Source organism: Bradyrhizobium sp. UBA2491, from assembly GCF_002341725.1.
Taxonomy (GTDB): domain Bacteria; phylum Pseudomonadota; class Alphaproteobacteria; order Rhizobiales; family Xanthobacteraceae; genus Bradyrhizobium.
This window is the reverse complement of sequence record NZ_DDOP01000101.1, coordinates 517-57,546: the sequence shown is the minus strand read 5'-3', so window position 1 is coordinate 57,546 and position 57,030 is coordinate 517. Positions and strand designations below refer to the sequence as shown.

The window sequence follows — 57,030 nt, the reverse complement described above, 5'->3', positions numbered from 1 at the left end:
GGCCTACTTCCGGGTCGATGCCAACATTCTCGATGATGCCGGCTTCTTCGACACCGGCGACGTCTCGACGATGGACGAGCACGGCTACATGCGGATCACCGACCGCTCCAAGGACGTCATCAAGTCCGGCGGCGAATGGATCTCCTCGATCGATCTCGAGAACCTCGCGGTCGGCCATCCCGCGGTCGCGGAAGCGGCCGTGATCGGCGTCCATCATCCCAAATGGGATGAGCGGCCGCTGCTGATCGTGCAGCTCAAGCAGGGCGAGAGCGCCACCCGCGAGGACATCCTGAAGTACATGGACGGCAAGATCGCCAAATGGTGGATGCCCGACGACGTCGCCTTCGTCGACGGCATTCCGCACACCGCGACCGGCAAGATACTAAAGACGGCGCTGCGCGACCAGTTCAAGGACTACACCTTCCCCACTGCCGCGGCGTAGGACGGTCTTATCCTCCCCTGCGGGCGTCCGCGGGGGAGGCACGCTGCCAAAACATCGAAAACAACCCCATGCAAAGCAGCCAGTGGCCAGCGTTCGCCCGGGTTACTTGACACGTCGGGCAACTCAGGAATATTCTTCCAATATTCCGAAATTTCGCAAACGCACGCTCGCCCAGAGGGCATATGGCATGCGTGCTTTTGTCATCGACGTTTTCACGTCGTCGTGGCCGATAGCCTAATGCGATCGCCCTGCCCTCCAGGGGAGGGCGAATGGCAGCGCCCCAAATCCCTTGAATTCGCCGCAGGTCCGTGGTCTCACACCATCAGTGGCGGCGGCCGAGGTCGCCCGGGGACATCTCAACCGGCAGATTTTTCGACGATGGCACGCAGGTTTTCCGCTCCCTACCAGCAGGAGCCCGTGTCCGGCCTCGCCACCTGGTCGCGCAACCTCGCCATCTTCTCCGTCGTCGCGGTGGTGGTCTCGATCCTGATCGTCCGGTTCGGGTTCCTGGAGGTCAAGCCGGCGCTGGCGACGTTCTTCGGCGCGCTGGGCCTCGCCGGCCTCTCGATCCTGCTCGGCCTCGCCGCCTTCGCGGCGATCTGGCAGAACGGCACCCGCGGCATGGGCCGGATCCTGCTCGCGCTGCTGATCGATGCTGCGGTCCTCGCCTACCCGGCCTACCTGACCTACCAGTACAACAAGCTGCCGCGGCTCTACGACGTCACGACCGACCCGATCGACCCGCCGAAATTCGAGGCGCTGGCGCGGTTGCGCACCGGCGAAGGCACCAATCCCGCCGCCTACGCCGGCCTCGCTTCGGCCGAGCGGCAGCGCATCGCCTATCCGGATATCGAGACCGTCGAGCTCGAGGTCCCCGCTGACCGGGCTTATGAGATGACGCTGCGGCTGGTGAACCGGCGCAAATGGCTGGTCATCGACGCGCGCGCGCCGCAGCCGCCGCGCAACATCGGCCGCATCGAGGCGGTGGCACGCACGCCGATCATGGGCTTTCGTGAAGACGTGTCGATCCGGGTCACGCCTGACGACGAGGATTCGCGCGTCGATATCCGCTCGGCCTCGCGCTATTTCGACACCGATCTCGGCAGCAACACCGCGCGGGTCAGGAAGCTGATCGAGGACCTCAACACCGCCGCCGACAACGACAATGCCAAGCCGGCGAAGAAGGCAACCCCCGCCGCGCCCAAGGCACCGCCGGCGAAGACGGTGAAGAAGTGATCTCCCCTTTCGTCATTCCCCGGTGCGCAATTGCGCACCTGAGGGCTCGCGCAGCGAGAGCCCGGAATCCATTGAGCCGCACAGCTCGTGACCCGATGGATTCCGGGCTCGTGCTTCGCACGCCCCGGAATGACGGCCGATCACGCCATCCGGTACATGCCGCCGATCACCGGATCGCCATCAGTCGCGACGACGCCTCGCGCAACCAGATCCTCCAGATGCGCCAGCACGGAGTAACCGGCGGCATTGGCGAGCCGCGGATCGAGCCCGATATAGATCGCCCGCACCATGGTCGGGATATCGGCCTCGCCCTTGCCGAGCCGATGCAGGATTGAGGCCTCGCGTGCCCGGCGATGCCGCGCCAGGAAGCGCACGAAGCGTGGGCCTTCCGGAATCTCCGGGCCGTGGCCCGAGAAATAGAGCTGCTCCGGGCGCTGCTCCAGCCGCTCCAGCGAGGCCATGTAGTCGATCATCGAGCCGTCGGGCGGCGCCACGATCGAGGTCGACCAGCCCATCACATGGTCGCCGACGAAATTGATGCTGCGCTCGGTCCACGCGAACGCCAGATGATTGGCGGTGTGGCCAGGGGTGGCGACCGCCTCCAGCGCAAAGCCCGCGCCCTCGATGACGTCGCCGTGCTTGACCTCGATGTCGGGCCGGAAATCGCGGTCGGCGCCGGATTCCGGATTGTGCTTCTCGCTCTCGAAGCGCGGGCGCGAGGCGCGATGCGGGCCTTCGGCATAGACCGGCGCGCCGGTCGCGGCCTTGATCCGCGGCGTGTTCGGCGAATGGTCGCGATGGGTATGGGTGACCAGGATGTGTGTCACGGTCTCGCCCTTGACCGCATCGAGCAGCGCTTTCGCGTGCGCCTCGTCATCGGGACCGGGATCGATGATCGCGACCTTGCCCTCGCCCACGATGTAGCTGACCGTGCCGCTGAAGGTGAACGGGCTTGGATTGTTGCAGAGGACGCGGCGCACGCCGGGCCGGACCTGCTCGACCACGCCAGGCTTCAGCGGGAAATCGCGGTTGAACGGGATGTCGTCGTTGTCGGCCATGGGACCGCCCCTATTGGCTCTCGTAGGATGGGTAGAGCGAAGCGAAACCCATCACGCAACCGCGCGCTGGGCGGCAAGATGGGTTTCGCTGCGCTCTACCCATCCTACGCTGTCGGTGCGGCGTGTCCTTACGAGAACGCCTGGATGCCGGTAATGGCGCGGCCGAGGATCAGCGCGTGGACGTCGTGCGTGCCCTCATAGGTGTTCACCGTCTCGAGGTTCGCGGCATGACGCATCACGTGATACTCGATCTGGATGCCGTTGCCGCCGTGCATGTCGCGCGCCATGCGGGCGATGTCGAGCGACTTGCCGCAATTGTTGCGCTTGACGATCGAGATCATTTCGGGCGCCATCTTGCCCTCGTCCATCAGGCGGCCGACGCGCAAGCTCGCCTGGAGCCCGAGCGCGATCTCGGTCTCCATGTCGGCGAGCTTCTTCTGCACCAGCTGGGTGGCGGCGAGCGGCCGGTTGAACTGCTTGCGATCGAGCGTGTACTGGCGCGCGCGATGCATGCAGTCCTCGGCGGCGCCGAGCGCCCCCCAGGAGATGCCGTAGCGGGCGCGGTTGAGGCAGCCGAACGGACCTTTGAGGCCGGATACGTTGGGCAGCAGCGCGCTTTCCGGCACCACCACATTGTCGAGCACGATCTCGCCGGTGATCGAGGCGCGCAGCGAGAGCTTGCCGCCGACCTTCGGCGCCGACAGGCCTTTCATGCCCTTCTCGAGGATGAAGCCGCGGATCTGGTTGTCGTGCGCAGCCGACTTCGCCCACACCACGAACACGTCGGCGATCGGCGCATTCGAGATCCACATCTTGGCGCCGTTCAGCCTGTAGCCGTCGGCCACCTTCTCGGCGCGGGTCTTCATGCCGCCGGGATCGGAACCGGCATCCGGCTCGGTCAGGCCGAAGCAGCCGACCCATTCTCCGGTCGCGAGCTTGGGGAGATATTTCTTGCGCTGGTTCTCGTCGCCATAGGCGTAGATCGGGTACATCACCAGCGACGACTGCACCGAGTTCATCGAACGATAGCCGCTATCGACGCGCTCGATCTCGCGTGCGACGAGGCCATAGGCCACGTAGCTCGCATTGGCACAGCCATATTCCTCGGGCAGCGTCACGCCGATCAGGCCGAGCTCGCCCATCTCGTTGAAGATCTCGCGATCGGTCTTCTCTTCCAGATAGGCCTTGGTGACCCGCGGCAACAGCTTGTCCTGCGCATAGGCCCGCGCAGTGTCGCGGATCAGGCGCTCGTCTTCGGTGAGCTGGTCGTCGAGCAGGAACGGATCATCCCATTGGAAGCTGGCGGCAGCCGGCTTGTCCTTGGCCTGGGGGCGCACGCTCATGAAACATCCTTTCGCATCGTCACTCGGAATTTGGCGGATAAATTAAAGCGCTATGCTGCGAAGCGCAATTGAATTGGGCGGGTACCATGGCCCGGGGTGATGCGCGCATCACCCCGGAATGGCCCGCATCAGATGTCGAACTTTTCGTTCGACACGATCTCGATGCCGAAACCGGACAGGCCCTTGTAGTCATGCACCGACGAGGTCAGGTGCCGGATCGAGGTGATGCCGAGGTCGCGCAGGATCTGCGCGCCGACGCCGACTTCGCGCCATTGCTTGTTGCGATCGGCCTCCGCGGTCTTCTGCTCGCCGACCGGCTGGACCGGAACACCGGCGGCACCATCGCGCAGATATACCAGCACGCCACGGCCGGCATCCTTGAAGTGCCGCAACACGGCTTCCATCCGCGCCGGTCCGGTGAACAGGTCCTTCACGATATTGGGCTTGTGCAGCCGGGTCAGCACGTCCCGGCCGTCGCCGATGCCGTTATAGACGAAGGCGGCATGCATGATCTCGTCGAATGGCGAGCGATAGGCATATCCCTGCAACGGGCCGATCGGGCTTTCGGTGGTGAAGGTCGCAACCCGCTCGATCAACTTCTCGCGCGCCTGGCGATAGGCGATCATGTCCGCGATCGTGACATGCTTGAGCTTGTGGGCGGCGGCGAATTTCGCGACCTGCTCGCCCTTCATCACGGTTCCATCGTCGTTCATCAGCTCGCTGATGACGCCGACCGGCGGCAGGCCCGAGAGCCGGCAGAGATCGACCGCGGCCTCGGTGTGGCCGGAGCGCAAGAGCACGCCGCCATCGCGCGCGATCAACGGGAAGATGTGGCCAGGCCGCGCAAAATCGTTGGCGCCGGCATTGGGATTGGCGAGCGCGCGGCAGCAGGAGGCGCGTTCCTCGGCCGAGATGCCGGTACCGCCATCGGGCTTGTAGTCGATCGAAACGGTGAAGGCCGTGGTGTGGTTGGATTCGTTGTGCGCCACCATCGGGTCGAGCCGCAGCCTGCGGGCATCCTCGGTGGTGATCGGCGCGCAGACGATGCCGGAGGTGTGGCGGATGATGAAGGCCATCTTCTCCGCCGTGCAGAACGACGCCGCGACGATCAAATCGCCCTCGCCTTCCCGATCGTCATCGTCGGTGACGACGACGAGTTCACCCTTCGCAAAGGCTTGCAGCACTTCCTGGATCGTATCGGCCATTGTCCTGACATCTCGTTATGTGCAGGCAGTGGATTAGCCGGGTTCCGATGTCAGCGCCAGTATCATTATGCAACCCGCCATGCGTTCGGCAGGCATGCCAGGACGCTTCACCTCTCCCAAAGGGAGAGGTCGGATTGCATCGCCAGATGCAATCCGGGTGAGGGGCTGCTCTCCCTCGTGGGACCTAGGACCCCTCACCCGCGCCTTCAGCGCGACCTCTCCCCGTTGGGGAGAGGCAAGGGAAAGCTCGCCTACGGCAACACCTCGCGCCGGTCGCTGAGCTGGGCGTCCATCTCGGCGCGCTTGTCGTCGAGCAGGCCGGCATCGGCGGCCTCGATCACGGCATAGAGCTCACCGGCGTCGCTGAGCCGGGTCACCGTCACGTAATTGGCGCCGGCGGCGTAGAGGTCGTCGACACCGGACAACAGGTCCGCGGTGGCGACGATCTGCGCGGTCGGATTGAGGGCCCGGACGTGGCGCACCAGCTTCTCGTTGTCGGCACCGACCAACAGGAAATCCGGCACGCTCAGGATGATGATCTCGGCCTTGCCGATGCCGGCATGCACCAGCGTGTCGACATTGCTGATGTCGCCATAGATCACATGCATGCCGCGGTCGGACAGAGTGCGGAACACCAGCGGATTGAAGTCGACGACGCTGATCTGCTCGAGCAGCGACTGGTTCTGCCGCTCGATCTGGCTGACCAGGGCGCTCGCGGCGCGGAAGAAGCCGAGGATCACGATGCGCCTGATCTCACCATGCCCGCCCTCCTGCACCGCCTCGCCGCGGCCCTCGCCCTCCTGGTCGAGGTCGCGCAGCCCGATCCGCTTCAAGGGACCGATCAGGCCGCGCACGATCTGGTCGCTGCGGCCCATCGCGAAGGTCGAGAGCACCGCCAGCACCACGAAGGCGAACGAGACCGCATTCGCTGTTTCGGTGGCGATGTGATTGGCAGCGACGCCGGTCTGGATCACCACCAGCGAGAACTCGGAAATCTGCGCCAGGTTGATCGCCGGCAGCAGGCTGGCGCGCAGCCCCTGCTTCATCAGATAGAGCGGCGTGAATGTCGTGACCAGGCGGCTCACCACCGTGAAGGCTGCGATCACCAGCGCAAGCCAGATCACGGAGAGGCCCGGAATCGGGATCGTCATGCCGAGCGCGACGAAGAACAGCGTGATGAAGAAATCCCGCAGCGTCGTCACCTTGGCCGTGACGTCGAGCGCGTAGGGGAAGGTCGAGATCGAGACGCCGGCGACCAGCGAGCCCATCTCGCGCGACAGATGCAGCCGCTCGGCGATCTCGCCGATCAGGAAGCACCAGGCGAGCGCACCGAGCAGCACGAGCTCGGGCCGCCGTGCGATCTGGTGGAACAAGCGCGGCAGCACATAGCGGCTCAGCACCAATGCGGTGGCGACCAGCACGGCGACACGGGCGATCGACATCAGCACGACGCCGATCTGGAGATTGTCGAGGCTCGGCTGCACCGCCAGGAACAGGATCGCGAAGATGTCCTGCAACACCAGCACGCCGAGCGTGATCCGGCCCGGCAGCGTGTCGAGCTCGCGCTTCTCGTAGAGCACCTTGACGATGATCACGGTGGAGGACAGCGCGCAGGCGACGCAGAGATAGACCGCGTCGAACTTGCCGCCGCCGATCGCGAGCCCGATTCCGGCAAAGAACGCGATGCCGATCAGGCAGCCGCCGAGCAGCTCGCCGGCACCGGCAAACAGGATGACCTTGCCGGCACGGACGATCTTCTTGAGGTCGATTTCCAGCCCGATCATGAACAGCATGAAGATCAGGCCGAGCTCGGAGATGACGCTGATCGACTCCTGGGACTTGACCCAGCCCATGCCGAATGGACCAATGAAAAAGCCGGCGATAAGGTAGGCCAGTATCAGCGGTTGCCGGGAGAAATGGGCCAGCAGCCCGAGCCCCCAGGCAAACAGGATACAGAGCGTGATATCGCGAATTAGTTCATGCATGCGTCTAAAGACTTCCTGTTGCCGCAACCTAGAGGGCCGGGCGTGAGGATCAACCGAGCAATGTGTCACATCCGCGCAGGCGGCATTTTTCTGGCAGTGTTGGCCTGCCTGCTCACCGTGCGCATGTCCGAGGCGCTAGCACAATCCTCGGCAAGTATTGAGCAAAATTTTGCAAACTCGCTGACCGCGGTACCATCGGACGGCCTCACGGCCTCGGGTGCATTCTACGTGCCGGTCTATTCCAGCGTGTCGATGAGCCAGGGCAAGCTCAGGGCCGATTTCTCGGTGACGCTCAGCGTCCACAACACCTCGGAAACCAAGCCGCTGGTGCTGAAGCGGATCGCCTATTTCGACACATCAGGCAAGATGGTGGAGAGCTACCTCAAATCGCCGATCGCGCTAAAACCGTTTGCAACCGTCGAAGTCGCGATCGCCACCGCCGATACCCGCGGCGGCACCGGCGCGAATTTCGTGGTCGATTGGGTGGCCACAGGCGAGATCGCGGAACCGGCGGTCGAGGCCCTGATGGTCGGCAGCCTCGGCGCCGGGCACTATGCCTTTATCAGCCAGGGCCGGCCGATCCGCCTCGTCGGCAAGAACTGAGCGAGAACTGAATTGAACTGACTTCACGGAGGGTCCTTTCCCGCGGGCCTTCTCAACGAGAACAAATACGGAGCGAAACGTCCATGTCCACCTCAGCCCAGTTCGACTTTGCACCGCTGCTGCCCGCCGGCCTGCCTGCGCCGGCCGCGCGCTGGACCGGGCTCGCCAAATACTCCTTCGTCGGCGGCAACAATGATCCCGAGCAGGTGCCGGTCGATGGCCTTTTGGAGGCGATCAATGCCGTGCTGAAGCGCGAGGGCAAGAACCTTGCGACCTACAATCTCGCGCACGGGCCGCAGGGCTATCTGCCGTTGCGCCAGTTCCTGACCGAGAAGCTGAAGCGCGACGCCGGGATCGCCTGCACGCCGGAAGAGATCATGATCGTCTCCGGCTCGCTGCAAGCGCTCGACCTGGTCAATCATACGCTGCTCGCCAAGGGCGACACCGTGCTGATCGAGCAGGAAACCTATCAGGGCTCGCTGAACCGGTTGACACGGCTTGGCGTCAATGCGGTCGGCATACCGCTCGATGGCGAGGGCATCAGGATCGATGCGCTGGCAGCGGCGCTCGCCGATCACAAGCGGCGCGGCATCACGCCGAAATACATCTACACCATCCCGACGGTGCAGAACCCGACCGGCTCGATCCTCCCGGAGGGCCGCCGCGCCGAGATGCTGAAATTGTCCAGGGAATACGGCGTGCCGGTCTTCGAGGACGATTGCTATGCCGATCTGATCTGGAACGGCGAACGGCCCCCCGCGATCTACGCCATGAGCAAGCATGGCGGCGTGATCCATATCGGCTCGTTCTCGAAATCGATCGCGCCCGCGCTGCGGGTCGGCTTCATCGTTGCGCCCTGGGAGATCATGTCGCGGATGCTGCCGCTGAAGACCGACGCCGGCTCCGGCGCGCTGGAGCAGATGGTGCTGGCGGAATACTGCGCGCCGCATTTCGCGACCCACGTGCCGCGGCTGACCAGGGGCCTGCGCGCCAAGCTCGACACGCTGATGGAGGCGCTGAACGAGCAGTTCGGTACGTCAGCCGAGTTCGAGGCGCCGAAGGGCGGCATTTTCCTCTGGGTCAAGCTGCCGGACAATGTCGACACGTTGAAGCTCTATCAGGCCGCGCTCGCCGCCGGCGTCTCGATCAATCCGGGACCGGAATGGTCGACCAGCAAGGCGCATTCCGGCAGCCGGCTCCGGCTCTGCTTCGCGAGCCCCTCGCACCAGCAGATCCGCGAGGGCGTCGCCGTGCTGGCGGAGGTGTGCCGCAAGGAGTTCGGCGTGCCCGCGCGCAGCAGCAATGTGGAGAAGCGGGGCTAGCCGATCGCTCTCGGATAGGCGGATTGCTTCGCTACGATCGCAATGACGGATGCCTCCACGTCATTGCGAGGAGCGCAGCGACGAAGCAATCCATATTTCCACTCGCCTCTCAGCGCACCGAAAACGGCGCCTGATAGGGCCGGCCGAACGGCACGCCGTTGACCACGGTCTGCACCGGCTTCAGTTGCAGATTGCCGTCGCGCTTGTTGTTACGGGTGTCGACGAAGGAGACCGGGCCTTCGACGAGGTCCATGATCGCGACGTCGCCGGGCGCGCCGCGCTGCAACGTGCCGATCTTCGGGGTGCGGTTGATGATCCGCGCCGGCACCGACGTCGTCATCGCGACGACCTGATCCAGCGACGAGCCCATCGCCAGGAACTTGCTCATCACGTTCGGCAGGAACGGGATGCCGGGCGAATTGCCCGAGAAGACGTGGATGTCGGAGGAGATCGTGTCGGGCGTGCAGCCGGCGGGGATCGCGATCTCCGCCACCGTGAAATCGAAGCTGCCGCCGCCATGGCCGACATCGAACAGCACGCCGCGCTGCTTGGCCGCGAGCGCGGCCGGCAGCAGCTTGCCGTCCTGCACGATGTTGGTGAAGGCACCGGACATGTTCGGTGCGCCGGAATAGGCGTGGGTCAGGATATCGCCGGGTCGCAGCAGATTGAGGATGTCGGACATCAGCTCCCTGGTCTCGACGCCGCCGATATGCACCATCATCCGCGCCGGCCAGCCACACATCTCGCAGGCCTGGATGCCGCGCTTCAGCGGCTCGATGCCGTGCTTGAAGATGACGTTCTCCGACATCCGCACCTTGACGCCGATCAGGAAGTCCGGGTTCTCGGCCAGCGCCATCGCGCAGGCTTCGACCTGGGCGTTGTCGATGTTGTAGAGCTCGGCCACCGGGAATGCCGACAGGCCGTTATTGGCGATGTGGACGAAAGCATAGATCCGCGTCCGCGACTGCGCGACGATGAAGCGGCGCAGCGCCGCGAGATTGTTGACCCCTGCATCGCCTGCCGAGACCACCGTCGTGGTGCCCTGGAATTGCACCAGCTCGTCGGCGGGAATGCCGATCGCCGACCCGTAGGGGTAGACGTGACAGTGCAGATCGACGAGGCCCGGCATCACGAGCTTGCCCGACGCGTCGATGGTCTTGCTGGCACGCGCGGCCGGAATGTCGTCCTCGATCGCCTCGATCAGGCCCCAGCGCATGCCGATGTCGCGCTTGCCGCGTAGCGACTGGCTGGGATCGATCACGTCGCCGCCCTTGATCACGAGATCGAACTTGTCGTTCGGCCCCATCGCGGCGGCCGCCGGCCCGGCGAGTGAAATGGCTGCGGCCGATCCGGTCGCCTTCAAAAAATCACGGCGTGAAAATTCGCTCACGACAACGTTCCCCCGAATATTGTTTTTATGGCGCGATGATGCGTCGGACGCCGGCGTTAGGCAAGGCCGCCGCAGGGCGAGCATCGCGCGCACTCATCGGTTGCGGCCGCCTCACGGCAAACGCTGCGATCGCTGAACAAACGTTCAGAAAAATCGCCTGGTTCCCGGAGGAACGTTTCGACCCTTGCACGGTTCTTCCCCCGCTTCATTGAGGAGGATGCGATGAAAAAGATTGGTTTTGTTGTTGCTGCGATCGCTGCACTGGCCGTGGCCATTCCATCGATGGCAAGCGCCGAGACCATCGTGATCAAGCGCGGCGGCCATCATCACTGGAATCATGGCTGGGGTACGCGCGCCGAGATGCGCCATGACCGCGGTTGGCATCGCGGCTGGCACCACGACCATGACCGCACCGTGATCATCAGGCGGCACCGCTACTGACGACACCGCGACCAAAGACCGACACACACCAAAGACCGACACACCAAAGATCTGCACACCAAAGACCTGCACAACGGAAAATGGCTCCTCGCGGAGCCATTTTCTTCTTGTTCGATGTCCTTATCGGATGGTCGACGGGATCAATCCCAGTCCGGTGCAAACCCGGATTGACACAGCGCATGTCCTTGCGCAACGCGGCGATCGCCTTGCGGTCGTCGTCGTCGAGCTTGACCTTCAGCGCGTCGAGATTGGCTTTTTGGCTTTCGGCGCGCGAGGCTTTCGGGATCGCCACGACGCCGTCCTGATCGAGCAGCCATTTCAAGGCCACCTGCGCCGCGGTCGCGCCATGCTTGCTACCGATCTTCGCCAGCGTCTCGTCGGTGGCGAAGCGGCCCTGGGCCAGCGGACAATAGGCCACCAGCGGGATCGATCTCGCGGCGAGATATTTGCGCACCGCCGTCTGGTCCAGCATCGCGTGATATTCGATCTGGTTGCAGGCGATCGGCGCCCGGATGTCTTCGACCACGGTCTTGAGCAGCGCGGTGGTGAAATTGGCGACGCCGATCGCGCGGGTGCGGCCGGCTTGCTTCAGCTGCATCAGCGTCTCGAACACGGCGGGAAGCTTCATGCTCTTCGACGGCCAGTGCACCAGGTAGAGATCGACGTGATCGAGCCGCAGCTTGTTCAGGCTGGCGTCGAACGCTCTGCGGATCGCATCGGGCGCTAGATTCTCGTGCCAGACCTTGGTGGTGACATGCAGGTCCTTCCGCGCGACGTTGGCAGCCGCGATCGCCGCTCCGATCGCCTCCTCATTGCCATACATCTCGGCGGTGTCGATATGCCGGTAACCGAGCTCGAGCGCGCTCTCGACCGCAGCGCGGCAGGAATCGCCCTGCATGCGGAAGGTGCCGAGCCCGAGCTGCGGCAGGCTGATGCCCTGTGTTTGCAGATTGTCCATGGATAGCTCCTGACGCGTGGCACGCCGATGTCATCGACGACGTCACGCCAGCAAATCGGCTGAAAGGAAAGAATTGGCAGGACTGCCACGCGCAGTCTGCCCGCAAACCGGCCCCCAGGGCAAGGCGGCGGCCATCAAGATGTCGCGAAGCAGCTGGATATGCTGCGCCATGATCTGACCGGCCGCGCATCCGGCCGCGGCCCGATGTCGACCGACCAGAGGTCGTGGTTGCCGACGTCCTTCAGCATCACCTTCATCACGGCTGTCTTGCCGTCGATGTCGGCGCGGCCGAACTCTGAGGAGCGTGGAACGGGCGTCTCGAAGGATCGACGGCCCGGTCTGTGGCCGATCCATCCTTCAAGAGGCCAGAGACGTCTGCGGCTCCCTCACCGCTGCCAGTTGCAGATGCCGCCGGTGCGGCACGGCCAGGTCTGGATTCGTATATCGCGGGCTTCCGCGTCGAGCGGATTGGAGTGCCGCCGGGCAAGCTTGGCGCGGGCCGGAACGTGCGCAACCGCGCGTTTCCGCTCGCGCGGCGCGGTCACCCTGGTGGTGCGCACCGCCTTCTGCGGCTCCTCGACCTTCGGTTCCGCGGCCGCGTGCTGGTCCGGGGCGCCGTCGGTCTTCGCCTCGACCGGGACCGGCTCGAACTGCGCCGGCGGGCCAAGCCGCTTCGGCGACAGCACCACTTGCGAAAGATCGAGGCTGAAGAACTCGTTTGGGCGGTAGTCGTCGGCCAGCGCCACGCCACCCAAAGCCAGGCACGCGGTGCAAACGGTTGCAACGAAAACGCTTTTCAGGACCGTCAAAAGGGCCTCCTGAAATCACTCGAACAGAACAGCCATCATGTAGGAACCCGGCCACACGAATCCAGCCGCCGTCCGCGAGCAGGGTTACCGGTCAACCAAGGCGGCCGCGGAAAGTTCCGCGGCCGAGCCCCGTTCCGATGCAATCGGAACCGCTCTTCCCTATTCGGCCGCCTGCGCCAACGGCTGGCCGATCGCGCGCTCCAGCCGCGCGCATTCGGTGCGATAGCGGGCGACGTTGCCTTCCTTGATGTGGCCATAGCCGCGCACGAGGTCCGCAGCCTTCGCCAGCGCCACCAGGCGCGGCAAATCGAACGGCTTGTTGCCGTCGAGATGACGCAGGATCATCGCCGAATACTCCACCGGCAATGCGCGCTCCATCTTGCGTTCGGCGGTGTAGCCGAAGATGTCGAACCCGGTGCCGCGCAGGCCCTTCAGCCGCGCCAGCAGCCCGAATGCCTTGAAGATCCACGGCCCGAATTCGCGCTTCTGCAAGCGCCCGGTGACCGGATCGCGCTGTGCCAATAGCGGCGGCGCCAGCAGCACCTTCAGGGCGGAATTGCCCTCGAACTGCTCGCGCAACGCCTTGCTGAATTCGCCGTCGGAATAGAGCCGCGCGACCTCGTATTCGTCCTTGTAGGCCATCAGCTTGAACAGGCCTTTTGCAAAAGCCTCGGTCAGATCCTGCGAGCCCGGCGCCGCCGCGGTCTCGGCGGTGCGGACGCGCGCGACGTCGTCGAGATAGCGCTTGGCGTAGGCCGCGTCCTGATAGTCGGTGAGGAATTTGGCGCGGAACGCGATCGCCTCGTCGAGCGTCTTCTTCGCAGGTGCTGTGCCTGCATTCTTGAAGCGCGCGGCGCTGATCACGCGTTGCAGGTCGTGCGCGGCGAGCCGGCCCCACGAGAACGCGGTCTTGTTCATCTCGATGGCGGCGCCGTTGAGCTCGATCGCCTTCAGGATCGCCTCGAGCGAGAGCGGGATCGCGCCGCGCTGGAACGCGAAGCCGAGCATGAAGGCGTTGGTGGCGATGCTGTCGCCCATCAGCGCGGTCGCAAGCCCCGTGGCATCGAGGATGTCGAGATCGTCAGGCCGCACCGCGCCGTTCAGCGCATCGCGCATCGAGCTGGCCTCGAAATCGATATCCGGATCGATCACGAAGCTCGCGGTCGGCAGCAGGTCGGCGTTGACGACGGCGCGGGTGACGCCGCGCTCGGCACGGCTCAGCGCCGGCACGCTGGTGGCGACGACGAGGTCGCAGCCGAGGATCAGATTGGCATTGCCGGGCGCGATGCGGACCGTGGTCAGCATGTCGGAGGCGGGCGCCAGCCGGACATGGCTCATGACCGCGCCGTTCTTCTGCGACAGGCCGGTGAAGTCGAGCGTCGAGCAGGCCAGCCCCTCGACATGCGCGGCCATGCCGAGCAGCGCGCCGATGGTGATGACGCCGGTGCCGCCGATGCCGGTGATCAGGATGTTGTAGGGCGCACTCAACGCGCTCGCGGCTGGCGTCGGCAAATCGGCGAACAGCGCCTTGGGATCGGCGGCGGTGCGGTCGGCCTTGCGCAGCCTGGGATCCTGCACCATCACGAAGCTCGGGCAAAAGCCCTCGATGCAGGAGAAATCCTTGTTGCAGTTCGACTGATCGATGCGGCGCTTGCGGCCGAGCTCGGTCTCCAGCGGCTGCACCGAGACGCAGTTCGACGCCACCGAGCAGTCGCCGCAGCCTTCGCAGACCCGCTCGTTGATGAAGACGCGCTTGGCCGGATCGGGAAACAGCCCGCGCTTGCGGCGACGGCGCTTCTCGGCGGCGCAGGTCTGGTCGTAGATCAGGACGGTGAGGCCCTCGATCTCGCGCAAGGTGCGCTGCACGGCGTCGAGCTCGCGGCGATGGTGGATGGTGGCGCCGGACGGGAAATAATTGGCGGGATATTTGTCCGGATCGTCGGACACGATCGCAAGCTTCTTGGTGCCCTCCGCCCAGACCTGATGCGCGATCTGCGCCACGGTGAAGCCGCCTTCGGCGGGCTGGCCGCCGGTCATCGCCACGGCATCGTTGTAGAGGATCTTGTAGGTGATGTTGACGCCGGCAGCGGCCGCCGCGCGCAGCGCCAGCAAACCGGAATGAGTGTAAGTGCCGTCGCCGAGATTCTGGAACACGTGCTGTTCGCTGGTGAACGGCGCCTGCCCGATCCAGCTGACGCCCTCCGCGCCCATGTGCGAGATGGTCTGGGTGTTGCGGTTCGGCACCGACAGCGCCATGCCGTGACAGCCGATGCCGGCCATGGCGCGGCTGCCCTCGGGAATCTTGGTCGACGAATTGTGCGGACAGCCCGAGCAGAAATACGGCGTGCGCGCTAGCTTCGCGGCGCCGACGCCCTCGGCCGGGCGATCGAACGCCTCGAGCTTGGCGAGCCGCTGCTCCAGCAGCGGACTGCGATGGCCGAGCTTGCGCAGCCGCGCCACCACGGCAGCTGCGACCATGGTCGGCGTCAGCTCGCCCTCGCTCGGCAACAGCGGCGCGCCGCTCTCGTCGCGCTTGCCAACCACCGAGGGACGCCTGGAGGCGTCCATGTTGTAGAGGATGCGGATCAGTTGATCCTCGATGAAGCCGCGCTTCTCCTCGACCACCAGCACATCCTGCAAGCCTTCGGCGAAGGCGCGTGCGCCGCGCGCTTCGAGCGGCCAGGTCAGCGCCACCTTGTAGATGCGCAGGCCCAGCGCCTGTGCATCGGCATCGGTGATGCCGAGATCGGCGAGCGCCTGGCGCAGATCGAGATAGGCCTTGCCGGTCGCCATGATGCCGAGCCGTGCCGGTTTGGAATCCAGCACGATGCGGTCGAACCGGTTGGCGCGGGCGAACGCCGCGACCGCTTCCATCTTCGGCCCATGCAGCCGCCGTTCGGCCTCGAGCGGCGGATCCGGCCAGCGGATCGAGAGGCCGCCCGGCGGCATCTCGAAATCGTCCGGCATGATGATCCTGATGCGATCGGGATCGCTGACGATCGAGGCCGAGCTCTCGACTGTCTCGGAGATCGCCTTGAAGCCGACCCAGCAGCCGGAATAGCGCGACAGCGCAAAGCCGAGGATGCCGAGGTCAAGATAATCCTGCAACGTCGCCGGATTGACCACCGGCATCAGCGCCGAGGCGAACACCTGCTCGCTCTGGTGCGCAAGCGTCGAGGACTGGCAGCCATGGTCGTCGCCGGCGAGCGCAATCACGCCGCCATTCGGCGAGGTGCCGGCGGAATTGGCGTGCTTGAGCGCATCGAGCGAACGGTCGACGCCAGGCCCCTTGCCGTACCAGATGCCGAACACGCCATCGACCTTGGCGCCGGGAAACATGCCGACCTGCTGGCTGCCCCACACCGCGGTCGCCGCCAGATCCTCATTGAGGCCGGGAACGAAGGCGATGTCGTGCTCTTTGAGGAACGATTTCGCCCGCCACAGCGCGTGGTCGTACATGCCGAGCGGCGAGCCGCGGTAACCGGAGATGAAACCCGCGGTATTGAGCCCGTTGGCGCGATCGCGTTCGCGCTGCAACATCGGCAGTCGGACCAGCGCCTGGGTACCGGAAAGAAAGATTCGCTTCGTGTCCAACCGGTATTTGTCGTCCAGTCCAACGTCCATCAGCGTCATCAGTTTCCCCGTCGGTCAATCACGCCGGTCCGAACCGGTCTCATTGTCTGTCCATGATCATGCATCAGCATGCACTGCTTTTGTTATGCATGAACAGCCCTGTTCCATGGCCGGAGCACATATCTCGATGTTGCGTCTGCGAGACCTTGATTGCTCTGCGAGGCTTGCCGAACCCCGGCATCTTTGAAACGGTGCGCCCAGAGGGAGACCAAGGATGATCAGAGTCGAATCCGCGTTCACGACGGAAATCGTGGAGAAAGACAACCTGCTGGTGGGTCCCTGGCGCAGCCCGAAGCAGATGCTGCAAGCCCAGACCTACGACTCTCACGCGTCGATCCACGACGACGCAACCGCGCAGAAGCTCGGCTTCCGCGGCGGTACCATCGAGGGGCCGACCCATTTCAGCCAGTTCGCGCCGCTTTGCGAGCGGATCTGGGGCCGTGCCTGGTTCATGACCGGATGCCTGTCCGCACACTACCGCAACCCGGTGTTCGAAGGCGAGGAGGTGCAGGCCCAGATCGAGAAGCCGAAGCCGGGCCAGACCGTTTGCGCGATCGGCATGATCAAGCGCGACGGCACCGAGATCCTGCGCGGCACCGCCTCGATCGACGGCGACGGCACCGAGACAGCGCTGAGCCATCGGCTCGGCGAATTGAAGCCGCTGACCGATCCCGTGATCCTGGCCGACATCAAGGTCGGCATGAAGACGCCGCGCCAGGCGATCAAGATGGATTTCGACCAGAACATGGGCGATCTCTATCCGTTCTCGCTGGCCGACAAGCTCAAGGTGATCACCGAGCCGTCGGACTACTATTCGCTGGAGCATAATCCCTGGGGCCGCGCCATCATCCCGATGGAGATGCTGAGCGTGCTGTTCCAGTACCGCGCGCGCGAGGACCGGCTGCCGGTCCGCGGCCCCGCCGTCGGGCTGTTCGCCGACCAGGAGATCCGGCTGCTGCGCGGGCCGCTGTTGCCGGGCGAGACCTATTGGGTCGAGCGCGAGGTGGTGGCGCTCTCCGGCAGCAAGCGCACCGAAAGCATGTGGGTGCGCTCGACCGTGTTCGATGCCGACAACACCGTGGTCGCGACCATGCTGCTGAACGGCGCCAGCATGAAGGACTCCTACGCCAACTACGAAAGCGAACACAAAGCGCTCTACGGCTGACCCGACAGCCCCATTTCCGCAAGCCGCCGAACCAAGGACAACAACAATGGCCCGCCTGCCCTATCTCGAAGCCGATCAGGTCGCCCCCGAATATCGCGACATGCTCAAGCGCAACACCAATCTGCACAAGCTCCTGGTGAATTCGCCGGACATGGCGCGCGCCTTCAACGGCATCGGCGGCTACATCCGCTTCAAGAGCAAGCTCGATCCGCGATTGCGCGAGCTTGCGATCCTTCAGGTCGGCTGGCTGGAGAAGTCCGAGTACGAATTCACCCATCATGTGAAGATCGGCAAGGAGTTCGGCGTCACTGACGAGGACATCAAAGGCCTGATCGCGGAGACCGAGGGTAAGCCGTCCAGGCTCGAGCCGCTGGCGAAGGCGATCCTCAGGGGCGCCCGCGAGATGGTGCGCGAGCTCGCGATGTCGGATGCGACGTTCGCCGAGATCAAGCGAGAACTGTCCGACGAGCACATGACCGATCTGGTGCTGACCATCGCGTTCTACTGCGCCGTGGTGCGTGTGCTCGCCACCATGCAGATCGACAACGAACCCACCTACAAAGAGGTACTGCAACAGTACCCGATCCCGGGAGTGAAGTGAGATGCGCCTGAAAGATCGCGTCGCCATCGTCGTCGGCGCCGGCCAGAGCCCCGGCGAGGGCATCGGCAACGGCCGTGCCACCGCGCTGACATTCGCCCGCGAAGGCGCCAGGGTGCTGTGCGTCGATCACAATCTGGCATCGGCGCAGGAGACCGTCGACCTGATCGCGGCCAAGGGCGGCACGTCGGTCGCCTTCAAGGCCGACGTCACCAAAAATGCCGACATCAAGGCGATGGTCGCGGATGCGCATGGCCGCTGGGGCAGCGTCGACATCCTGCACAACAACGTCGGCGTCAGCCTCTCCGGCGGCGACGCCGAGCTGCTCGACATATCAGAGGAGGCGTTCGACCGCTGTGTGGCGATCAATCTGAAGAGCTGCATCCTCGCCGCCAAGCATGTGATCCCGATCATGCGCAAGCAACAGGGCGGCTCCATCATCAACATCTCGTCGATAGCCGCGATCACGACCTACCCTTACGTCGCCTACAAGGCAACCAAGTCGGCGATGATCGCCTTCACCGAGCAGCTCGCCTACCAGAATGCGCAATACGGCATTCGCGCCAATGTGATCCTGCCGGGATTGATGAACACGCCGATGGCGGTCGATACGCGGGCGCGGGAGTTCAAGAAGAGCCGCGCCGAGGTCGAGGCCGAACGCGACAGCAAGGTGCCGCTGCGCCACAAGATGGGCACCGGCTGGGATGTCGCCAATGCCGCGCTGTTCCTCGCCTCCGATGAAGCCAACTTCGTGACCGGTGTCACGTTGCCGGTCGATGGCGGCGCAAGCGTGCGGCGCGGTTAACCCGCCGCTTCGATCGAGATGATTAACCTATGTGACCGCGTGCGATTAATCTCTGTGACGAAATCACGTGGCATTGCATCGCAATGATTCGAAAAAATTGAATTATTCCAATGACACGGCGATGTGACGAGGCGTCCACATAAATCGAAATCCTGACTCGTTGTGGTCGCACGAAATTCATCTGCACTCTGTATCTGGCACGCAGAAATTCCTGGAGTGCCTAGACCAATGAGCGAAGAACTCGAACTCAGACCAGATCAGTGGGATGCGTTGAAAGCGTTGCGGGCGCCCGCAGCAAACCCCTCGCGGCTGAACCGCTTTGCCGTCGAAAGCCTGATCACGCTCGGCTATGTCGCGGTGCGAGGCGACTCGTTTGAACTCACACCCGCGGGCCGCAAGGTGCTGGTCCGCGGTTCGTCACAATTGCTGCTCGATATCGCAGCCTGATTCCTTCAAACTGACACGAGACTGACAGAAGGGAAAAACACACGCGGCATCATGCCGCGTGTGTCTTTCCAGGGATGGTCGCCTCGCCGTGCTGCGTCAACGGCTTCATACCGGTGAGGCTGCGCAGCAGAACGTAGAACACGGGCGTCAGGAACAGACCGAAGATCGTGACGCCGATCATGCCGGAGAATACCGCGACGCCCATCGCGCGCCGCATCTCCGAGCCCGCGCCAGTCGAGAGCACCAGCGGCAGCACGCCCATGATGAACGCCATCGACGTCATCAGGATCGGCCGCAACCGCAGCCGGCTCGCCTCGATCGCGGCCCTGATCGGTGAGCGCCCGGCGAATTCGAGCTCGCGTGCGAATTCGACGATCAGGATGGCGTTCTTGGCCGACAATCCGACCAGCACGATCAGGCCGATCTGGGTGAAGACGTTGTTGTCGCCCTTCGACAGCCAGACCCCGAACATCGCGGCCAACAGGCCCATCGGCACGATCATGATGATCGAGAGCGGCAGCGCCAGGCTCTCATAGAGCGCGGCGAGCACCAGGAACACCAAGAGGATCGCGAGCGGGAATACCCAGAGCCCGGAATTGCCGGCGATGAACTCCTGATAGGTCAGGTCGGTCCATTCGAAGGCGAAGCCCGGCGGCAGCACCTCCGCCGCGATCCGGGTTGCCGCCTCCTGCGCCTGGCCGGAGGAAAAGCCCGGCGCCGCGGCGGCGTTGATGTCGGATGACAGGAAGCCGTTGTAGCGGATCGCGCGCTCCGGACCCGCGCTCTGGCGGACCTTCAGCAAGGCCGACAGCGGCACCATGTCGCCGGACGACGAACGCACCTTCAACTGCCTGATGTCGTCGGCACGCGCGCGGAACGGCGCGTCGGCCTGCACATAGACCGAATAGGTGCGGCCGAATTTGTTGAAGTCGTTGACATAGTAGGAGCCGAGGTAGATTTGCAGCGTGTTGAACACCTCCGTCACGGGCACGCCGAGCTGCAATGCCTTGGTACGGTCGATGTCGGCGAACAGCTGCGGCACGTTGACCTGGAAGCTCGAGAACGCGCCAGCGATCTCCGGCGTCTTCTGTATCGCAGCCATGAACGCCTTGGTCGCGTCGTTCAACGCCTCATAGCCGAGGCCGGCGCGATCCTCGATCTGCAACTTGAAGCCACCGATGGTGCCGAGGCCGTTGACCGGCGGCGGCGGGAACATCGCGATGAAGGCATCCTGGATCCCTGCATACTTCTTGTTCAACGCCGCCGCGATCGCCGGCCCGGAGAGCGACGGGTCCTTGCGTTCATCGAACGGCTTCAAGGTCGAGAACACGATGCCGGCGTTGGAGGAGTTGGTGAAGCCGGAGATCGACAGGCCGGGGAACGCCACCGAGCTTTCGACGCCGGGCTGGGTCAGCGCGATGTCGCTCATCTTGCGGATCACCTCCTCGGTGCGGTCGAGCGTCGCGCCGTCGGGCAGCCGGGCGAAGCCGACCAGATATTGCTTGTCCTGACCCGGCACGAAGCCGCTCGGCACCTGCTTGAACAGCACGCCGGTGACCCCGACCAGCAGCACGTAGAGCCCGATCACGATGGCCTTGCCGTAGATCACCTTGGTGACGGTGCGGCCGTAGTTCTCGGATGACTTGGTGAAGACCTTATTGAATCCGCGGAAGAACCAGCCCAGCGACCTTTCCATGATCCGGGTCAGCCAGTCCTTCGGCTCGTGATGCCCCTTCAGCAGCAGCGCCGACAGCGCCGGCGACAACGTCAGCGAGTTGATCGCCGAGATCACGGTGGAGATCGCAATCGTCAACGCGAACTGCTTGTAGAACTGCCCGGTGAGGCCGGAGATGAAGGCCAGCGGCACGAACACCGCGATCAGGACCAGCGCGATCGCGATGATCGGGCCCGACACCTCGCGCATCGCCTGATTGGTGGCATCGCGCGGCGACAGGCCGGATTCGATGTTGCGTTCGACATTCTCGACCACGACGATGGCGTCGTCGACCACGATGCCGATCGCCAGCACCAGGCCGAACAGGCTGAGCGCGTTGATCGAGAAGCCGAACACATGCATCACCGCGAACGTGCCGACGATCGACACCGGAACCGCGATCAAGGGGATGATCGAGGCGCGCCAGGTTTGCAGGAACAGGATCACCACCAGCACCACCAGCACGATGGCCTCGAGCAGCGTGTGGACCACGGCCTCGATCGAGGAGCGCACGAATTGCGTGGGATCGTAGACGATCTGGTACGACACGCCTTCCGGCATGTTCTTCTTGATCTCGGCCATCGTCGCGCGGACATGGTCGGAGATCTCCAGCGCGTTCGATCCCGGCGCCTGGAAGATCGGGATCGCGACCGCCTGCTTGTTGTCGAGCAGCGAGCGCAGGCCATATTCGGAGGCGCCGAGCTCGATCCGGGCGACGTCGCGCAGCCGCACCACCTCGCCGGCCGAGCCGGTCTTGACCACGATGTCGCCGAACTGCTCCTCGGTCGACAGCCGGCCCTCGGCATTGACCGAGAGCTGGAGGTCGAGGCCCTTGACGCTCGGCGAGGAACCGACCACGCCGGCGGCGGCCTCGACGTTCTGCGCCTGGATCGCGCGCACCACGTCGCTCGCGGTCAGCGCATGCTCGGCGGCCTTCTGCGGGTCGACCCAGACCCGCATCGAATAATCGCCGGCGCCATAGAGCTGGACGTCGCCGACGCCGTCGATCCGCGCCAGCCGGTCCTTGACGTTGAGCACCGCGTAATTGCGCAGATACGTCATGTCGTAGCGGTTGTTCGGCGACAGCAGATGCACGACCATGGTGAGGTCGGGCGAGCTCTTCTTGGTGATGATGCCGAGCTGGCGCACCACGGCCGGCAGGCGCGGCTCGGCCTGCTGCACGCGGTTCTGCACCAGCTGGGTCGCCTTGTCGGGGTCGGTGCCGAGCCGAAACGTCACCGTCAGCGTCATCGCGCCGTCGGTGGTCGCCTGGCTCGACATATAGAGCATGCCCTCGACGCCGTTGATCTGCTCCTCGATCGGCGTCGCGACAGTCTCCGCGATCACCTTCGGATTGGCGCCGGGATAGGTCGCGCGCACCACCACCGAGGGCGGCACCACGTCGGGATATTCCGAGATCGGCATCGCCAGCAGCGAGATCAGGCCGGCCAGGAAGATCAGGATCGATAGCACACCGGCAAAGATCGGCCGGTCGATGAAGAATTTTGAGAGATTCATGGCTCCGCCCCCGCGCGCAGCGCCTAGCGCTGCACGACGTGCTGGTTGGTTTCAGTGGATGCCTGCTGCATGCCGCGGGCGCCCATCTCGGCGACTTCCATCTTCAGAAGTGCGCCGGGACGCACGCGCTGTAGGCCGTTGACAACGATTCGGTCGCCGGATTTCAGGCCGGCGGTGACGATCCGCAGGCCATCGACCGAGCCGCCGAGCGTGACGGAACGATAGACCGCGCGGCTGTCGTCGCCGACCAGCATCACGAACTTCTTGTCCTGGTCGGTGCCGACGGCACGCTCGTCGATCAGCACCAGCGTCTGCTGCTTGGGCTGGCCCATGCGGACACGGGCGAACTGCCCCGGAATCAACCGGCCGTCGTCGTTCCTGAACACGGCGCGGACACGGATGGTGCCGCTCTGTCCGTTGACCTGGTTGTCGATCAGCTGGATGTGCCCCTTGGCGCTGAGGCCGCCCGAGGTGACCATGTCGACCGGGATCTGGTCCAGATTGCCGCGCTTGCCGGACGCATCCGCGATCGAGTTCAACGCCCGCAGCACGACCTCCTCATCGGCATCGAAGCTCGCATAGATCGGATTGACCGAGACCAGCGAGGTCAGCACCGGCGAAGACGTCCCCGCCGCGACCAGGTTGCCGACCGTGACCTCGATCCGGCCGACCCGGCCGTCGACCGGGGCGCGGACCTCGGTGTAGTCGAGGTTGAGCTTGGCGGTTTGCAGGGCGGCTTCGGCGGCCTTGACGTTGGCGATCGCCTCGCGATTGGCGTTGTCGCGCTGGTCGAAATCGCGCTTGGTGACGATGTTGTTGCCGACCAGTTGCGCGCCGCGCTCGACTTCGCTGGTGGTGAACACGACGCGGGCCTTGGCCGCTTCGAGCTGGGCCTGGGCGCGGTCAACCTCGGCCGCATAGGGCGCGGGGTCGATCTTGAACAGGATGTCGCCGGACTTCACCAGCGCACCCTCGGTGAAGTTGGTCGACAGGATCGCTCCCGCCACCCGCGGCCTGAGCTGGACCCGGTCGACGGCCTCGAGCCGGCCCGAGAAGTCATCGAACAAGGTGGTCGGGCGTGGCTGGATCACGGCGACGGTCACCGGGACCGCCGGTTCAGGGGCGGCAGTAGCAGCCGTCGCCTGCGCAGCATGAAAATAATGGCCCGTCGCGATCGAACCGGCGACGGCGACGACGCCGAGGATCACGATACCGCCGACGACGCGTCGGAAGCGGCCGGAACGGGGATTTTGGGTTGACGAAGGCATTCACGCGCTCCACATATCTGTAGTGTTCGCTACAGATGTGGAGCTGGACGCCCGTCCGCAAGATACTTATGTATCGAGCACTATGAATTTATTATCTCATTCGTGGGGAAATGGGAAGACGCGGAAAAACATCACGTGCAACAAGAGGATAAGCCAGGGATAATCCGTCACAGAAACGGTGCCCGGCTTACGGAGTAACGAAAAATGGGAATGGGACGCCCCCGCGCCTTCGACGCGGATGCCGCTTTGGACCGGGCCATGGACGTGTTCTGGCGCCACGGTTACGAGGGTGCGACGATCGCGCAACTCACCGAGGCGATGAGCATCAATCCGCCCAGCCTCTACGCCGCCTTTGGCAGCAAGGAGGGCCTGCTGAAGGCTGCGCTCGACCGCTACACCGAAAAGCGTGACGCCTGGATGGACAGGGTGGTCGATGCCCCGACCGCGCACGAAGTGGCCGAGCGATTTCTGATGGAGCATGCGGACGCCCAGACCGACCCCGCCAACCCGCCCGGCTGTCTGCTGGTCCAGGGCGGTCTGGCCTGCGGCACGGGCTCTGAAAATGTTCCGTTCGAGCTGGCGGCACGTCGCACCCGGACCGAAGATCAGCTGCGCGAACGCTTTGTCCGCGCCAAGGCCCAAAATGACCTGGGCGAGAACGTCGATCCAGCCACGCTTGCGCGCTATCTGTCCGCGGTGACATCGGGGATGTGCGTGATGGCCTCCTCGGGTGCGGACCGCGAGGCGCTGCGCGAGATCGCGGCGGTGTCGCTGAAGGCGTTCGAGGAGCAGACGAAGGTCTGATCGCAACTTCAACGCAGCCGTTGCAAGTCACTCGCCCCGCGAAGAGCGGAGCGAGTGAGACGAGATGTCACCACATCGTCTGCCGCGCGCGCTCCGGCCATTCGCGATCATATTTCTCGCCACCGACCGTGTGCTCGCTCATCTCGGCAAGGATCTGGCCGGGCGTCGGCAATGCCGTCGGATCGATCCGTTTGTCCGGATTCCAGAGGTCGGAGCGCACGATCGCGCGGGCACACTGGAAGTAGATCTCGTCCACCGTCATCACGATCACCGTGCGCGGCGCCTTGCCTTCCATCTTGAAGGAGGCGAGCAGTTCCGGCTCGGCCGTGACATAGGCGCGGCCGTTGACGCGCAGCGTGCTGCCCGAGCCCGGAATCAGGAACAGCAATCCGACGCGCGGATCGCGAACGATGTTGCGCAGCGAATCGCAACGGTTGTTGCCGCGGCGATCCGGCATCATCAGCGTCTTCGCATCATGGATGCGCACGAAGCCCGGCAGGTCGCCGCGCGGCGAGCAGTCGAGCCCCTCCGGGCCCGAGGTCGCAAGCGACACGAACGGCGATTTCTCGATGAGCACACGGTAGAGCGGCGTCACGTGATCGGCGACCTTCACGGTCGACGCGTCGTTCGGAAAGCCGTAGATCGCCTCAAGCTGCTCGATCGTCTCGATCACCGACATCAGTGCCGTTCTCCTTTGCTGCTAACAATCCCAGCGCTCACCCCTGATGACGCGGACCAGCTGTCGCGCGTGATAGTCGGCGCTGCCTGAATTGACGATGGTGAAATCGGGCGTGGACGCGCTCTCGTCGACGGTGCGGGCCAGCCGTCGCTCGAGCTTGCCGTCGCTGCTGCGCGCCCGCGCGGCCAGTCGCGCCGCGAGCACCTCCGGCGGCGCCGTGATCGAGACCACGATGGGATTGGCATAGTTGCGCCGTGCCGACGCGATCACCGTGCGTGAGACATTGGCGATCACGGTGTGCCCGGCGCGGATCGCGTCGTTGATTGCGTTGGACAGCGCATAGCGGTGCCCGTGCGCGTCCCAGTGCATGGCGTAGCCGCCGGCCGAGGCCGCGCGCTGGAACTCCTCGGGACTGACCTGCTCATTGTCTTCCGCCGCCGAGGCCTCGCGCGTGATCAACCGGCGCGCGAAGATGACGCTGCGGTCATCGGCGCAGGCCGCCTTGGCGAGGCCCAGAAGCGTGTCCTTGCCGGCACCACTCGGACCGACCACCAGGATCAACCGGCCCGGGCCGATCGTGGTCGAACTCTGCGCGGCGACGGCAGGGAGTTCGGTCATGCGACCCTTGCTCCCTCGCGCCAGACGCTGCGCACCACCGGCAGCTCGCGCGCCACATGCACGCGGATCAGATCGGCGCGCCGGCCGACTGCGATCTCGCCGCGATCCGACAGACCGACCGCCTCGGCCGGCGTCTTGGTCACGGTGCGGACCGCGGAAGCCAGGTCGATCGCCGGCACGTGCCGCGGCAGTTGCAGCGCCGCCATCAACAGGCTCGACGGGATGTAATCCGACGACAGGATATCCAGCATGCCCTCATTGGCGAGATCGACGGCCGCGATATTGCCGGAGTGCGAACCGCCGCGCACCACGTTCGGCGCACCCATCAGGATGGCGATGCCGGCCGCGTGCAATCCGCGCGCAGCCTCCATCGTGGTCGGGAATTCCGCGACCGCGACCTTGTCGTTGATGGCGTCGACCACATTTTCCTCAGTGGTGTCGTCGTGGCTCGCCAGCGGAATACCGTGTTCATGCGCCAGCGCGACGATGGCGCGCATGTTCGGCGCGGCGTATTGCTTCTGATAGGCAAAGCGGCGCGCGAACAGCACGTCGAGCTGGGCGTCGGTCATGCCGCCGCCCTTGCCGCGGTAGTAGTCGCGCAGCTTGACCTCGTCGCGGAACTGGCGCTGGCCCGGCGTATGATCCATCAACGACATCAGCCGCACGTCGGGCCGGTCGATCAGCTCTTTCGCCTCGGCGACGACGTCAGGCATCGGCACCTCGCAGCGCAGATGCAGGAAGTGATCGGCGCGCAGCAGGTTTTCCTCGCGCGCGGCTGAGATCGCCGCCGCCAGCACGCCGGCGCGGCCGTCGACATCCTCGGCGCCGTCCTCGCGCCAGACCCGCAGCGAATCCAGCACCGTGGTGATGCCCGAAGTCGCAAGCTGCCCGTCATAGGAGATCACGGCGGCGACCGGATTCCAGAACACCTTGGGCCGCGGCACGTAGTGCATCTCGAGATGGTCGGTGTGCAGCTCGATCAGCCCGGGCATCACGAGATCGCCGGCGGCGTCCTCGGCGGCCTCAGGCGCCCTGCCCTCGCCGAACTCGGCAATCCTGCCGTCAGCAATCGCAACCCAGCCCTGCTCGATCACGCGATCGGCGAGGACCAGCCGGGCGTTGCCGATGATGGTGTCTTGCTTGGCGGTCATTTCCAACGGTCCTTCAGGCAGCAGCGGCGAACGAGGTCACATCGACGATGCGATCGGCAATCAGATGACGGATTTCGTCGTCATGGACAATCGCAACCATCGCGACGCCCTTGGTTTTCTTCTCCGCGACCAGTTCGACCACCACGGCGCGATTCGCCGCATCGAGCGATGCGGTCGGTTCGTCGAGCAGCAGGATCGGCAGGTCGGAGATGAAACCGCGCGCGATGTTGACGCGCTGCTGCTCGCCGCCGGAGAAGGTCGAGGGCGGCAGGGTCCATAGCCGCTCCGGAATGTTGAGCCGGCGCAGCAGTTTGCCGGCGCGTTCGCGGGCCTCCTCGCGCGTCACGCCATTGGCGATCAGGGGCTCGGCGACGACGTCGATCGTCGCCACCCGCGGCACGGCGCGCAGGAACTGGCTGACATAGCCGATCGTGGAGCGGCGGATGCTCAGCACCTGGCGCGGCTCGGCGGTGGCAAGGTCGATCACCTTGCCATGGTGGCGGATGCCGATCCGGCCGCTGTCGCAACGGTAATTGCCGAAGATCATCTTCAGGATGGAGGATTTGCCGGCACCCGACGGGCCCGACAACACCACGCATTCGCCTGCGACGACGTGGAACGACACGTCGCGTACCACAGGCAGCTCGACACCACCTTGCAGATGCATGGTGAAGGTCTTCTCGGCGTTGGCAAGTTCGATCATCGCGGTCATTGGCAAGCTCATGGCGGCAGAATCGAGGAAACGAGCAGCTGGGTGTAGGGCTCGCGCGGATCGTCGAGCACCTGGTCGGTGAGACCGGTCTCGATGACGCGGCCGCCCTTCATCACCATCACGCGGTGCGACAGCAGGCGCGCCACCGCGAGATCGTGGGTCACGACGATGGCGGCCAGGCCAAGCTCACTGACCAAATTGCGCATCAGATCGAGCAGGCGCGCCTGCACCGAGACATCGAGGCCGCCGGTCGGCTCGTCCATGAACACCAGCCGCGGCTCGGTGACGAGATTGCGGGCGATCTGCAACCGCTGCCGCATGCCGCCGGAATAGGTCTTCGGTGCATCGTCGATGCGACCGACATCGATCTCGACCCGCTCCAGCCAGGTCGAAGCGGTGTCGCGGATACGACCGTAATGGTTCCAGCCGACCGCCATCAATCGCTCGCCGACATTGGCGCCGGCCGAGACGCCCATGCGCAGTCCCTGCGCGGGGTCCTGATGCACGAAGCCCCAATCGGTGCGGAACAGGAAGCGCCGCTCCGCCTCGCCGAGCTCGGCGAGATCGCGCAACACGCCGTCGCGCATCCGGTAGGACACCCGCCCCGCGCTCGGCGCGAGCTGCGCCGAGAGCAGTTGCAGCAAGGTCGACTTGCCCGAACCGGATTCGCCGACGATCGCCAGCACCTCGCCGGGATAGAGCGCGAACGAGACGTCGCGGCAAGCCGGCAGCCGGCCGTAGTTCTTGGCAAGCCCCTCGGCCACCAGCAGCGGCTGGTCGTTGTCGAGGCTCGAGAGCTCAGACATGCGCCTTCTCCTTGTGCGGTGCTGCGCTCTCGGTGCCGCGATGGCCGGCGGCCTGGCGCTGCTCGCAGAAGTCGGTATCGGAGCAGACGAACATCCGGCCGCCCTTGTCGTCGGTGACGATCTCGTCGAGATAGGAGTTGTCGGCGCCGCACAGCGCACAGGGCGCGTTGAAGCGGTAGCGCGTGAACGGGTGATCCTCGAAATCCAGCGAGACCACCGTGGTGTAGGGCGGGATCGCGTAGATGCGCTTCTCGCGGCCGGCGCCGAACAGTTGCAAGGCCGCGCAATTGTCCATCTTCGGATTGTCGAATTTCGGCGTCGGCGACGGGTCCATCACGTAGCGCGCATTCACCTTCACCGGGTAGGCGTAGGCGGTCGCGATGTGGCCGAAGCGCGCGATGTCCTCGTACAGCTTGACGTGCATCAGCCCGTATTCGGCGAGCGCGTGCATGCGCCGCGTCTCGGTCTCGCGCGGCTCGAGGAAGCGCAGCGGCTCGGGGATCGGCACCTGATAGACCATCACCTGCCCGGCATGCAGCGTCGCCTCGGGAATCCGGTGGCGGGTCTGGATCACGGTCGCGTCCGCGGTCGAGGTCGTGGTCGCGACGCCGGCGGTCTTGCCGAAGAACTTGCGGATCGAGATCGCGTTGGTGGTGTCGTCCGAGCCCTGGTCGATCACCTTCAGCACGTCGTCGGGGCCGAGGATCGCGGCCGTCACCTGCACGCCGCCGGTGCCCCAACCATAGGGCATCGGCATCTCACGGCTGGCAAACGGCACCTGGTAGCCGGGAATGGCGATCGCCTTCAGGATCGCGCGGCGGATCATCCGCTTGGTCTGCTCGTCGAGATAGGCGAAATTGTATGTCGGCGCGTTCATTCCGCGGCCTCCTGGAGTTCGACCGCCTGATTGGCCTCGGCGAATTCCTGCCGCAGCTTGCGCAACAGGCCGAGCTCGGACTGGAAGTCGACGTAATGCGGCAGCTTGAGATGCTCGACGAAGCCGGTCGACTGCACATTGTCGGAGTGCGACATCACGAACTCCTCGTCCTGCGCCGGCGCTACCGCATCCTCACCGAGCTCGCGTGCCCGCAACGCGCGATCGACCAGCGCCATCGACATGGTCTTGCGCTCGCTCTGCCCGAAGGCCAGGCCATAGCCGCGGGTAAAGCACGGCGCCTCTGTGGTCGAGCCCTTGAACTGGTTGACCATCTGGCACTCGGTCAGCTCGATCGAGCCGAGCGGCACGGCAAAGCCCGCGTCCTCGGCGAAGAACTCGACCTCGACCTCGCCGAAGCGGATTTCGCCGGCAAAGGGATGGTTGCGGCCGTAGCCACGCTGCGTCGAGTAGCCGAGCGCAAGCAGGAAGCCCTCGTCGCCGCGCGCCAGGTTCTGCATGCGCAGATCGCGATCCGCCGGAAAGTTCAGCGGCTCGCGGGTGAGGTCGCCGACCGGCGCGTCGGCCTCCGCCTGCGGCGAGGATTCGATCAGCCCGTCGCGGCCGAGGATGTCGGTCACGCGCGGCGTCGCGGCCTGCGAGGCCTCCGCGGTCTCCGGCTGCTCCGGCACAAAACCTTCCGCGAGCTGCGGATCGAGCAGGCGGTGGGTGTAGTCGAAGGTCGGCCCCAGGATCTGGCCGCCCGGAACGTCCTTGAAGGTCGAGGAGATGCGTCGCTGCACCCGCATCTCGCCGGTGTTGACCGGCTCGGTGGCACCGAAGCGCGGCAGCGTGGCGCGGAAGGCGCGCGCCAGGAAGATCGCCTCGATCATGTCGCCGCGCGCCTGCTTGATCGCGAGCGCCGCGAGCTCGCGGTCATAGAGCGAGCCCTCGGTCATCACGCGGTCGACACCGAGCGCGAGCTGCTCGGAGATCTGCGCCAGCGTCACCTCTGGCACATCGCGATCGCCACGCCGCTCATGCGCGAGCAGCCGATGGGCGTTCTCGATGGCGCGTTCGCCTCCCTTGACGGCTACATACATCGCTCACACTCCGCTTGCGATCAGCCGCGTGGTGCGCGGGATCGCCACAATGGCATCGTCATGGACCAGCACGACATCGATGCCGCGCGGGAACAGGGCTTCGTTGATCGCAAGCCGGCCGAACAGATCGTGCGGCTTGATCATCGCTTGCAGCACCGCGCTGCCGTCGATGCCGGGTCCCTTGAGCTCGAAGGCCGGGCCCTGCGTCAGGCTGTCGACTTGCAGGATCAGCGTGGTCGAGCGGTCAGGATATTCGCTGCTGCCGAACGCGAAACGCTCCAGCGCCGGCAGGTTCGCCGCATCGCCGATCAGCGCGAAGCTTGCAATCGAAGCATCCGCGATCACCGGCGCGCTGGCATGAAATTTCAGCCAGCGGGCGACATCGGGCGTCGCGGCCATCGCGGCGTCGAGCCAGATCGGCGTGTCGTGGTCGAACAGCGTCAGCGCGATCGCTGCCGCGCCGCGCATCAGGCCGACCGGCGTGCCGACATCAGCGGCGACGCGCTGCACGCTGCCAGGGCGCGCCATCGCGTCCATCACGGAACGAAAGGTTGATTGCGCCGACAGCACCTTGTCGGCAAAGCCTGCGGGCATTTCGGCAATCGTCGTCATTGCATCATCCCTCACCGCGCACCATCGTGTAGAAATCGACCCGTGTCGCCGCGGTCTCGGCGGCCTTGCGGCTGCGCTCGGCATTCATGGCGGCGCGCAGCGGCGCGATCACCTTGGCCTCGACCTCGCCGGACAATTCCGCCGACTGCACCATGGCGTCGCACAGCGCGATCATCCGTGCCTTCTCGGCATCGCGGCCGAGCGTGTAGCCGAAGCCGACCTCGCCGCTCGCGATTCGCACCGCCGCGCGCGACACCGTCGCCTCGCCGAGATTGAACGGCGCGCCGTCGCCGCCGATCCGCCCGCGCACCATCACGAGGCCGTTCTCGGGCTCGCGCAGGTTCTCATGCGCGGGCACCGCGATCGCTGCCAGCCGGCCGGCGATGTCGGCCGCGGCGGCATGCGCCAGCACCGCCATCGCGGCCTTGCGCTGGGTCTGTCTGCTGTCTGGTCCGGTCGAACTCATGTGCAACCCTTGGGCAACCTTGCTCGCATCAAGTTGTCTATGATAATAGACAACTTGATAGCCGAGCGCCATGACTGTTTCGTGACAAATCGACGATTTCTGGTATCACCGCGCCATGAGCATGCAGGAAAGTTCCGGCGTCGCCTTGTGGCGGCAGGTCGCTGACGGCATCGAGCGCGGCATCGCCGACGGCCGCTTCGCCGCCGGCGAAAAGCTGCCAGGCGAGATGGAGATCGCCGAGACTTACCGGGTCAACCGCCACACCGTGCGGCGCGCGCTCGCCGCATTGGCGGAGCGCGGCCTGGTGCGCGCCGAGCGCGGCAGCGGCACCTATGTCGAGGCGCAGCGCCTGGCCTATCCGCTGCGCTCACGCACCAGGTTTTCCGAGATCGTCGGCGCCGGCGGCCACGAGCCGCGCGGCCAGCTGATCGATGCCGGCGAAGACACTGCCAATCGCGAGATCGCGCGCGAGCTCGGCCTGAAGATCGGCGCGCCGCTGATCCGGATCGAGGCCGTGCGCCTCGCCGACCGGACGCCGATCTGCGTGTCCACCACTTGGCTGTCGGCCGAGCGGTTTCCCGATGCCGGCAACGTGTTCGCCAGCGTTCGCTCGATGACGAAGCTGCTCGGGCATTACGGCGTCAGGGATTACCGGCGGGCCGCGACCCGAATCACCGCAGCGATCGCCGACGCCACCGACGCCGCGCGGCTTGATCTGCCGCTCGGACGCCCGGTGCTGGTGGTCGATGCCACCGATGTCGACATGTTGAATCAGCCGCTGGTGACCAAGCGCTCGAGGTTTGCCGCCGAGCGTGTGGAATTTCTGGTCGAGAACGGCTGACGTTCCCTTCGCGCCTCCCCGTTCTTACGGGGAGAGGCGAAGGAAAAACTACGCCACCGCGCGCTGGCCGATGATGGCGAAGCGCAGCTTGCTCGAGATGAAGTCGATCACGGCGACCGCAATCAGGATCATCAGGATCAGGAACGACACCTTCTGCCATTCCAGCACGCGGATCTGCTCGGCGAGTTGCAAGCCGATGCCGCCAGCGCCGACGATGCCGATGATGGTGGCCGAGCGCGTGTTCGACTCGATGAAGTAGAGCACCTGCCCGGCGATCACCGGCAACACCTGCGGCAGCAGGCCGAAGCGGATTTCGTGCAACGCGTTGCCGCCGGAAGCCCTGATACCCTCGACCTGCTTGCGGTCCGCCGCCTCGATCGCTTCCGAGAACAGTTTTCCGAACGCGCCGAAGTCCGACACCATGATCGCCAGCACGCCGGCGAACGGACCGAGGCCGACGACGTTGATCCAGACCAGCGCCCAGATCAGCGTATCGACGCCGCGGATCGAATCCAGGAAGCGGCGCACCGGAAAGCGGATCAGGTTCGAGGGGATGATGTTGCGCGCCGCCAGCAGGCTGACCGGCAGCGCCAGCACCGCCGCAAGCGTCGTGCCGAGCAGCGCGATCGACAGCGTCTCGCCGAGCGCCTGCATGTAGAGCGGAAATGACGAACCGGGATTCGGCGGGATCATCATCATGGTGATCCAGCCGAGCTGGCTGAGGCCCGAGATCAACCTCGACGGCGAGAAGTCGAGATCGACCAGCCCGAACACGAAAATTGCGAGGGCGCCAAGAATCATCGCCGGCATTGCCAGCCGCGCCGAGGCGGGCCGCTCGAACACGCCGGGATATTTCGCCCGAAGCTCGCCCGCATCAGGCCGCGGCATCTGGCTCATCGGCGGGTCTCCTTGCCGAACAGCCGGCCGCGCAGCCAGCCGGTCGAGATGTCGATGATGAAGACGGTGACGATGATGGTGACGAGGATGGCGCTGACGTCGGGATAGTAGAACTTGCGGATCGCGACCACGAGCTCCTGGCCGATGCCGCCGGCGCCGACGAAGCCCATCACCGAGGCCTCGCGGACATTGATCTCGAACCGCAGCAGCGCATAGCTGGCATAACCGGCCGAGACCTGCGGCAGCACGGCAAAGCGCATGCAGGACAGCCAGCTCGCGCCGGTCGAGCGGATGCCTTCGACCGGCTTCATGTCGGCATTCTCGACGATTTCGGCAAACAACTTGCCGAGCGCGCCGGTCGAGTGGATCGCGATCGCGAGCACGCCGGCCATCGGCCCGAGACCGAACGCGATCACGAAGATCAGCGCGAACACGATGCCGGGTACGGTGCGGGCGAATTCAAGCAGGCGGCGGATGATGAAGCGCACCCATGGTCCGGGTGAGGTGTTCTGCGCGGCGAAGAAATTCAGCGCAAAGGCGAACACGGCGCCGGTCAGCGTGCCGACATAGCTGATCAGGATCGTCTCGCCGAGCATCCTCAGCCATTTGTGCCAACCCCAGAACCATTCGACGGGATCGGTCCAGACCCGCGCGCCCGAGTCGAGCGTGAGGATGCGGTCGAAATAGCTGACGAAGTTGCCGAAATAGGTGAACAGCGTGCGCAAATTCACCTCTGCGCCGATTGCGGCGATGACCAGGACCACGCAGAACACCGCGGCGGCCAACGCGCCTCTCAGCCGCTTGCGCGCGACGGCCTTGCGGTACGTGTCTTCCAGCACGGCGAGTTGCTGCGCGGGAAGAATGGATACGGCGGTTGCCATGATGCTGGTCAGTCGAAGCTGGAGGTTGAAACGGAAAGAGCCGGGTCATGAAACCCGGCTCCGAGTGTCTCCGTGGTGCGATCAGCTCGCCTTCTTGCGCAGCCTGTCGACGAACTTGATCAGCTCGATCGTGCTATCCCAATCCTTGGTCGTGGCGGGGTGGAAGCCCTTCTTCTGGCCGTCGGAGAGACGGTCGAAGGCGGCCTTGTCCTTGGTCGGCGCGTCGAAGAAAGCCTTGGCGATCGCCGCCTTCAGGTCTTCCGGAAGGTCCGCGTTGTAGGCGTAGGGGCCGTTGATGATCGGCGACGACTTGTTGATGATGCGGAAGTCTTCCTTCTTCATCGCCGAGCCGTCGGCGTTCTTCAGCATGCCCTTGGTCAGCATCTGCGCGAGCGTCGAGTCGTCGTCGTTGGTCCACTGGTTGGCCGCAATGTCGACGGTGCCCTGCGCCAGCGCCAGCACGGCGTTCTCGTGGCTGCCGGTGAACACCACCTTGCCGAAGAAGCCCTCGGCATCGTGGATGCCCATCTTGTCGAGCTCGAAGCGCGGCACGTTGTTGCCCGAGGTCGAGTTCGGATCGACCAGGCCGAGGTTCTTGCCCTTCAGGTCTTCCACCTTCTTGTAGGGGCTCGAAGCCTTGACGTAGAACACCGAATAGTAGCCGGTCGAACCGTCGGCGTTCATGTCGTTGGCGAACGCGTCGGTCTTGACGCCGGTCAGGCGGGCCCGGGCGAACGAGGCCGAGCCGTAGCTGGCGATCTGGATGTTGCCGGCGCGCTGGCCCTCGATCACCGCCGCGTAGTCGTTGGCGATGCGAAGCGTGACTTTCGTGCCGAGCTCCTTCGACAGATAGGCCACGAACGGCGTCCAGCGCTCGGTGACGCCGGAGGCGTTCTCGGCCGGCACGACGGCGAAGGTGAGCTCCGGATACTTTGCCTTCCAGTCCTGCGCGGACGCCGAGCCGGTGAGCGCGAGCGCGGCAGCGCCGGCCAGAATGATGCGACGAGTGATCATGACTACCCCTGTTGCTTGTAGTTGCACCTGTTGGCCGGGCAAAATGCCCGGCCTCTCAGATTGAAAATGCGCGACGCTCAGGCCGCGGCTGCGGTGCCGAGTGCCGGAGCGGTTGCACCGTCGGGCGCGGGCAGCGGCTCCGCACCGATGACGTCGTTGGCCTCGAGGTCATAGAGCTCTCGGGCGATATGATCGGTGAGCGCCGCAGGGGCGCCGTCGAACACCACGCGGCCCGCCGCCATGCCGACCAGCCGGTCGCAATAGGTCCGCGCCAGGTCGAGCGAGTGCAGATTGCAGAGCACCGTGATGCCGAAGTGCTTGTTGATGCGCAGCAGCGCGTCCATCACGATCTTGGTGTTGCGCGGATCGAGCGAGGCGATCGGCTCGTCGGCGAGGATGATGTCGGGTTCCTGCACCAGCGCGCGGGCGATCGCGACACGCTGCTGCTGGCCGCCGGAGAGCTGGTCGGCGCGCTGCGCCGCGAGCTGGGCGATGTCGAACTGCTCGAGCGCGGACAGCGCCAGCGCCCTGTCCTGCTCCGGCCAGACCTGCGCCAGCGAACGCCACGACGGAATCTGGGCGAGCCGGCCCATCAGCACGTTGGTCAAGACGTCGAGACGACCGACCAGATTGAACTGCTGGAAGATCATCGCCGAGCGTGCCCGCCACTGCCGAAGCGCCTTGCCGCGCAGCGCGGTCACATCTGTGCCTTCGAACAGGATACGGCCGGAGGTCGGATCGGCGAGGCGGTTGATCATCCGCAGCAGCGTCGACTTGCCGGCACCGGAGCGGCCGATCACGCCGACAAAGCTGCCCGGCGCAATCGAGAAAGACGCGTTGTCGACCGCGGCTCTTGCACCGAAACGGCACGTCAAACCTTCCACCACCAGCATGTAATGCTCCAACCGCGTCACGTTGGGCCATCGCTATCCCCGGCGTTTTACAGTTATGTGACGCTTGCGCTGCGGTGCGGCGATCGTTCACACCCGTCTTTGTCGGCGCCTTGCCGTCATCGCGACGTCATGATGTTGTCATCAAGCATCCCGATGACGAGCGCGCTTCTCCCCGAACGCCAACGATTTGCAAGATTTTGCGGAGGCCCTGATGGCCGGAAAAACACTCTCGGTTGTGCCGACGATCGACCCGACTGCTTCGGTTCGCGAGAGCAAGCTCGGCAGATACACCGAGGTCGGCGCGCGCACGATCCTGCTTGAAGTCAGCATGGATGACTATTCCTACGTCGTGAACGACAGCCAGATCACCTACACGTCGATCGGCAAGTTCTGTTCGATCGCGGCGATGACCCGGATCAATCCCGGCAACCACCCGATGCATCGCGCGACTCAGGCGCATTTCACCTACCGCGCCAGCGCGTATTTTCCCGGAGAGAGCGACGACGCCGACTTCTTCAACTGGCGACGTGCGCACCACGTGCATATCGGCCATGACGTCTGGATCGGTCATGGCGCGATCGTGCTCGCTGGACGGAACGTCGGAACCGGCGCGGTCGTCGCCGCCGGTGCGATCGTCACCAGGGACGTGCCCGCCTACACCATCGTTGCCGGCAATCCGGCACGGCCGGTCAAGCGACGATTTTCCGAGGACGTCGCGGATCGCCTCGCCGCACTCGCGTGGTGGGACTGGGATCACGAGACACTTCGTCGTGTTCTGCCCGACTTTCGCAAGCTCGCGGTCGAGGAATTCCTCGACAAGTACGAGGCCGAAGCCGTATCTCAATCACGAACAGAACAACGGAGCGCGACATCGTGACGGACATTTTCATCGAGGGCGGGCGCGCGCTGGTTGACGGCGCATTCGTGGAGACCTCGCTGCGCACCGCGGGCCGCGACATCGGCGCGCTCGACGCCGAACAGGGACGCGCCGCACTCCACATCGACGCAAGCGGCCTGCTGGTGCTGCCCGGAATCATCGACCTGCACGGCGATGCGTTCGAACGGCAGATGATGCCGCGCCCGGGCGTCGACTTTCCAACCGACGTGGCACTGATCGACAGCGACCGGCAGGCGATCGCCAACGGCATCACCACCGTGTTCCACGGCACGACCTGGTCGTGGGAGCCCGGCCTGCGCAGCGCGGAGAACGCGCGCAAGCTGCTCGATGCGATCGAGCTGCTGCGGCCGCAGCTCGCCGCCGACACGCGCTTCCATCTGCGTCACGAGACCCACAATCTCGAAGCGGAGGGTGAGATTACGCGGTGGCTCGGCGAAGGCCGCATCGACCTGTTCGCCTTCAACGACCACAGCAACGTCAAGCCGAAGAAGCGTAACCAGCTCGCCGAGCGCGCCGGGCTCTCGGTCGAGGCCATCAACGAGATGCTCGACCGGGTGGTCGCGCGCCGTCCCGAGGTACCCGCCTCGATCGCGCGGCTGGCCGCCGCGGCGCGCGCAGCCGATATCCGTATGCTCTCGCATGACGACAACAGCCCGGCGATGCGTCAGGAGTTTCGCGCGCTCGGCGCCACGATCGCCGAATTCCCCGTCAATGAAGAGACCGCGCGCGATGCCGCCGCGGCCGGCGACTTCATCGTGTTCGGCGCGCCCAACGTGGTGCGTGGCGGCAGCCACACCGGCTGGACCAAGGCATCCGACATGATCGCGCAGGGGCTCTGCTCGGTGCTGGCGTCGGACTACTATTATCCGGCACAGTTGCTCGCCGCGTTCCGCCTCGCCACTGATGGTATCGTGCCGCTCGCGGCAGCCTGGAATTTGATCTCGTCGGCGCCGGCACGCGCGGCAGGGCTCGCCGACCGCGGCGTGCTTGCCGCGGGCCGCCGTGCCGACATCATCATCGTCGAGGACAAGGTGCCGCTGCGGCCGCGCATCGTCGCCGTGATCGCGGCCGGACGGCTGGTGCATCTGGCGGATGCGAGCTGCCTCGTCCACTCGGTCGCACCGCGCAAGACGGTTGCGGCGGCGTAACCCGGCCCTATTCTGCTGCCATGGCCAACGCTCCGCGCTACGCGATCTACTATGCGCCGTCGTCCGACAGCGCCCTGCACCGCTTCGGTTCGACGCTGCTCGGTTACGATGCGGCATCGGGCGACGACCTGCCGTTTCCCGACGGCGTCACGCCCGATTGGCGCGACGTGACGCAGGACCCGCGCAAGTACGGCTTCCACGCCACCTTGAAGGCGCCGAACGCGCTCGCCGAGGGCAGGACCGAGACTGGGCTGCTCGATGCCTGTGGCGCCTTTGCCGGCCGCGCGCGGCGCATCCCTGTGATCGAACCGGTGGTCGATGCCATCAGCGGCTTCATTGCGGTGATCCCGGGCAGCCGCTCGGACGATCTGCAACAGCTCGCCGCTGACTGCGTCACCGAATTCGACGCGTTCCGCGCGCCATTGTCGGCGGCCGATCGCGCCCGGCGCAAACCCGAACGGCTCACCGCGCGGCAATGCGACCATCTCGACCAATGGGGCTATCCTTACGTCATGGAGGAATTCCGCTTTCACATGACGCTGACGGGACGGCTGAGCGACGAGCGGCGCGGCCCGATCGTGGCGCAGCTGCGCGAACGGTTCGCCGCGATCGACCTCGCAAGGCTCCCCATCGACCGCATCGCGCTGTTCAAGCAGGACGATAGCGCATCGCGCTTCCGGATCATCGGTAGCTGGTCGCTGCGAGCCGCCTAGAGCCTTTCCCGTCCCGATGGAGTCGGGACGGGGTTCCAGGTTCTTGTCTTGACGTTTTCTTCACGCGAACCGATATCGACTTCGCTCGAAAACGCTCTAGTCGGACTTCGCAAGTTCGGCCAGCAGCCACTTCTTGAACGTCTGCAACGCGCGATTGCGTTGCGCGCCGGGCGGATGAACCAGCCAATAGCTACCGGTCACGTGGCCGACGGGCAAAAGCCGGCGGATCGTGCCATGCCGCTCGCTCTCGCCGATGAAGGGTTCGAGCGCGAGCGCGACGCCGGCACCGCGCTCAGCAGCCTGCAACGCGGCGACAAAGCTGTCGACCGAGATCGCGCGCGTCGCATGAGGCGTCGGCGCGCCGGCATGCTTGAACCAGAGCGGCCAGGCTGCGGGGAATGTCGTCACGTGAATCAGGACGGCTTGGCCAAGGTCGGCCGCGGTGCGCAGCTTCAACCGCCGGGCCAGCGCCGGCGCACCGACCGGAACGGTCCTCACCTCCATCAGGCGATGCGCGACGACGCCGTCGGGCTTGTCGGGCCCGAAGCTGATGCCGGCATCGAATGTCTCGGTGTCGAAATCGACATTGCGGTTCGAGGTCTCGATCGCAAGATCGAGCTCGGAATGCCGGGTGAGAAACGAGGACAGGCGCGGGATCAGCCAGGCCGACGCGAACTGCGGCAGCACCTTGAGCCGCAGCCGGCGTTGGCCTGCGGCCTCGAGCGCCGACTCGGCCCTTGCCAGCAGCGCAAAGGCGCGGCCAGTCGCGGCGGCGAGCTTTTCCCCGGCACGGGTCGGGCGAACGGCGCGGTGGCTGCGGTGAAACAGCGCGACACCGAGATGCGCTTCGAGGTTGCGGATGCGGTGACTGACCGCCGAGGCGCCGACGTTCAGCAGGCCCGCGGCCTCCTTGAAACTGCCGAGCCGGACTGCGACGTCGAATGCCTGCAGTGCCAGTAGATGCGCCGGCCGGAGGCTCGCCGCGGCGAGATCGTCGCTCCCCGGCGGGGGTGACGTGCGCCCCGGCCTCGCGTTGTTGCTGCTCATGAGCCGATCCTAACTTCCGGCACGGCCCGATGTCGCCCGGAAAATCGTCACGGATGAATGTCATTCATCCGAAACGAGCTGCTTTCGCTTGTCGCGCTCGGAGCAATGCGAAATTCTGTCTCTCGAACCGGACCGGGCGGCAAGCCCGGCCAACGAAGCGGGAGAACGGCGATGACGGTACAGCTTGCGGACGAAGCCTCCATCGTCGACCGCATCCTTGCGCACATCGACGCGAAATCGACCGATCTCAGCGCCGGCGTCTGGCGCGAACCGGTCGCGCATTATCTGTCGCATGATCGCTTCGCGGCCGAGATCGAGCAGGTGCTCCGCCGCACGCTCACCCCGTTCTGTCCCTCGGCCGCGCTCGCCGAGACCGGCGCTTATGTCGCGCGAGACGCGGCGCTGACGCCTGTTGTCGCGATCCGTGGCGCAGACGGCGTCGCGCGCGCCTTCCGCAATGCCTGCCGGCACCGCGGCGTCCAGCTTGTCGACGGCACGGGCTGCAAGAAAGCGCTGACCTGCCGCTATCACGGCTGGACCTACGGCCTCGACGGCCGGCTGCGCGGCATTCCCGACGATTACGGTTTTCCCGACCTCGACAAGACCACGCATGGCCTCGTGCCCGTCGCCTGTATCGAGCACGGCGGTCTTGTGTTCGTCTCCCAGGACAATTCCGACGCAACGTCGGACGCGAGCGAAATGCCCACCCTGTTCGGCGACGACTGGAGGCTCTATTCGACCGCCACGCAGGAGGTCGAGGCCAACTGGAAGATCGTCGCCGAAGGATTCCTCGAAGGCTACCACATCCGGTCGACCCATCAGGATACGTTCTATCCGTTGCAGTACGACAATCTCAACGTGATCGAATCGTTCGGCCGCAACAGCCGGATCAGCTTCCCCTATCGGCGAATCGAGAAGCTGCGCAACGTGCCGCGGGACGAGCGCCGGACGGCCGGCATGCTGACCCATGTCTATCACCTGTTTCCGAACGTGATGCTGTCGACCTTCCCGACCAATCGGTTGATGACGGTGCTCGAGCCGCTGGCGGTGGACCGCACCCGGCTCGTCACCTACACGCTGTCGAACCAGATCGCGGCGGACGATGGCCGCACCGCGGTTGCCCAGGGACGCGACTTCGTCACCGCAGGTGCGGCCGAGGATCGCGAGATGGCCTGCGCCGCGCAGCGCGGGCTGGCAACGCGGGCGAACGATCACTTCACCTTCGGCCTGTTCGAAGGTGCGATCAGGCACTTTCACCAGAACCTGGCCGCGATCATCGAGCGCGTGCGCTGATCCACACCAACATTGCGCAGCAAGGACCGAGCATGCTGGACCATCCGACCGTCAAATACCGAACCGAACAGGCCATCGCGATCGTGACCATCGATCGCTATGACGAGGCACGCAACGCGGTGAACCCGGAGACCGCGCAGGGCCTGGCCCAGGCGTTTCGCAGTTTCGATCGCGATCCGTCGCTCTCGGTCGCGATCCTGACCGGCGCGGGCGGCGCATTCTGCGCCGGCTTCGACCTCAAGCGCACCGCGGCCGGCCATCGCGGCCACCGTGTCGAGAATGGCGACGGCCCGATGGGCCCGACCCGGATGAAGCTGTCGAAGCCGGTTATCGCCGCGATCGAGGGGCCGGCGGTGGCGGGCGGGCTCGAGCTTGCGATCTGGTGCGATCTCCGCGTCGCGGCATCCGACGCCACCTTCGGCGTCTATTGCCGGCGCTTCGGCGTGCCGCTGATGGATCTCGGCACCGTGCGCCTGCCGCGCCTGATCGGGCACAGCCGCGCGATGGACATGATCCTCACCGGACGCGGCGTCTCCGGCGAGGAGGCCGGACGGATCGGGCTCGCCAACCGCGTGGTCGCCCCTGGCACGGCGCTCGCCGAGGCGCGCAGCCTCGCCCATGATCTGTGCCGCCTGCCGCAGGCGGCGCTGCGCAGCGACCGCCTCTCCGCCATCGAGCAATGGGAACTCGGCTGGGAGCAGGCCACGCTGAACGAGTTTCGCCTCGGGCTTGCGACGGTCGCCAGCGGCGAGACCGAGGCCGGCGCCCGCCGCTTCGCCAGCGGCAAGGGCCGGCACGGCGATTTCGCCGACATCGCGTGAGAACCGCACGCACCGGCGGCGGGCGCTATTCCTCTGGACGGGTACGGGCGATGATCTCCGCGGCGCCCTTCGCGAGCAGTTCCATGCCGACCGCGCGGCCGAGTTCGCGCGGGCGATCGGCCGGACCGCGCCGGGTCACCTCGATGAAGCCGGCACCTAGCTCATCGAGCACCGAAGCACGCAGCGTCATCTCGCTGCCTGCAAGCGTCGCGAGGCCGGCGATCGGCGAATTGCAGTGGCCGTTGAGCACCCACAGCACCTCGCGCTCGGCTTCAGCGGCAAGCCGCGACGCAGCGTTGTCGATCGCGGCAAGCCGCGCCCGCGTCGTCCAGTCGGTCTCGACGCATTCGACCGCGACGATGCCCTGACCGACCGCGGGCAGCATCTCGTCGACGGAGAAGTCATGCGCGATGCGTCCGGTCATGCCGATGCGCTCGAGACCGGAGCGCGCCATGACCAGCGCATCTGCCGGGCCGACCTCGCCGCCATCGGGCAGCCGCTGCTTGGCACCGCGATCGAGCTTGGCGAGCCGCGTATCGGCGGCGCCGCGATAATGGATCACGGTCGCTTCCGGAAACAGCCGGCGCAGATAGGCGGCGCGGCGCACCGCATTGGTGCCGATCATGAAGCCCTTGCCGCGCGCGGCGCGGATCGTGTCCAGCGACAGGCCGGGCCGCAGCACGAGGCTGTCGCTGGCGGCATCGCGCGCCAGCATCGCCGCGAGGACGAGGCCCGGCGTCTCCTCATTGCCCGGCACGTCCTTCAGCGAATGCATCGCGGCCTGCAACGTGCCGGCACGCATCGCCTCGCGAATCTCGGCGACGAAGGCGCCGCCCTTGCCGCCGTGGCGCAGCAGCTTGCTGGTCTGGTCCTGATCGCCGCGGGTCTCGAACTTGACGATGTCGACGGCAAGGCCGGCCGCCGAGGCGCGCAGCAGCCGCGCGACCTCGTCCGTCTGCGCGAGCGCCATCGCGCTCTTGCGCGTCCCGATCCGCAAAACCTGTCCCGACACGAAAGCCCCGCTGCGTGGTCATCAACGGCTGGGGATTAGAACAAAAAGCCAGTCAAAACAATGGTTTTTGCCCCCGTCTGGTCCTGCTCAGGCAATCTCCTCGACAAGCGCGACCCCGGCCTCGCGCATCGCCGCAATGGCGGCCGCGAGCGAACCACCGAGATCGATGGCACGGCAGGCGGACAGCACGACCGCGGTCTCGAAGCCGAGCCGCCGCGCATCGAGCGCCGAATACTGCACGCAAAAGTCCGTCGCCAGCCCCGCCATCACCACGCGCTTCAGGCCGCGCTCGCGCAGATAGCCGGCGAGCCCGGTCGGCGTCGTCCTGTCGTTCTCGAAGAACGCCGAATAGGAATCGATCGCGGCCCGGAATCCCTTGCGGATCACGAGCTCGGCGCGGTCGGTCGCAAGCTCCGGATGAAACGCAGCACCCACCGTGCCCTGGATGCAATGATCCGGCCAGAGCGTCTGCGGCCCATAAGGCATCGCGATCGAGGCGAACGGCGCCGCGCCCGGATGCGAGCTCGCGAACGAACTGTGACCGGCCGGATGCCAGTCCTGGGTCAGCACGACATGGTCGAACCGGATGGCGAGCCGGTTGACGACAGGCACGACGGCATCGCCGTCGGCGACCGCCAGCGCGCCGCCGGGGCAGAAATCGTTCTGCACGTCAATGATCAGCAAGAGATCGTCGGGGCCGGCCGTCATCACGTCCCGATCCGCAGCGATGCGCGCAGCTTGCGCAGGCAGGCGATCACCGACAGCGCGGTGATGCGGCCAGTCTTCGGGTTCTCCGAGGGAATGTTCTCGATCATCATCGAGAACCGCGCCGAATCGGAATCAACCTCGATCCGATGGGTGTTGCGCGTCACCGTCGGGTCGGCCCAGATCTCGACCCTGGTGCGATCGGGGCCGATGCCGGCGAGCGACAGCGCCACAGCGACGTTGAGATTGGCCGGAAAGCCCTTGGCGGCGTCGCGTGCGCTGCCCTCGAAGATGCGGAGCGGCTCGGTGATGCCTTCGATCCGGATGTCGTTCTCGACCAGATGCGGCGCGCCGAGCAGGCCCGCGACCGGCTTCCGCGTCACCAGCTTCACCGAGTGAATGGTCCCGATCGCCGCGGCAGTCACCGCGTCGAGCCCGATCAGCGCGCCGGTCGGCACGATGATCTGGCCGCCATGCGCCTTGGCGAGATCGACGAGGTCGCCATTTTGCAGCAGTGCGCCAACGCTGAGCACGACCGCGATCTTGCCGCGCTCCACCACCGGCGCCACGATCGAGCGAACCACCTTGCTCGGCGCGCACTCGACCACGATGTCCGCGATGTCAGCCAGCTCAACGATCGGCACCAGTTTCGGCGCAGATTTGAGCTCCGCGACCCAGCCACGGTGCTTGTCCGGGGTGTTGGCCGAGACCGCAACCAGCGTCAGGCCTTCGATGCCGTGATCGAGCGCCTTGACGACATCGGTGCCGATCGCGCCGAGACCGGCGACCGCCACCCGCAAATTTGCCTTACCTTCAGCCATCATTTCCCACCGGCGAGCATCTTGACCAGGCGATAGAGATAATCCTGGCCCTCGTAGAACGATTTGACGAGCACGCGTTCATCCTTGCCATGATTCCGGTTGTCATCGACATCGGCACCGAGCCCGGAATGGCCGTAGGTCGGAATTCCGGCATTGCGCAGGAACAGCCCGTCGGTGGCACCGGTGCTCATGACCGGCACCACCGCCGCATCCGGCCAGAATTCCTTCGACAGCTTCTCGATCGATCCCATGATCTCCTCGTTCAGCGGCGACGGCGGGCTTAGCGTGGCCTTGCCGCCCTTCACCTCGATCCGCTTGTCGGCGAGCACGCGCTCGATCTGGGCCTGAACGCCCTCGACCGGCTCGCCGGGCAGAATCCGGCAATTGACCCCCGCGGTCGCCAGCTGCGGCAGCGCATTGATGGCGTGGCCGCCATGCAGCATGGTCGCGACGCAGGTGGTGCGGAGCTGCGCGTTGTAGCCGGGAATCTCGGACAGCCGCGCCAGCGCAGCCGGATCCGGCTGCGGCGCCAGGATGGCGCGGATGTCGTCGGCATTCTGCTTGCTCTCGGTCTCGGCCGTCTTCGCGAAATAGATCCGCGTCGTTTCGTTGAGATTCATCGGGAAGTCGTATTTGGACAGGCGAACCAGGCCTTCGGCGAGGCGATAGATCGCGTTGTCCTTGCGCGGCAGCGACGAGTGGCCGCCGCGGTCCGTGACCGTCAGTTGATAGGCGGTCGAGATCTTCTCGCTGGTCTGGACGCTGTTGCGGATGGCCTTGCCGTTCTTCAGGCCGACGCCGCCGCCTTCATTGAGCGCGAACTCGGCATCGATCAGGTCGCGGTGGTTCTTGATCAGCCACTGGATGCCGAGGCCATTGGTGTCGCCGATCTCCTCATCAGTCTCCAGCGCGACGATGATGTCGCGGTCGGGCTTATAGCCCTCCTTCTTGTAGCGGATCAGATTGGTGACGAAGGAGGCGGCCATGTATTTGTCGTCGCTCGAGCCGCGGCCGTAGAAATAGCCGTCCTGCTCGGTGAGCTTGAACGGATCGACCGTCCAGTCCTCGCGGTTGGCGGGCACGACGTCGATATGGGCCATCAGCAGGATCGGCTTGCGCGCGCCGGAGCCGTGCAGCCGCGCCACCAGATTGCCCTTGCGCGGCGCCGGCGAGAACACCTGCACGTCGGCCTCGGGAAACCCCGCCGCGCGGAGCCGCGCGCCCATCGCCTCCGCCGCCTTCTGGGTATCGCCGGTCGCGGTGGTGGTGTTGATCTCGACCAGCTCCTGATAGATGCTACGGGCAAATTGCTGCTGCTCGGTCAGTCCTTCCGCGCTGGCGCCGGACGCGAGCAGGACCGGGGCGATCGCAACAGACAACAGCAGCGATCGAACCATGTTTTGAGCCTTGTGCGACATCGTACTCTCCCGGAATTCCACCACCTGATTGGCGACGAATTCAGACAGGCGCCACGCGCTTTGGCAAGACGGCGAGCCCTTCAATTTGCGCGCGCATGCTCCGCAGTTTCGCGCACTATTTGGAGTCCTTATTCGGTCTCCTTGGCCGCAATCACCTCGATCTCGACCAGGAAGCCGGTAACGGTCGCGATCGCAGCTAAGGCGGCGCCCAGTGCTCAGCGCCGCGCATCCTGGACATCCTTGGTCGTCACCGCGTCCTGATAGCTGTTGCCGAAATGCGTCCGCAGATAATTCACAACGGCAGCGACCTGACCATCGGTCATCATGTCGCCGAATGGCGGCATGCCGCGGCGGCCGTTGATGACGAGGTCGATCGGATAGCTGCCGGATTCGAGATTCTTGTTGCCGGCCAACGAGGGATAGGTGCCGGCGCCGGTCGCGCCCGTCGCATCCGGCATGTGGCAACCCTGGCAGACATTGCCGAACAGCTCCTCGCCGGTCATCTCCACGAAGCGGAAGCCCGACGAGAAGGTGCGCTTGCCCGCCCCGCTGTCCTGCCCAAGGGCCGCAGTTGCCGACAGCAACGCCAGCGCAGTGATCACAGATGTTCCTGTCCGCAGCATCACGTCTTCACCACGCGTTCGTGCAATCGGGAGATGGCGTCGAGCGCGGACAGGATTGCGCCCTCCTGCCAGGCGGGCAGTTGCGAGGCGTGCTCGCCCGCTAGCGCGATGCGGCCGTCGATCTGGCAGAGATTGCGGTAATGCTGCGCCCGCCCCGCTTCGGTCCATTCACCGGCGCAGCCGAGCGTGAATGGCACGCGATGCCAGGCCACCGCGACGCCGTTCTCGAATTCGCTTTTGTACTGCGGATGGATCGCGGAGCCGAACTCGACCGCGCTGGCGACCCGCTCGGCCGGCGTCATCGCGGTGAACTCGAACGAATTGGCGCCCTCATACATGTAGGCGCCGAGCAGGACGCCGCGGCCGCCGCGGTTGAAGCCATAGTTCGGATAACCGATATTCCGGATCGGCAGGTCGGTGTAGCTGATGCCGCCATAGATCGCCTCATCCTCCTCCCAGAACCGTCGCTTGAACTGCAACCCGACTTTCACCGAGGCGGCGTAGGGCAAGGAATCGATCGCATTCTTCATCGGCCCGCCGACGTCGACCGGCAACTGGCTCAGGATCGGCAGCGGAATGGTGCAGATGCACCAGTCGGCGGTCGCCTGCTGCACCGTCGACGGGCTGGCCGTATCGACGTAGCTCACGGTGACGCCGGAGCCGTTCTGCTGAATCTGCGTCACCCTGGCGTTGGTGCGGATGAGGTCACCGACCTCGCGCGCGAACGCCTTGCCGATCATGTCCATGCCGCCGACCGGCTGGAACATGGACATCTGGAAATCGTAGCGCGCAAACGATTGCAGATAGCGCCACATCCGCGATCGCAACAACTCCTGGAGCGAGATCGGATCGCTGGGCAGCGGATCGGGCATCAAGCCGCCGCCGGGATCGCGGGCATAGCCCCGGAACTCGGCGGAGCCGAGGTTGGCGTTGTATTTGTAATCGCGATCCAGCGCGCCCCACTCGCGCAACGCCTGGAGCAGGATCTCCTGATCTTCCTTGGTAACGATCTCGTCGAGCCGACCTTGCTGCGTGACCTTGGCGAGCAGTTCGGACACCTCACCCTGGAAATCCGCCTTGATGCTGCGGAAGCGCTGCGGCTTGCCGCCGAAGGCACGCGTCGCGTGCAGATAGGCGTTGTGGTTGAGCTGGATGAAGGGTTCCAGCGTCACGTTGAGCCGGCGGCAGTAATCGAGCAGTGCGCGATGATGATGGGGAATCCGCCACGGGCCGGGATTGAGGTAGAGCCCCTGCTCGAACTGGCAGGTCTGCTTGAAGCCGCCGAGTTCGGTAAAGCTGTCGCCGCCGCGGATCGACCAGTTGCGGCCGCCAGCGCGGCTGTTGAATTCGAGGATCTGGACCTTGTAGCCGGCCTTGCGCAGTTCCAGCGCCGCCGTCATGCCCGCAAGCCCGGCGCCGAGGATCAGCACCGAGGCGCCCTTCACGTCGCCGGTGAGCTTGAGCGGACCCTTGTAGGCAGACTCGGACGCGAAGCCGAGGCTCGTCATCGCCTGATACATCGCCGAACTGCCAGCGATGGTCCCGATCAGCGCCAGCAAATCCCGCCGCCTGATCACAGATTCGTTCTGCACCCGCGTTCACCCAGCCACTGACGTCGATGACGAAGGGAAACGGTTGACGCGATCCGTGTCAAGAAAGCGCATACGCTTCCACATGCAGCCACACGCGCTTTTGATGCGTGACGCGTCCTGCGCATCACACCACGCGCTCGCGATGCACACGCCGGCAATCCATTTCAAAGTCGAGCCCGACCACCGGCGGCCGGTCGAAATGCCAGGTCAAGCCGTTGCGAAGCACGCCACGGCGGCCGAACTCGCCTTCGAGCACCGGATAGGCGTCGTGCACCGTGTAGAGTTGCACCGCGGTGGTGTCCTGCCAGGAGCCGCCGAACGCGCTCATCCGCCGCTCCATCTCGCCAAGTACGAACTTCGCCTTGGCCAGAATGCCGGCCGGACTGGTGTCGCCGAGGGCCACGGTGTGATCGCGATAATTGGCCTTGCCCTCCACCGACTCGCCACTGCCGGCCACCACGAAGCTCGTCGGAGCGTCCTTCGCAGCCGGCACCGTGTAACAGAACGCATGGAACGAGGGCTCGCCCGGCGGATCGAGCTTCGGACAGACATTGCTGCGCGCCACCGGATTGACGCCGTCGCGCATCACACCCCAGGCGACCAATGTCTTGATGTAGATCTCGTTGAAAGCCCTGAACCCGGCCTCGGTGAACGGCGCCGGCGAGCGCAGTTCGCAGGCCCCGAATGCCGTCAGCGGGCGGCCAGCAGCCGTGATGATCTCGGCAATCCGCTCGAACCCGGCGCTCAGCGGCACCGGCGCGGAGAACCTGACCCGTTCGATAGCAAAGCCGGACAAGGCGCCGATGCCGCAGGAATACTGGCTGACGCCGGGCATGAAGCGATAGCCGCCGTCGGGAGTGTCGATGGTGCTGGTCATGGTGCCTCTGTTGGACGCGGTCGTAGCGGGGGTGTCATGCGATGCGGGACAAATACGAACCGCTCGATTTCATCACAGCTGTCGTCCTGGCGGAAGCCAGGACCCATAACCACCGTGCCTGATTGTGAACGGGACCGTGGCTCCAGCATCGCGCAATAATGCACCTCGCCAAATCAATGATAGCGAGCTTCACTTCGGATAGCGCGAAATATTCTGCGGCGGGAGCTTGCGCCGCCGGGCAACTCAGATGTAGCGGGCTGCGCCTCTTTGCACCTGTCATTCCGGGGCGTGCGAAGCACGAGCCCGGAATCCATTTCACCACAGGTGATGCGGCCCGATGGATTCCGGGCTCTCGCTTCGCGAGCCCCGGAATGACGAAAGGACGATCGCCTTAGTGCCCCTTCGCAACATAGGGACAACCGCCTTCGGCGAGCGGACGGAAGGCCTGGTCGCCCGGCACCGTCGCGAGGTACTCATAGAGGTCCCACTTGCTCTTCGACTCTTCCGGCTTCTTGATCCGCATCAGATACATGTCATGCACCATGCGGCCGTCCTCGCGCACGACGCCGTTCTGGGCGAAGAAATCATTCACCGGGGTCTTGCGCATCTGCGCGATCACGGTCTCGGAATCGACCGAGTTCGCTGCGGCGACCGCCTTGAAATAGTGCCGCAGCGCCGAGTTGACGCCGGCCTGGTAGGCCGTCGGCATCGCGCCGTGGCGCTTGAAGAACTCCTGGGCGAAGACGCGGGTCTCGGGCGTGCGGTCCCAATAGAAGGAATCGGTGAACAGCAGATCGTGCGCATGCGCGAGGCCCAGCGCAGGGACGTCGGTCAGCGTCACTTGCAGCGCGACGAGTTGCATGCTGGCGCGGATGTTGAACTCGTCGGCCTGCGACACCGCATTGCGGAAGTCGGAGCCGGCATTGGCGAGCGCCAGGATCTTGGCGCCGGAGGACTGCGCCTGCAACAGGAAGGACGAGAAGTCGGCGGTGTCGAACGGATGGCGCACCGCGCCCAGCACCTTGCCGCCGGCCGATGTCACGGCCTTGCTTGCATCGCGCTCCAGCGCCTGGCCGAAGGCATAATCGGCCGTGAGGAAGAACCAGGGCGTGCCGCCACGGGCGACCACGGCCTTCGCCGTCGCGTTCGAGGAGGCGTAGGTGTCATAGGTCCACTGCACGCTGGTCGGCGAACATTGCTTGCCGGTGAGATCGGATGAACCGGAGCCCGAGATCAGGAACAGCTTCTTGCGTTCGCGCGTCACGGTCTGGATTGCGAGCGCAACCGCCGAATTGACGCCTTCGGCGATCACGTCGACACCCTTGTTGTCGATCCAGTTGCGCACGATGCCGGTGGCGACATCGGGTTTGTTCTGGTGATCGGCCGAGATGATCTCGATCTTGCGTCCGGCGACCATGCCGCCGATCTCCTCCGCCGCCATCTGCGCCGCGATCACCGATCCCGGGCCGTTGCCGTCGGAATACTGCCCGCTCATGTCGGTGATGATGCCGACCCGCAGCACACCATCCTCCGCCCGGGCAGCGCCTGACGCAAGGGAGAGACACGCGGCGGCAATGGCGACCAGGAGATGCGAGCGTTTGGTGATGGACATTTCGTTCCCAGGGGTTCGGATGGTTCGGGCGATCTCCTGCAGGAATCAGCGATCACCGACAACCCCGCCACCGGGCATGGCGCTCTGCGATTCCTTTCGAGAATTCCGGGAGGAGGAACGCGACCGGTACAGCGGCTTGCGCGCCACGCCGATCACGCGAACGCCGCGGCGAGATTTCGCCGCGGCGCCCCTGGATGATACCAATGGACCATCTGAGATGGCGTCGAGAACGCCTCAGCGCCGTTCCCACAATTGCCTGGTTAGAATACCGGCCTTGCGCTCGATCGCCCCAGCGGCGTCGAGGCACATGTCCTCGCGATAGCGCGAGCCGACGATCTGGACACCGACCGGCAAGCCCTCATGCAGGCCGACCGGCACCACGGCGGCCGGCAGCCCCAACACGTTCATCGACGAAATGAAGCGCAGGTCGTTCCAGAACAGCTCCTTGACGCGCTGATCGCCACCGAGATCGGCGTTCACCTCCGGTGTCTTGCGCACCGTGGTCGGCATTAGCACCAGCGGGTACTGTTCGAGGAAGGTCATCCAGTTCCTGATATGGCCCGACCGCGCGGCGATCGCCTTCATGTAGCCGGCCTGGTCCAACTGATTTGCCAGCGCGATGAAGCCGTGGAACGACTTCTGGAAGTCGGGGCTGCTCACCGCCAGCATCTGGTCCTGCTGCAACACGCGAGTCTCGGTCATGATCAGGTCGCACCAGAGCTGCCAGACCTTGTTCAGATCGGGAACCTCGACCTCGCTGACGGCATAGCCCGCATCGGCGAGATGATCGGCCGCCTTGCGCTGAAGCGCGATCACGCCGCGATCGGTCACCATGTCTTCGGGAATCTTCGCAAGCGCGACCTTGACCGGCGCCGCCGGCTTCGGCCCCTGCAACGGCGCCGGCACGTACCAGGGATCGCGCGGATCGCGCTGCGCCATCACCTCGAGCCCGAGACGGACGTCGGCGACATGACGCGCCAGCGGTCCCTGCGATGACATGAACTGCGCCATCAGCGGCCGTTCCGCCGTGGCGCTGGGATTGAACGCGGGGATGCGGCCCTGGGTCGGCTTGATGGTGGCGATGCCGTTGCAATGCGCCGGCCAGCGCAGCGAGCCGCCGATGTCGTTGCCATGCGCGATGGTGCCGATGCCGGCCGCGATCGACGCGCCGGCGCCGCCCGAGGAGCCCCCGCAGGTCACCTCCGCATTCCAGGGATTGCGCGTCAGGCCGTGCAGCGGATTGTCGGTGAAGCCGCGCAGCGAGAATTCCGGCGTGTTGGTCAGGCCGATGATGACGGCGCCGGCCTTCTTGAGATTGGCCGTCACCGGCGAGTCGCCCGGCGCGATGTTGTCCTTGAAGGCGACCACGCCGTTCGAATTGGCCTGCCCTTCGACGTCGATATTGATCTTGATCGTCACCGGCACGCCGTGCAGCGGGCCGACCTCGCCACCACCGCGCTTGCTCGCGGCCAACGTCTCGTCCGCGGCCTTGGCGGCCTGCATTGCCGACGCGCCGAGGTCGACGACCACGGCGTTGAGCGCCGGGTTGGCGGCGTGCATGCGGTCGAGATGGGCGCGAACGACCTCCTCCGACGTCACCTCGTTGTTCCTGATCGCCGCCGCGGTCTCGACGGCGGACCATTGCCAGATCGGTGCATTCGTCACGTGGTGTTCTCCCGTTGTGTTCAGAGCTTTGTTGTTGATTCTAGTCGCGCGGATCGATCGGCGTCAGCGTCGCGGCACGCGCCTCGATCACCGCGGCCACCGCGAGACAGATGTCCTCCCGGAAACGGCCGGCGATCACCTGCACGCCAGCCGGAACGCCGCCGGCGGTCCCGGTCGGCACCACGACCGACGGAAAGCCGAGCGCGGGCACCGCGAGCAGCGGCCGCTGGGCGTCGAGCAGCGCCCGCACCACGGCAGCGTCTTCCTGATCCTGATCGAAGCGGAACGGCAGTTGCGCCGAGACCGGCAGGATGATGACGGGGCTGCGCTCCTGGAACAGCTGCCAGGCCCGCACGATCGAAAGCCGCTGCTCGAAACAGGCCAGCACCTGATCGCCGTCGAGCTCGGGCGCGTAGGCGATGTGACAGTCCAGGTTGTAGCGGGACTTCGCGTCGCCGAATTTTCGGATCATCGGCGCCAGCACGCGTCGCTCCTCATTGATGACGAGGCGATGCCAGAGATCGGCGGCCTCCGCGAGCCGCGGCGGCAACGTCTCCTCCACGGCGAAACCGGCCTCCGCGAGCCAGCGTCCGGCGGCGTGAACCGCAGCGCTCACCTCCGGCGCTTCGTCGCCGAACGGCGCCGGCGCGATCGCAACCCCGATCGGCCGCTTGAGCTGTGCACCTTGCAGCGGCACCGGCAGCCAGGTGCCGTCGCGCGCGTCCGGCTGCGCCATCGCGGCGAGCGCGACGCCGAGATCGGCAACCGAGCGAGCGAGCGGCCCCTGCACCGACATCATCTGCGCGGTAATCGGCCGATCACTGGTCGCGGACGGATTGAACGACGGGACCCGACCCGGGGTCGGGCGCAGCCCGGCGACGCCGCAGGCGTAAGCGGGATAGCGGATCGAGCCGCCGAAATCATTGCCATGAGCGATCGCGCCCATGCCGGAAGCGACCGCCGACGCGGCGCCACCGCTGGAGCCACCCGGCGTCAGCCGGCGGCTCCACGGATTATGGGTCGCGCCGTGCAGATCGTTGTTGGTGAACCAGCGGTGCGAGAACGCCGGCGTGTTGGTGCGGCCGACGATGATGGCACCGGCCTTGCGGACATTCGCGACCACGGGGCTGTCTTCGGTGGCAATGACGTCGCGGAATGCGACGACGCCGTTGGTGGTGGCGTGACCGCGCTGATCGACATTGACCTTGATGGTGACGGGCACGCCATGCAGCGTGCCGAGCTCGGCGCCCGATTTCACCTTTGCATCCGCGGCATCCGCCGCGGCCAGCGCTTCGTCGGCCAGCACCTCGACCACGGCGTTCAAGGCCGGATTGACCGCAGCAATGCGGTCGAGGCTCGATTGCACGGCCTCACGGCTCGAAATCGCACGCGTCGCGATCGCCCGCGCCAAGTCGATCGCCGACCAGCTCCACAATTCGTTGTCGCGCCGCGTGACCATGGTTGTTTCCTCCAACGCGTGATGCAGCAGTCGGCCGATGCGGTTCAGTCGAGCCGCAACGGCTGGTGAAAGACGGGCAGATCGATGCGCCGGTCTTCCTTCGGGACGACCACGGCTTCGGCGCTCAACACATGATCGAGCATCACGCGGCGGGCCCGCGCGGCATTGCCGGAGCGGAACGCGGCCATCAGGCGCTTGTGAAACTCGATGTTCTCGCAGGTGAAGCTCGATGCGAATTCCTGCACGCCGAGCTTGCCGATCAGATGGCGGATCGCCTCGTTGATGAAGCGGCAGACGAGGCCAAGCAGCGGATTGGGACAGGCCTCGATCAGGATGTCGTGGAAATCGATCTCGGCGTGGCGGTGATGCTCCCAGTCCGTGGGTCCGCCCGGATGATGCTCCTGAACCGCGATCGCCTTGTCGAGCGCCCTGAAATGCGCCGCCGTGAGGTGGCCGACCACGCTGAAGGCGAGCTCCGGCTCGATCAGGCGGCGGATCTGGTAGATCTGCGCGGTCGAGATCGACTGGAAATAGAAGTAGTTGCTGAGCAGGCCGACGATCCGGTTGATCGACACCGGCGCCACCCGCGCGCCGCCGCCGGGCCCGGTGGTGTTCTGCACCAGGCCCTGCACTTCCAGCGACTTGAGCGCCTCGCGGATGGTCGAGCGGCTGCAACCGAACATCTCGATCAGCTCGCTCTCCTGCGGCAGCCGGTCGTTGGGCTGCAACCCGGCCTGGAAGATGTGGCCTCGGATCAGGTCGGCAACGGCGTCGGAGCGCTTGCGCTTGATCGAGGCGCGGCGCGACGGGTCCAGGGCGGGCAGAGCCGATTTATCCATTTTATGATCATAAATAGGATCGGGACGGCTTCGCAAGCCCTTTGTGGCCGCCCGCTCTCCCTCAACCAGTCAGGCCCGGGCTTGTCCCGGGCATCCACGACTTGGTTTCTCGATGAAGGGGAGTGGATGGCCGGGACGAGAGATTGTTCAGAAGAGACGAAGAGCCCGGACCGCTCAGCCGGGGCCGCGCTGCGCCTCGAGGCTGCGGCTGTAGCGCGACATCGCGAAGCAGAAGATGAAGTAGATGACGCCGACAAAAATGTAGACCTCGACGCTGAACGACTGCCAGGCCGGATCGACGATCGCGGTCTTGGCAGTGGTCAGGAGGTCGAAGATGCCGATGATCAGGACCAGGCTGGTGTCCTTGAAGAAGGCGATGAAGGTGTTGACCAGCGGCGGGATGACGTGGCGGATCGCCTGCGGCAGCACGATCAGCGCGTGCTTCTCCCAATATGACAGCCCGAGCGCATCGGCCGCCTCGTACTGCCCGCGCGGCACCGCCTGGAGGCCGCCGCGCACCACTTCTGCGAGATAGGCGCCGGCATAGAGGATGAAGGCGATCTGCGCGCGCAGCAGTTTGTCGATGTTGACGCCGTCCGGCATGAACAGCGGGAACATCACGCTCGCCATGAACAACAGGCTGATCAGCGGCACGCCGCGGATCAGTTCGACATAGAGCACGCAGAGCGAACGGATCGCCGGCAGCTTCGAGCGACGGCCGAGCGCGACCAGGATGCCGAGCGGGAAGCCGAGCGCGAGGCCGAAGGTTGCGAGGATCAGCGTCACCGGCAGCCCGCCCCAGCGGTCCTGCGTGACGAAGCTGAGACCAAGGAAGCCGCCCCACATCAGGCAGCCGATCACGATCAGCGCCGCAGCCCACAGCAGGAACAATTCCTTGCGCCAGAAGTTGCGGCGGCTTGAGACCACGAACAGTGCGATGAAGATCATGACCGCAAGCGCCGGCCGCCACTGCTCCTCGAACGGATAGGTGCCGAACAGGATGAAGCGATACTTCTCCGGGACGACCGCCCAGCAGGCGCCGAGGCCACGCAGCGCGCGGCAGGCGCTGCTGTCGTTGCCGGGAACGATCCAGACCGCGTTCGCGATGCCCCATTGCCAGAACGCGACGCATGCCTTGCCGAGCAGGAACAGCAGCAGCAGCGTCATGATGCTTGACGGGATCGAGGCAAACAGATTGGCGCGCAGCCAGCCGGTGGGACCGCCGAGCGCGCGCGGTGCCGGCCGTGGCGCGATCGGCAGCCGATCCTGCGGCAGCTCTGCGACCGAGCTCATCTCAGCGCTCCACCAGCGCGATCCGCGCATTGTACCAGTTCATGAACAGGCTGATGCCGAGACTGATGGTGAGGAACACCATCATGATCAGCGCGATCGACTCGATCGCCTGGCCGGTCTGGTTCAGCGTGGTGTTGGCGATCGAGACGATGTCCTGGTAGCCGACCGCGACCGCGAGCGAGGAGTTCTTGGTCAGGTTCAGATACTGGCTGGTCATCGGTGGGATGATGACGCGCAGCGCCTGCGGCAGCACGATATGTTGCAGCACGAAGCCGCGCTTCAGCCCGAGCGCCTTGGCCGCCTCCGACTGGCCGCGCGGCACCGCCTGGATGCCGCTGCGCACGATCTCGGCGATGAAGGCCGAGGTGTAGGTGACGAGCGCAATCAGCAGCGCGAAATATTCCGGCGCCAGTGTCAGCCCGCCGACGAAATTGAAGCCGCGCAGCTCGGGCATCGTGACGCTCCAGCTCGCGCCCAGAAGCCATGACACCAGCGCGGGCAGCGCGACGATCAGGCCGAGCCCATACGGCCACACCGGCCGCGCCCGGCCGTCGCGCATCTGCTGCGCGATCAGGCGGCGCCTGACCACGGTGAAGACGATCACGCCCGCGACCAGCGCGAGGATCGTCCAGCCATTGGCCCCGTGCAGCGGGACCGACGGCAGGATCAGGCCGCGATTGGAGAGATAGACGCCCTCGACCGGCTTGAACGCCTGGCGCGCCGCCGGCAGGCCCTGCATCAGCACGTACCAGAACAGGAGCTGCAACAGCAGCGGCAGGTCGCGCAGCACCTCGACATAGACAGCGGCGAGCCGCGCCAGCAGCCAGTTCGACGACAGCCGCGCGATGCCGACCAGCGTGCCGATCACGGTCGCCAGCACGATGCCGATCACCGCGACGCGCA

At 65.5% G+C, this 57,030-nt stretch carries 52 protein-coding genes and 1 pseudogene (1 of these 53 only partly in view); 16 read left to right on the top strand and 37 right to left on the bottom strand.

Annotated elements, in window-relative coordinates; genetic code table 11:
* Positions 1–442 carry the final stretch of a fatty-acid--CoA ligase gene (locus tag B2W55_RS33135; RefSeq protein ID WP_024580636.1) on the top strand. Its footprint begins 1,187 nt before the window's first position, so only the last 442 of its 1,629 coding nucleotides appear in the window; its start codon lies beyond the left edge, outside the window; the stop codon is at positions 440–442.
* 378 nt (positions 443–820) lie between these two features.
* The gene (locus tag B2W55_RS33130; protein WP_024580635.1) at positions 821–1,678 is read left to right on the top strand and encodes a DUF1499 domain-containing protein; all 858 of its coding nucleotides are present in this window, start codon (positions 821–823) and stop codon (positions 1,676–1,678) included.
* Between the two features lie 140 nt (positions 1,679–1,818).
* On the opposite strand, the gene B2W55_RS33125 is transcribed toward B2W55_RS33130, so the two are convergent.
* The 4 genes from B2W55_RS33125 to B2W55_RS33110 all read right to left on the bottom strand — a co-directional run bounded on the left by B2W55_RS33125 (position 1,819) and on the right by B2W55_RS33110 (position 7,269).
* The gene (locus tag B2W55_RS33125) at positions 1,819–2,736 is read right to left on the bottom strand and encodes an MBL fold metallo-hydrolase (protein WP_024580634.1); all 918 of its coding nucleotides are present in this window, start codon (positions 2,734–2,736) and stop codon (positions 1,819–1,821) included.
* A 128-nt stretch (positions 2,737–2,864) separates the two neighbouring features.
* Entirely contained in the window at positions 2,865–4,079 is a 1,215-nt protein-coding gene (locus tag B2W55_RS33120) for an acyl-CoA dehydrogenase (RefSeq protein ID WP_024580633.1), read from the bottom strand.
* A 128-nt stretch (positions 4,080–4,207) separates the two neighbouring features.
* The gene (gene ribB / locus B2W55_RS33115; protein ID WP_024580632.1) at positions 4,208–5,284 is read right to left on the bottom strand and encodes a 3,4-dihydroxy-2-butanone-4-phosphate synthase; all 1,077 of its coding nucleotides are present in this window, start codon (positions 5,282–5,284) and stop codon (positions 4,208–4,210) included.
* A gap of 251 nt (positions 5,285–5,535) precedes the next feature.
* Positions 5,536–7,269, bottom strand: coding sequence for a cation:proton antiporter (locus B2W55_RS33110; RefSeq protein WP_024580631.1), 1,734 nt, complete (start codon positions 7,267–7,269; stop codon positions 5,536–5,538).
* Positions 7,270–7,329: 60 nt separating this feature from the next.
* Between B2W55_RS33110 and B2W55_RS33105 the strand changes: the two genes are divergently transcribed.
* Together B2W55_RS33105 and B2W55_RS33100 are read left to right on the top strand one after the other, a co-directional pair.
* Positions 7,330–7,872, top strand: a complete 543-nt coding sequence (locus B2W55_RS33105) for a DUF3124 domain-containing protein (RefSeq protein WP_035635584.1) — start codon at positions 7,330–7,332, stop codon at positions 7,870–7,872.
* Between the two features lie 83 nt (positions 7,873–7,955).
* A complete protein-coding gene (locus tag B2W55_RS33100; protein ID WP_024580629.1) occupies positions 7,956–9,194 on the top strand; it encodes a PLP-dependent aminotransferase family protein in 1,239 nt (412 codons plus the stop codon).
* Between the two features lie 109 nt (positions 9,195–9,303).
* Here B2W55_RS33100 and B2W55_RS33095 read toward each other — a convergent pair whose 3' ends face one another.
* Positions 9,304–10,584, bottom strand: coding sequence for an amidohydrolase family protein (locus B2W55_RS33095; protein WP_024580628.1), 1,281 nt, complete (start codon positions 10,582–10,584; stop codon positions 9,304–9,306).
* A gap of 222 nt (positions 10,585–10,806) precedes the next feature.
* Here B2W55_RS33095 and B2W55_RS33090 point away from each other — a divergent pair, with 222 nt between their 5' ends.
* Positions 10,807–11,025, top strand: coding sequence for a hypothetical protein (locus B2W55_RS33090; protein ID WP_024580627.1), 219 nt, complete (start codon positions 10,807–10,809; stop codon positions 11,023–11,025).
* Positions 11,026–11,165: 140 nt separating this feature from the next.
* Here B2W55_RS33090 and B2W55_RS33085 read toward each other — a convergent pair.
* The 3 genes and pseudogenes from B2W55_RS33085 to B2W55_RS33075 form a co-directional block, all read right to left on the bottom strand.
* Positions 11,166–11,983, bottom strand: a pseudogene (locus B2W55_RS33085) (aldo/keto reductase).
* Between the two features lie 386 nt (positions 11,984–12,369).
* A complete protein-coding gene (locus tag B2W55_RS33080; RefSeq protein ID WP_244442190.1) occupies positions 12,370–12,783 on the bottom strand; it encodes a hypothetical protein in 414 nt (137 codons plus the stop codon).
* Positions 12,784–12,951: 168 nt separating this feature from the next.
* Complete coding sequence (locus tag B2W55_RS33075) at positions 12,952–16,425, bottom strand: indolepyruvate ferredoxin oxidoreductase family protein (RefSeq protein WP_024580625.1); 3,474 nt, start codon at positions 16,423–16,425, stop codon at positions 12,952–12,954.
* A gap of 214 nt (positions 16,426–16,639) precedes the next feature.
* Here B2W55_RS33075 and B2W55_RS33070 point away from each other — a divergent pair, with 214 nt between their 5' ends.
* The 4 genes from B2W55_RS33070 (at position 16,640) to B2W55_RS33055 (ending at position 19,440) form a co-directional block, all read left to right on the top strand.
* Complete coding sequence (locus tag B2W55_RS33070) at positions 16,640–17,590, top strand: hypothetical protein (RefSeq protein ID WP_024580624.1); 951 nt, start codon at positions 16,640–16,642, stop codon at positions 17,588–17,590.
* 46 nt (positions 17,591–17,636) lie between these two features.
* Positions 17,637–18,191, top strand: coding sequence for a carboxymuconolactone decarboxylase family protein (locus B2W55_RS33065; protein ID WP_024580623.1), 555 nt, complete (start codon positions 17,637–17,639; stop codon positions 18,189–18,191).
* 1 nt (position 18,192) lies between these two features.
* Positions 18,193–18,993 (top strand): SDR family NAD(P)-dependent oxidoreductase, encoded by an 801-nt coding sequence (locus tag B2W55_RS33060; RefSeq protein ID WP_024580622.1) that lies wholly within the window; start codon positions 18,193–18,195, stop codon positions 18,991–18,993.
* A gap of 228 nt (positions 18,994–19,221) precedes the next feature.
* Positions 19,222–19,440 (top strand): hypothetical protein, encoded by a 219-nt coding sequence (locus B2W55_RS33055; protein ID WP_024580621.1) that lies wholly within the window; start codon positions 19,222–19,224, stop codon positions 19,438–19,440.
* A 49-nt stretch (positions 19,441–19,489) separates the two neighbouring features.
* Here B2W55_RS33055 and B2W55_RS33050 read toward each other — a convergent pair whose 3' ends face one another.
* Positions 19,490–22,672, bottom strand: a complete 3,183-nt coding sequence (locus B2W55_RS33050) for an efflux RND transporter permease subunit (RefSeq protein ID WP_024580620.1) — start codon at positions 22,670–22,672, stop codon at positions 19,490–19,492.
* Between the two features lie 23 nt (positions 22,673–22,695).
* On the bottom strand, positions 22,696–23,940 hold the full coding sequence (locus B2W55_RS33045) for an efflux RND transporter periplasmic adaptor subunit (RefSeq protein ID WP_024580619.1): 1,245 nt from the start codon (positions 23,938–23,940) through the stop codon (positions 22,696–22,698).
* A 204-nt stretch (positions 23,941–24,144) separates the two neighbouring features.
* Between B2W55_RS33045 and B2W55_RS33040 the strand changes: the two genes are divergently transcribed.
* Entirely contained in the window at positions 24,145–24,744 is a 600-nt protein-coding gene (locus B2W55_RS33040) for a TetR/AcrR family transcriptional regulator (protein ID WP_024580618.1), read from the top strand.
* A gap of 67 nt (positions 24,745–24,811) precedes the next feature.
* On the opposite strand, the gene B2W55_RS33035 is transcribed toward B2W55_RS33040, so the two are convergent.
* The 9 genes from B2W55_RS33035 to phnG are packed head-to-tail and all read right to left on the bottom strand — an operon-like array spanning position 24,812 to position 31,765.
* Positions 24,812–25,423 carry a pyridoxamine 5'-phosphate oxidase family protein gene (locus B2W55_RS33035; RefSeq protein ID WP_024580617.1) on the bottom strand — a complete coding sequence of 204 codons (612 nt, stop codon included), beginning with the start codon at positions 25,421–25,423 and terminating at the stop codon, positions 24,812–24,814.
* A 21-nt stretch (positions 25,424–25,444) separates the two neighbouring features.
* Positions 25,445–26,041, bottom strand: coding sequence for a phosphonate metabolism protein/1,5-bisphosphokinase (PRPP-forming) PhnN (phnN, locus tag B2W55_RS33030; protein WP_024580616.1), 597 nt, complete (start codon positions 26,039–26,041; stop codon positions 25,445–25,447).
* A complete protein-coding gene (locus tag B2W55_RS33025; protein WP_024580615.1) occupies positions 26,038–27,192 on the bottom strand; it encodes an alpha-D-ribose 1-methylphosphonate 5-triphosphate diphosphatase in 1,155 nt (384 codons plus the stop codon). Before B2W55_RS33025 ends, phnN begins: the two co-directional genes overlap by 4 nt.
* 13 nt (positions 27,193–27,205) lie before the next feature.
* Positions 27,206–27,904: a phosphonate C-P lyase system protein PhnL gene (gene phnL, locus B2W55_RS33020; protein ID WP_024580614.1), complete on the bottom strand. Its 699-nt coding sequence runs from the start codon at positions 27,902–27,904 to the stop codon at positions 27,206–27,208.
* A gap of 8 nt (positions 27,905–27,912) precedes the next feature.
* Positions 27,913–28,710 (bottom strand): phosphonate C-P lyase system protein PhnK, encoded by a 798-nt coding sequence (gene phnK / locus B2W55_RS33015; RefSeq protein WP_024580613.1) that lies wholly within the window; start codon positions 28,708–28,710, stop codon positions 27,913–27,915.
* The gene (locus B2W55_RS33010; protein ID WP_024580612.1) at positions 28,703–29,587 is read right to left on the bottom strand and encodes an alpha-D-ribose 1-methylphosphonate 5-phosphate C-P-lyase PhnJ; all 885 of its coding nucleotides are present in this window, start codon (positions 29,585–29,587) and stop codon (positions 28,703–28,705) included. Before B2W55_RS33010 ends, phnK begins: the two co-directional genes overlap by 8 nt.
* Complete coding sequence (locus B2W55_RS33005; protein ID WP_024580611.1) at positions 29,584–30,687, bottom strand: carbon-phosphorus lyase complex subunit PhnI; 1,104 nt, start codon at positions 30,685–30,687, stop codon at positions 29,584–29,586. The genes B2W55_RS33010 and B2W55_RS33005 overlap by 4 nt, the downstream gene beginning before the upstream one ends.
* A 3-nt stretch (positions 30,688–30,690) precedes the next feature.
* Complete coding sequence (gene phnH, locus B2W55_RS33000; RefSeq protein WP_024580610.1) at positions 30,691–31,299, bottom strand: phosphonate C-P lyase system protein PhnH; 609 nt, start codon at positions 31,297–31,299, stop codon at positions 30,691–30,693.
* 4 nt (positions 31,300–31,303) lie between these two features.
* On the bottom strand, positions 31,304–31,765 hold the full coding sequence (gene phnG, locus B2W55_RS32995; protein ID WP_024580609.1) for a phosphonate C-P lyase system protein PhnG: 462 nt from the start codon (positions 31,763–31,765) through the stop codon (positions 31,304–31,306).
* A gap of 115 nt (positions 31,766–31,880) precedes the next feature.
* Here phnG and phnF point away from each other — a divergent pair, with 115 nt between their 5' ends.
* The gene (gene phnF, locus B2W55_RS32990; protein WP_024580608.1) at positions 31,881–32,606 is read left to right on the top strand and encodes a phosphonate metabolism transcriptional regulator PhnF; all 726 of its coding nucleotides are present in this window, start codon (positions 31,881–31,883) and stop codon (positions 32,604–32,606) included.
* A 48-nt stretch (positions 32,607–32,654) separates the two neighbouring features.
* On the opposite strand, the gene phnE (B2W55_RS32985) is transcribed toward phnF, so the two are convergent.
* The 4 genes from phnE (B2W55_RS32985) to phnC all read right to left on the bottom strand — a co-directional run bounded on the left by phnE (B2W55_RS32985) (position 32,655) and on the right by phnC (position 36,291).
* Positions 32,655–33,503 carry a phosphonate ABC transporter, permease protein PhnE gene (gene phnE / locus B2W55_RS32985; RefSeq protein WP_024580607.1) on the bottom strand — a complete coding sequence of 283 codons (849 nt, stop codon included), beginning with the start codon at positions 33,501–33,503 and terminating at the stop codon, positions 32,655–32,657.
* Positions 33,500–34,384: a phosphonate ABC transporter, permease protein PhnE gene (gene phnE, locus B2W55_RS32980; RefSeq protein WP_024580606.1), complete on the bottom strand. Its 885-nt coding sequence runs from the start codon at positions 34,382–34,384 to the stop codon at positions 33,500–33,502. The genes phnE (B2W55_RS32985) and phnE (B2W55_RS32980) overlap by 4 nt, the downstream gene beginning before the upstream one ends.
* Positions 34,385–34,465: 81 nt before the next feature.
* On the bottom strand, positions 34,466–35,398 hold the full coding sequence (phnD, locus tag B2W55_RS32975; RefSeq protein WP_024580605.1) for a phosphonate ABC transporter substrate-binding protein: 933 nt from the start codon (positions 35,396–35,398) through the stop codon (positions 34,466–34,468).
* Positions 35,399–35,475: 77 nt separating this feature from the next.
* Positions 35,476–36,291 (bottom strand): phosphonate ABC transporter ATP-binding protein, encoded by an 816-nt coding sequence (phnC, locus tag B2W55_RS32970; protein WP_024580604.1) that lies wholly within the window; start codon positions 36,289–36,291, stop codon positions 35,476–35,478.
* 211 nt (positions 36,292–36,502) lie between these two features.
* Here phnC and B2W55_RS32965 point away from each other — a divergent pair, with 211 nt between their 5' ends.
* Genes B2W55_RS32965 through B2W55_RS32955 form a run of 3 tightly spaced genes read left to right on the top strand, consistent with a single transcriptional unit; the run spans position 36,503 to position 39,050 of the window.
* Positions 36,503–37,168: a chloramphenicol acetyltransferase gene (locus tag B2W55_RS32965; protein ID WP_024580603.1), complete on the top strand. Its 666-nt coding sequence runs from the start codon at positions 36,503–36,505 to the stop codon at positions 37,166–37,168.
* Complete coding sequence (locus tag B2W55_RS32960) at positions 37,165–38,337, top strand: alpha-D-ribose 1-methylphosphonate 5-triphosphate diphosphatase (protein ID WP_024580602.1); 1,173 nt, start codon at positions 37,165–37,167, stop codon at positions 38,335–38,337. Before B2W55_RS32965 ends, B2W55_RS32960 begins: the two co-directional genes overlap by 4 nt.
* Before the next feature lie 20 nt (positions 38,338–38,357).
* Positions 38,358–39,050, top strand: coding sequence for a DUF1045 domain-containing protein (locus tag B2W55_RS32955; protein WP_024580601.1), 693 nt, complete (start codon positions 38,358–38,360; stop codon positions 39,048–39,050).
* A gap of 96 nt (positions 39,051–39,146) precedes the next feature.
* Here the strand turns inward: B2W55_RS32955 and B2W55_RS32950 are convergent, their stop codons facing one another.
* Positions 39,147–40,097 (bottom strand): LysR substrate-binding domain-containing protein, encoded by a 951-nt coding sequence (locus B2W55_RS32950; protein WP_244442178.1) that lies wholly within the window; start codon positions 40,095–40,097, stop codon positions 39,147–39,149.
* A gap of 171 nt (positions 40,098–40,268) precedes the next feature.
* On the opposite strand from B2W55_RS32950, the gene B2W55_RS32945 reads away from it, so the two are divergent.
* Together B2W55_RS32945 and B2W55_RS32940 are read left to right on the top strand one after the other, a co-directional pair.
* Positions 40,269–41,390 (top strand): aromatic ring-hydroxylating oxygenase subunit alpha, encoded by a 1,122-nt coding sequence (locus B2W55_RS32945; protein ID WP_029879004.1) that lies wholly within the window; start codon positions 40,269–40,271, stop codon positions 41,388–41,390.
* 32 nt (positions 41,391–41,422) lie between these two features.
* Entirely contained in the window at positions 41,423–42,211 is a 789-nt protein-coding gene (locus tag B2W55_RS32940) for a crotonase/enoyl-CoA hydratase family protein (RefSeq protein WP_024580599.1), read from the top strand.
* Positions 42,212–42,236: 25 nt separating this feature from the next.
* Here the strand turns inward: B2W55_RS32940 and hemC are convergent, their stop codons facing one another.
* From hemC to B2W55_RS32875, 13 genes are all read right to left on the bottom strand, one after another.
* Positions 42,237–43,208 carry a hydroxymethylbilane synthase gene (gene hemC, locus B2W55_RS32935; protein WP_029879003.1) on the bottom strand — a complete coding sequence of 324 codons (972 nt, stop codon included), beginning with the start codon at positions 43,206–43,208 and terminating at the stop codon, positions 42,237–42,239.
* Between the two features lie 102 nt (positions 43,209–43,310).
* Complete coding sequence (gene pncA, locus B2W55_RS32930; RefSeq protein WP_024580597.1) at positions 43,311–43,931, bottom strand: bifunctional nicotinamidase/pyrazinamidase; 621 nt, start codon at positions 43,929–43,931, stop codon at positions 43,311–43,313.
* On the bottom strand, positions 43,931–44,749 hold the full coding sequence (locus B2W55_RS32925) for an aspartate dehydrogenase (protein ID WP_024580596.1): 819 nt from the start codon (positions 44,747–44,749) through the stop codon (positions 43,931–43,933). The genes pncA and B2W55_RS32925 overlap by 1 nt, the downstream gene beginning before the upstream one ends.
* The gene (locus B2W55_RS32920; RefSeq protein ID WP_024580595.1) at positions 44,749–46,167 is read right to left on the bottom strand and encodes a M20/M25/M40 family metallo-hydrolase; all 1,419 of its coding nucleotides are present in this window, start codon (positions 46,165–46,167) and stop codon (positions 44,749–44,751) included. Before B2W55_RS32920 ends, B2W55_RS32925 begins: the two co-directional genes overlap by 1 nt.
* Before the next feature lie 215 nt (positions 46,168–46,382).
* Positions 46,383–46,790: a c-type cytochrome gene (locus tag B2W55_RS32915; RefSeq protein ID WP_024580594.1), complete on the bottom strand. Its 408-nt coding sequence runs from the start codon at positions 46,788–46,790 to the stop codon at positions 46,383–46,385.
* On the bottom strand, positions 46,790–48,382 hold the full coding sequence (locus tag B2W55_RS32910) for an NAD(P)/FAD-dependent oxidoreductase (protein WP_024580593.1): 1,593 nt from the start codon (positions 48,380–48,382) through the stop codon (positions 46,790–46,792). Before B2W55_RS32910 ends, B2W55_RS32915 begins: the two co-directional genes overlap by 1 nt.
* Before the next feature lie 124 nt (positions 48,383–48,506).
* A complete protein-coding gene (gene cnbZ / locus B2W55_RS32905; protein ID WP_024580592.1) occupies positions 48,507–49,259 on the bottom strand; it encodes a 2-amino-5-chloromuconate deaminase CnbZ in 753 nt (250 codons plus the stop codon).
* Between the two features lie 391 nt (positions 49,260–49,650).
* On the bottom strand, positions 49,651–50,871 hold the full coding sequence (locus tag B2W55_RS32900) for an ABC transporter substrate-binding protein (RefSeq protein ID WP_024580591.1): 1,221 nt from the start codon (positions 50,869–50,871) through the stop codon (positions 49,651–49,653).
* A 234-nt stretch (positions 50,872–51,105) separates the two neighbouring features.
* Positions 51,106–52,536 (bottom strand): amidase family protein, encoded by a 1,431-nt coding sequence (locus B2W55_RS32895; protein WP_024580590.1) that lies wholly within the window; start codon positions 52,534–52,536, stop codon positions 51,106–51,108.
* A gap of 40 nt (positions 52,537–52,576) precedes the next feature.
* Positions 52,577–53,995 carry an amidase family protein gene (locus B2W55_RS32890; protein ID WP_024580589.1) on the bottom strand — a complete coding sequence of 473 codons (1,419 nt, stop codon included), beginning with the start codon at positions 53,993–53,995 and terminating at the stop codon, positions 52,577–52,579.
* Positions 53,996–54,039: 44 nt separating this feature from the next.
* Positions 54,040–54,834 (bottom strand): FadR/GntR family transcriptional regulator, encoded by a 795-nt coding sequence (locus B2W55_RS32885; protein WP_024580588.1) that lies wholly within the window; start codon positions 54,832–54,834, stop codon positions 54,040–54,042.
* Between the two features lie 174 nt (positions 54,835–55,008).
* A complete protein-coding gene (locus B2W55_RS32880) occupies positions 55,009–56,127 on the bottom strand; it encodes an amino acid ABC transporter permease (RefSeq protein WP_024580587.1) in 1,119 nt (372 codons plus the stop codon).
* Between the two features lies 1 nt (position 56,128).
* Positions 56,129–57,030: amino acid ABC transporter permease (locus tag B2W55_RS32875; RefSeq protein WP_291532736.1), on the bottom strand; the 902-nt coding region annotated here is incomplete at its 5' end.

Coding starts and splice junctions, on each gene's coding strand:
- B2W55_RS33130 (WP_024580635.1), top strand. CDS start 821: ATGGCACGCAGGTTTTCCGCTCCCTACCAGCAGGAGCCCGTGTCCGGC.
- B2W55_RS33125 (WP_024580634.1), bottom strand. CDS start 2,736: ATGGCCGACAACGACGACATCCCGTTCAACCGCGATTTCCCGCTGAAG.
- B2W55_RS33120 (WP_024580633.1), bottom strand. CDS start 4,079: ATGAGCGTGCGCCCCCAGGCCAAGGACAAGCCGGCTGCCGCCAGCTTC.
- ribB (WP_024580632.1), bottom strand. CDS start 5,284: ATGGCCGATACGATCCAGGAAGTGCTGCAAGCCTTTGCGAAGGGTGAA.
- B2W55_RS33110 (WP_024580631.1), bottom strand. CDS start 7,269: ATGCATGAACTAATTCGCGATATCACGCTCTGTATCCTGTTTGCCTGG.
- B2W55_RS33105 (WP_035635584.1), top strand. CDS start 7,330: ATGTGTCACATCCGCGCAGGCGGCATTTTTCTGGCAGTGTTGGCCTGC.
- B2W55_RS33100 (WP_024580629.1), top strand. CDS start 7,956: ATGTCCACCTCAGCCCAGTTCGACTTTGCACCGCTGCTGCCCGCCGGC.
- B2W55_RS33090 (WP_024580627.1), top strand. CDS start 10,807: ATGAAAAAGATTGGTTTTGTTGTTGCTGCGATCGCTGCACTGGCCGTG.
- B2W55_RS33075 (WP_024580625.1), bottom strand. CDS start 16,425: ATGACGCTGATGGACGTTGGACTGGACGACAAATACCGGTTGGACACG.
- B2W55_RS33070 (WP_024580624.1), top strand. CDS start 16,640: ATGATCAGAGTCGAATCCGCGTTCACGACGGAAATCGTGGAGAAAGAC.
- B2W55_RS33065 (WP_024580623.1), top strand. CDS start 17,637: ATGGCCCGCCTGCCCTATCTCGAAGCCGATCAGGTCGCCCCCGAATAT.
- B2W55_RS33060 (WP_024580622.1), top strand. CDS start 18,193: ATGCGCCTGAAAGATCGCGTCGCCATCGTCGTCGGCGCCGGCCAGAGC.
- B2W55_RS33055 (WP_024580621.1), top strand. CDS start 19,222: ATGAGCGAAGAACTCGAACTCAGACCAGATCAGTGGGATGCGTTGAAA.
- B2W55_RS33050 (WP_024580620.1), bottom strand. CDS start 22,672: ATGAATCTCTCAAAATTCTTCATCGACCGGCCGATCTTTGCCGGTGTG.
- B2W55_RS33045 (WP_024580619.1), bottom strand. CDS start 23,940: ATGCCTTCGTCAACCCAAAATCCCCGTTCCGGCCGCTTCCGACGCGTC.
- B2W55_RS33040 (WP_024580618.1), top strand. CDS start 24,145: ATGGGAATGGGACGCCCCCGCGCCTTCGACGCGGATGCCGCTTTGGAC.
- B2W55_RS33035 (WP_024580617.1), bottom strand. CDS start 25,423: ATGTCGGTGATCGAGACGATCGAGCAGCTTGAGGCGATCTACGGCTTT.
- phnN (WP_024580616.1), bottom strand. CDS start 26,041: ATGACCGAACTCCCTGCCGTCGCCGCGCAGAGTTCGACCACGATCGGC.
- B2W55_RS33025 (WP_024580615.1), bottom strand. CDS start 27,192: ATGACCGCCAAGCAAGACACCATCATCGGCAACGCCCGGCTGGTCCTC.
- phnL (WP_024580614.1), bottom strand. CDS start 27,904: ATGACCGCGATGATCGAACTTGCCAACGCCGAGAAGACCTTCACCATG.
- phnK (WP_024580613.1), bottom strand. CDS start 28,710: ATGTCTGAGCTCTCGAGCCTCGACAACGACCAGCCGCTGCTGGTGGCC.
- B2W55_RS33010 (WP_024580612.1), bottom strand. CDS start 29,587: ATGAACGCGCCGACATACAATTTCGCCTATCTCGACGAGCAGACCAAG.
- B2W55_RS33005 (WP_024580611.1), bottom strand. CDS start 30,687: ATGTATGTAGCCGTCAAGGGAGGCGAACGCGCCATCGAGAACGCCCAT.
- phnH (WP_024580610.1), bottom strand. CDS start 31,299: ATGACGACGATTGCCGAAATGCCCGCAGGCTTTGCCGACAAGGTGCTG.
- phnG (WP_024580609.1), bottom strand. CDS start 31,765: ATGAGTTCGACCGGACCAGACAGCAGACAGACCCAGCGCAAGGCCGCG.
- phnF (WP_024580608.1), top strand. CDS start 31,881: ATGAGCATGCAGGAAAGTTCCGGCGTCGCCTTGTGGCGGCAGGTCGCT.
- phnE (WP_024580607.1), bottom strand. CDS start 33,503: ATGAGCCAGATGCCGCGGCCTGATGCGGGCGAGCTTCGGGCGAAATAT.
- phnE (WP_024580606.1), bottom strand. CDS start 34,384: ATGGCAACCGCCGTATCCATTCTTCCCGCGCAGCAACTCGCCGTGCTG.
- phnD (WP_024580605.1), bottom strand. CDS start 35,398: ATGATCACTCGTCGCATCATTCTGGCCGGCGCTGCCGCGCTCGCGCTC.
- phnC (WP_024580604.1), bottom strand. CDS start 36,291: ATGCTGGTGGTGGAAGGTTTGACGTGCCGTTTCGGTGCAAGAGCCGCG.
- B2W55_RS32965 (WP_024580603.1), top strand. CDS start 36,503: ATGGCCGGAAAAACACTCTCGGTTGTGCCGACGATCGACCCGACTGCT.
- B2W55_RS32955 (WP_024580601.1), top strand. CDS start 38,358: ATGGCCAACGCTCCGCGCTACGCGATCTACTATGCGCCGTCGTCCGAC.
- B2W55_RS32950 (WP_244442178.1), bottom strand. CDS start 40,097: ATGAGCAGCAACAACGCGAGGCCGGGGCGCACGTCACCCCCGCCGGGG.
- B2W55_RS32945 (WP_029879004.1), top strand. CDS start 40,269: ATGACGGTACAGCTTGCGGACGAAGCCTCCATCGTCGACCGCATCCTT.
- B2W55_RS32940 (WP_024580599.1), top strand. CDS start 41,423: ATGCTGGACCATCCGACCGTCAAATACCGAACCGAACAGGCCATCGCG.
- pncA (WP_024580597.1), bottom strand. CDS start 43,931: ATGACGGCCGGCCCCGACGATCTCTTGCTGATCATTGACGTGCAGAAC.
- B2W55_RS32925 (WP_024580596.1), bottom strand. CDS start 44,749: ATGGCTGAAGGTAAGGCAAATTTGCGGGTGGCGGTCGCCGGTCTCGGC.
- B2W55_RS32920 (WP_024580595.1), bottom strand. CDS start 46,167: ATGTCGCACAAGGCTCAAAACATGGTTCGATCGCTGCTGTTGTCTGTT.
- B2W55_RS32915 (WP_024580594.1), bottom strand. CDS start 46,790: ATGCTGCGGACAGGAACATCTGTGATCACTGCGCTGGCGTTGCTGTCG.
- cnbZ (WP_024580592.1), bottom strand. CDS start 49,259: ATGACCAGCACCATCGACACTCCCGACGGCGGCTATCGCTTCATGCCC.
- B2W55_RS32900 (WP_024580591.1), bottom strand. CDS start 50,871: ATGTCCATCACCAAACGCTCGCATCTCCTGGTCGCCATTGCCGCCGCG.
- B2W55_RS32890 (WP_024580589.1), bottom strand. CDS start 53,995: ATGGTCACGCGGCGCGACAACGAATTGTGGAGCTGGTCGGCGATCGAC.
- B2W55_RS32885 (WP_024580588.1), bottom strand. CDS start 54,834: ATGGATAAATCGGCTCTGCCCGCCCTGGACCCGTCGCGCCGCGCCTCG.
- B2W55_RS32880 (WP_024580587.1), bottom strand. CDS start 56,127: ATGAGCTCGGTCGCAGAGCTGCCGCAGGATCGGCTGCCGATCGCGCCA.